At 38.4% G+C, this 57671-nt stretch carries 49 protein-coding genes, 1 tRNA gene, 1 other RNA gene, 1 pseudogene, 1 riboswitch and 1 other annotated feature (2 of these 54 running past the window's edge); of the genes and pseudogenes, 47 read left to right on the forward strand and 5 right to left on the reverse strand.

Annotation, left to right across the window (positions count from 1 at the left end; all coding sequences use genetic code 11):
- Positions 1-1320 (forward strand): annotated as a pseudogene (gene guaA, locus LEUM_RS03165) (glutamine-hydrolyzing GMP synthase) (it extends 226 nt beyond the left edge of the window).
- A 91-nt stretch (positions 1321-1411) separates the two neighbouring features.
- Here guaA and LEUM_RS10675 read toward each other — a convergent pair.
- Entirely contained in the window at positions 1412-1582 is a 171-nt protein-coding gene (locus LEUM_RS10675; protein ID WP_011679456.1) for a hypothetical protein, read from the reverse strand.
- A 949-nt stretch (positions 1583-2531) separates the two neighbouring features.
- Between LEUM_RS10675 and LEUM_RS03170 the strand changes: the two genes are divergently transcribed.
- The 7 genes from LEUM_RS03170 to LEUM_RS03195 all read left to right on the forward strand — a co-directional run bounded on the left by LEUM_RS03170 (position 2532) and on the right by LEUM_RS03195 (position 8856).
- Positions 2532-2759: a CsbD family protein gene (locus tag LEUM_RS03170; protein ID WP_004164379.1), complete on the forward strand. Its 228-nt coding sequence runs from the start codon at positions 2532-2534 to the stop codon at positions 2757-2759.
- A gap of 152 nt (positions 2760-2911) precedes the next feature.
- The gene (recU, locus tag LEUM_RS03175) at positions 2912-3526 is read left to right on the forward strand and encodes a Holliday junction resolvase RecU (protein ID WP_011679457.1); all 615 of its coding nucleotides are present in this window, start codon (positions 2912-2914) and stop codon (positions 3524-3526) included.
- 21 nt (positions 3527-3547) lie between these two features.
- Entirely contained in the window at positions 3548-5740 is a 2193-nt protein-coding gene (locus tag LEUM_RS03180) for a transglycosylase domain-containing protein (RefSeq protein ID WP_011679458.1), read from the forward strand.
- 58 nt (positions 5741-5798) lie between these two features.
- Positions 5799-6365 carry an SLOG family protein gene (locus LEUM_RS03185; RefSeq protein WP_011679459.1) on the forward strand — a complete coding sequence of 189 codons (567 nt, stop codon included), beginning with the start codon at positions 5799-5801 and terminating at the stop codon, positions 6363-6365.
- Positions 6366-6440: 75 nt separating this feature from the next.
- On the forward strand, positions 6441-6839 hold the full coding sequence (locus LEUM_RS03190; protein WP_004164370.1) for a DivIVA domain-containing protein: 399 nt from the start codon (positions 6441-6443) through the stop codon (positions 6837-6839).
- Positions 6840-6862: 23 nt separating this feature from the next.
- Positions 6863-7235, forward strand: an RNA gene (gene rnpB, locus LEUM_RS10385) — RNase P RNA component class B.
- 148 nt (positions 7236-7383) lie between these two features.
- The gene (locus tag LEUM_RS03195) at positions 7384-8856 is read left to right on the forward strand and encodes an ABC transporter substrate-binding protein/permease (protein ID WP_011679460.1); all 1473 of its coding nucleotides are present in this window, start codon (positions 7384-7386) and stop codon (positions 8854-8856) included.
- A 55-nt stretch (positions 8857-8911) separates the two neighbouring features.
- Here LEUM_RS03195 and LEUM_RS03200 read toward each other — a convergent pair whose 3' ends face one another.
- Positions 8912-9940 (reverse strand): lactonase family protein, encoded by a 1029-nt coding sequence (locus LEUM_RS03200; protein WP_011679461.1) that lies wholly within the window; start codon positions 9938-9940, stop codon positions 8912-8914.
- Positions 9941-10118: 178 nt separating this feature from the next.
- On the opposite strand from LEUM_RS03200, the gene LEUM_RS03205 reads away from it, so the two are divergent.
- The 19 genes from LEUM_RS03205 to LEUM_RS03295 all read left to right on the forward strand — a co-directional run bounded on the left by LEUM_RS03205 (position 10119) and on the right by LEUM_RS03295 (position 29551).
- Positions 10119-11273 (forward strand): AI-2E family transporter, encoded by a 1155-nt coding sequence (locus LEUM_RS03205; RefSeq protein WP_011679462.1) that lies wholly within the window; start codon positions 10119-10121, stop codon positions 11271-11273.
- Positions 11270-11782, forward strand: a complete 513-nt coding sequence (locus LEUM_RS03210; protein ID WP_011679463.1) for a tRNA (cytidine(34)-2'-O)-methyltransferase — start codon at positions 11270-11272, stop codon at positions 11780-11782. The genes LEUM_RS03205 and LEUM_RS03210 overlap by 4 nt, the downstream gene beginning before the upstream one ends.
- A gap of 72 nt (positions 11783-11854) precedes the next feature.
- A tRNA-Glu gene (locus LEUM_RS03215) sits at positions 11855-11926 on the forward strand.
- Positions 11927-12081: 155 nt separating this feature from the next.
- Positions 12082-14448, forward strand: a complete 2367-nt coding sequence (locus LEUM_RS03220) for an FtsK/SpoIIIE family DNA translocase (RefSeq protein ID WP_011679464.1) — start codon at positions 12082-12084, stop codon at positions 14446-14448.
- A 232-nt stretch (positions 14449-14680) separates the two neighbouring features.
- Positions 14681-14898: a binding site (T-box leader), on the forward strand.
- A 77-nt stretch (positions 14899-14975) separates the two neighbouring features.
- Positions 14976-16934: a threonine--tRNA ligase gene (gene thrS / locus LEUM_RS03225; RefSeq protein WP_011679466.1), complete on the forward strand. Its 1959-nt coding sequence runs from the start codon at positions 14976-14978 to the stop codon at positions 16932-16934.
- A 124-nt stretch (positions 16935-17058) separates the two neighbouring features.
- Entirely contained in the window at positions 17059-18432 is a 1374-nt protein-coding gene (locus LEUM_RS03230; RefSeq protein WP_011679467.1) for an amino acid permease, read from the forward strand.
- A 122-nt stretch (positions 18433-18554) separates the two neighbouring features.
- Positions 18555-19229: a VTT domain-containing protein gene (locus LEUM_RS03235; protein ID WP_010287543.1), complete on the forward strand. Its 675-nt coding sequence runs from the start codon at positions 18555-18557 to the stop codon at positions 19227-19229.
- A gap of 37 nt (positions 19230-19266) precedes the next feature.
- Positions 19267-19812 carry a hypothetical protein gene (locus LEUM_RS03240; RefSeq protein ID WP_011679468.1) on the forward strand — a complete coding sequence of 182 codons (546 nt, stop codon included), beginning with the start codon at positions 19267-19269 and terminating at the stop codon, positions 19810-19812.
- A 183-nt stretch (positions 19813-19995) separates the two neighbouring features.
- Positions 19996-20838, forward strand: coding sequence for a fructosamine kinase family protein (locus LEUM_RS03245; RefSeq protein ID WP_011679469.1), 843 nt, complete (start codon positions 19996-19998; stop codon positions 20836-20838).
- Positions 20839-20924: 86 nt separating this feature from the next.
- A riboswitch (Lysine riboswitch) is annotated at positions 20925-21093 on the forward strand.
- 83 nt (positions 21094-21176) lie between these two features.
- A complete protein-coding gene (lysA, locus tag LEUM_RS03250; RefSeq protein ID WP_011679470.1) occupies positions 21177-22469 on the forward strand; it encodes a diaminopimelate decarboxylase in 1293 nt (430 codons plus the stop codon).
- A 1-nt stretch (position 22470) separates the two neighbouring features.
- On the forward strand, positions 22471-23172 hold the full coding sequence (gene dapD / locus LEUM_RS03255; RefSeq protein WP_004164351.1) for a 2,3,4,5-tetrahydropyridine-2,6-dicarboxylate N-acetyltransferase: 702 nt from the start codon (positions 22471-22473) through the stop codon (positions 23170-23172).
- Positions 23172-24326 (forward strand): N-acetyldiaminopimelate deacetylase, encoded by a 1155-nt coding sequence (locus LEUM_RS03260; protein WP_011679471.1) that lies wholly within the window; start codon positions 23172-23174, stop codon positions 24324-24326. Before dapD ends, LEUM_RS03260 begins: the two co-directional genes overlap by 1 nt.
- A gap of 2 nt (positions 24327-24328) precedes the next feature.
- Positions 24329-25195, forward strand: a complete 867-nt coding sequence (gene dapA / locus LEUM_RS03265) for a 4-hydroxy-tetrahydrodipicolinate synthase (protein ID WP_011679472.1) — start codon at positions 24329-24331, stop codon at positions 25193-25195.
- Positions 25195-25917 carry a 4-hydroxy-tetrahydrodipicolinate reductase gene (gene dapB, locus LEUM_RS03270; protein ID WP_011679473.1) on the forward strand — a complete coding sequence of 241 codons (723 nt, stop codon included), beginning with the start codon at positions 25195-25197 and terminating at the stop codon, positions 25915-25917. The genes dapA and dapB overlap by 1 nt, the downstream gene beginning before the upstream one ends.
- Positions 25918-26006: 89 nt before the next feature.
- Positions 26007-26810 (forward strand): recombination regulator RecX, encoded by an 804-nt coding sequence (recX, locus tag LEUM_RS03275; protein WP_011679474.1) that lies wholly within the window; start codon positions 26007-26009, stop codon positions 26808-26810.
- 50 nt (positions 26811-26860) lie between these two features.
- Entirely contained in the window at positions 26861-27430 is a 570-nt protein-coding gene (gene ntdP, locus LEUM_RS03280; RefSeq protein ID WP_004164346.1) for a nucleoside tri-diphosphate phosphatase, read from the forward strand.
- A gap of 107 nt (positions 27431-27537) precedes the next feature.
- Positions 27538-28221 (forward strand): rhomboid family intramembrane serine protease, encoded by a 684-nt coding sequence (locus tag LEUM_RS03285; RefSeq protein ID WP_011679475.1) that lies wholly within the window; start codon positions 27538-27540, stop codon positions 28219-28221.
- A complete protein-coding gene (locus LEUM_RS03290) occupies positions 28218-28424 on the forward strand; it encodes a YqgQ family protein (RefSeq protein WP_011679476.1) in 207 nt (68 codons plus the stop codon). Before LEUM_RS03285 ends, LEUM_RS03290 begins: the two co-directional genes overlap by 4 nt.
- Before the next feature lie 161 nt (positions 28425-28585).
- Positions 28586-29551 carry an ROK family glucokinase gene (locus tag LEUM_RS03295; protein WP_004164341.1) on the forward strand — a complete coding sequence of 322 codons (966 nt, stop codon included), beginning with the start codon at positions 28586-28588 and terminating at the stop codon, positions 29549-29551.
- Positions 29552-29606: 55 nt separating this feature from the next.
- On the opposite strand, the gene LEUM_RS03300 is transcribed toward LEUM_RS03295, so the two are convergent.
- On the reverse strand, positions 29607-30206 hold the full coding sequence (locus LEUM_RS03300) for a DsbA family protein (protein WP_010293329.1): 600 nt from the start codon (positions 30204-30206) through the stop codon (positions 29607-29609).
- A gap of 141 nt (positions 30207-30347) precedes the next feature.
- Here LEUM_RS03300 and LEUM_RS03305 point away from each other — a divergent pair, with 141 nt between their 5' ends.
- The 4 genes from LEUM_RS03305 to mgtE all read left to right on the forward strand — a co-directional run bounded on the left by LEUM_RS03305 (position 30348) and on the right by mgtE (position 34136).
- Positions 30348-30923 (forward strand): GTP pyrophosphokinase, encoded by a 576-nt coding sequence (locus tag LEUM_RS03305; protein ID WP_004164333.1) that lies wholly within the window; start codon positions 30348-30350, stop codon positions 30921-30923.
- A complete protein-coding gene (locus LEUM_RS03310) occupies positions 30920-31714 on the forward strand; it encodes an NAD kinase (protein ID WP_011679477.1) in 795 nt (264 codons plus the stop codon). Before LEUM_RS03305 ends, LEUM_RS03310 begins: the two co-directional genes overlap by 4 nt.
- A gap of 154 nt (positions 31715-31868) precedes the next feature.
- The gene (locus tag LEUM_RS03315) at positions 31869-32768 is read left to right on the forward strand and encodes an RluA family pseudouridine synthase (protein ID WP_011679478.1); all 900 of its coding nucleotides are present in this window, start codon (positions 31869-31871) and stop codon (positions 32766-32768) included.
- Positions 32769-32771: 3 nt separating this feature from the next.
- Positions 32772-34136, forward strand: a complete 1365-nt coding sequence (gene mgtE / locus LEUM_RS03320) for a magnesium transporter (protein ID WP_011679479.1) — start codon at positions 32772-32774, stop codon at positions 34134-34136.
- Between the two features lie 54 nt (positions 34137-34190).
- Here the strand turns inward: mgtE and LEUM_RS03325 are convergent, their stop codons facing one another.
- Together LEUM_RS03325 and ade are read right to left on the reverse strand one after the other, a co-directional pair.
- Positions 34191-34688, reverse strand: coding sequence for a hypothetical protein (locus tag LEUM_RS03325; RefSeq protein WP_011679480.1), 498 nt, complete (start codon positions 34686-34688; stop codon positions 34191-34193).
- A 4-nt stretch (positions 34689-34692) separates the two neighbouring features.
- The gene (gene ade / locus LEUM_RS03330; RefSeq protein WP_011679481.1) at positions 34693-36348 is read right to left on the reverse strand and encodes an adenine deaminase; all 1656 of its coding nucleotides are present in this window, start codon (positions 36346-36348) and stop codon (positions 34693-34695) included.
- 208 nt (positions 36349-36556) lie between these two features.
- On the opposite strand from ade, the gene glmS reads away from it, so the two are divergent.
- The 16 genes from glmS to LEUM_RS03410 form a co-directional block, all read left to right on the forward strand.
- Positions 36557-38362: a glutamine--fructose-6-phosphate transaminase (isomerizing) gene (glmS, locus tag LEUM_RS03335; RefSeq protein WP_011679482.1), complete on the forward strand. Its 1806-nt coding sequence runs from the start codon at positions 36557-36559 to the stop codon at positions 38360-38362.
- 117 nt (positions 38363-38479) lie between these two features.
- Positions 38480-39259 carry an isoprenyl transferase gene (locus LEUM_RS03340; RefSeq protein WP_011679483.1) on the forward strand — a complete coding sequence of 260 codons (780 nt, stop codon included), beginning with the start codon at positions 38480-38482 and terminating at the stop codon, positions 39257-39259.
- The gene (locus tag LEUM_RS03345) at positions 39259-40053 is read left to right on the forward strand and encodes a phosphatidate cytidylyltransferase (RefSeq protein WP_011679484.1); all 795 of its coding nucleotides are present in this window, start codon (positions 39259-39261) and stop codon (positions 40051-40053) included. The genes LEUM_RS03340 and LEUM_RS03345 overlap by 1 nt, the downstream gene beginning before the upstream one ends.
- 53 nt (positions 40054-40106) lie before the next feature.
- Positions 40107-41360, forward strand: coding sequence for an RIP metalloprotease RseP (gene rseP / locus LEUM_RS03350; RefSeq protein ID WP_011679485.1), 1254 nt, complete (start codon positions 40107-40109; stop codon positions 41358-41360).
- A gap of 50 nt (positions 41361-41410) precedes the next feature.
- Positions 41411-43129, forward strand: a complete 1719-nt coding sequence (locus tag LEUM_RS03355; protein WP_011679486.1) for a proline--tRNA ligase — start codon at positions 41411-41413, stop codon at positions 43127-43129.
- A 55-nt stretch (positions 43130-43184) separates the two neighbouring features.
- Positions 43185-47498 carry a PolC-type DNA polymerase III gene (locus tag LEUM_RS03360; protein WP_011679487.1) on the forward strand — a complete coding sequence of 1438 codons (4314 nt, stop codon included), beginning with the start codon at positions 43185-43187 and terminating at the stop codon, positions 47496-47498.
- 73 nt (positions 47499-47571) lie between these two features.
- Positions 47572-47979 carry a phosphate-starvation-inducible protein PsiE gene (locus LEUM_RS03365; RefSeq protein WP_011679488.1) on the forward strand — a complete coding sequence of 136 codons (408 nt, stop codon included), beginning with the start codon at positions 47572-47574 and terminating at the stop codon, positions 47977-47979.
- 130 nt (positions 47980-48109) lie between these two features.
- Complete coding sequence (gene rbsK, locus LEUM_RS03370; protein WP_010295137.1) at positions 48110-49021, forward strand: ribokinase; 912 nt, start codon at positions 48110-48112, stop codon at positions 49019-49021.
- Positions 49021-50433: an RsmF rRNA methyltransferase first C-terminal domain-containing protein gene (locus LEUM_RS03375; RefSeq protein WP_011679489.1), complete on the forward strand. Its 1413-nt coding sequence runs from the start codon at positions 49021-49023 to the stop codon at positions 50431-50433. The genes rbsK and LEUM_RS03375 overlap by 1 nt, the downstream gene beginning before the upstream one ends.
- Before the next feature lie 156 nt (positions 50434-50589).
- Positions 50590-51705 carry a BMP family lipoprotein gene (locus LEUM_RS03380; RefSeq protein WP_011679490.1) on the forward strand — a complete coding sequence of 372 codons (1116 nt, stop codon included), beginning with the start codon at positions 50590-50592 and terminating at the stop codon, positions 51703-51705.
- Positions 51706-51855: 150 nt separating this feature from the next.
- Positions 51856-52200: a DUF1831 domain-containing protein gene (locus LEUM_RS03385; protein WP_010289985.1), complete on the forward strand. Its 345-nt coding sequence runs from the start codon at positions 51856-51858 to the stop codon at positions 52198-52200.
- A gap of 44 nt (positions 52201-52244) precedes the next feature.
- Positions 52245-52898 carry a histidine phosphatase family protein gene (locus tag LEUM_RS03390; protein ID WP_011679491.1) on the forward strand — a complete coding sequence of 218 codons (654 nt, stop codon included), beginning with the start codon at positions 52245-52247 and terminating at the stop codon, positions 52896-52898.
- Positions 52898-55285, forward strand: coding sequence for an SF1B family DNA helicase RecD2 (gene recD2 / locus LEUM_RS03395; protein WP_011679492.1), 2388 nt, complete (start codon positions 52898-52900; stop codon positions 55283-55285). The genes LEUM_RS03390 and recD2 overlap by 1 nt, the downstream gene beginning before the upstream one ends.
- 49 nt (positions 55286-55334) lie before the next feature.
- On the forward strand, positions 55335-56306 hold the full coding sequence (locus tag LEUM_RS03400; RefSeq protein WP_011679493.1) for a ribose-phosphate diphosphokinase: 972 nt from the start codon (positions 55335-55337) through the stop codon (positions 56304-56306).
- The gene (locus LEUM_RS03405; RefSeq protein ID WP_011679494.1) at positions 56303-57193 is read left to right on the forward strand and encodes an SGNH/GDSL hydrolase family protein; all 891 of its coding nucleotides are present in this window, start codon (positions 56303-56305) and stop codon (positions 57191-57193) included. The genes LEUM_RS03400 and LEUM_RS03405 overlap by 4 nt, the downstream gene beginning before the upstream one ends.
- A 1-nt stretch (position 57194) precedes the next feature.
- A protein-coding gene (locus LEUM_RS03410) for an aldo/keto reductase (protein ID WP_011679495.1) crosses the window boundary here: on the forward strand, positions 57195-57671 show its start. It continues 516 nt past the right edge of the window; only the first 477 of its 993 coding nucleotides appear in the window; it begins with the start codon at positions 57195-57197; its stop codon lies beyond the right edge, outside the window.

Consider the following 57671-nt stretch of genomic DNA (forward strand, 5'->3'; position numbering starts at 1 on the left):
TAGATATTCCAGTTTTAGGTGTATGCTACGGTATGCAACTAATGGCACAAGAATTAGGCGGTAAAGTTGAAGCTAATCCAGGCAATGGCGAATTTGGACAAACTGTCCTACAACAAACTGAGTCTGCTGGGCGATTATTAGCTGATACACCAGTATCACAAACTGTTTTGATGAGCCATTCAGATAATGTCATTGAATTACCTGAAGGATTTAAAGTGATTGGTGGCTCAGATAAAACGCCAATTGCTGCTATTGCTAACGAAGAACGTCGTTTGTATGGGGTTCAGTTCCACGCAGAAACGACCTTGTCAGAAAATGGTAAGCAAATTTTAACGAATTTTGTTAAAAATATTGCTGAAGCAGAATCTAACTGGGACATGAGTGGATTTATTGATGAACAAATTCAAAAAATTCGCGAAATTGTAGGCGATAAAAAGGTATTGCTTGGACTATCAGGTGGTGTTGATTCATCCGTTGTTGGTGTTTTGTTGCACCGCGCGATTGGTGACCAATTGACATCTATATTTGTGGATCATGGCTTGCTCCGTAAAAACGAAGCAGATCAGGTGATGACAATGTTGGGTGGCAAGTTTGGATTAAACATCATTAAAGTTGATGCCCAAGAACGTTTTTTGGATAAATTGGCCGGTGTTTCAGATCCTGAACAAAAGCGAAAGATTATTGGAAATGAGTTTATCCAAGTTTTCAATGATGAGGCTAAAAAGTTAGATGGCATTGAATTCTTAGCACAGGGTACGCTATATACTGATGTTATTGAATCTGGTACCGATACGGCACAAACTATCAAGTCACATCATAACGTTGGTGGCTTGCCAGAGGATATGCAATTCCAGCTAATTGAGCCACTTAACACATTATTTAAGGATGAGGTTCGTGAATTAGGTGAAAAGTTGAATATGCCACACGAAATGGTTTGGCGTCAACCATTCCCCTGGGCCCGGATTAGGGATTCGTATCCTAGGAGACATCACTGAAGATAAGTTAGAAATCGTACGTGACTCTGATTGGATTTTGCGTGATGAAATCGCCAAAGCTGGTCTAGAAGGAGACATATGGCAATACTTTACGGTATTGACTGGTGTCCGTTCAGTTGGTGTCATGGGTGATTACCGTACTTACGATTACACGATAGCAATTCGTGCTATTACTTCTGTCGATGGTATGACAGCTGATTTTGCACGTATGCCATGGGAATTATTGCAAAAAATATCAGCTCGTATTGTCAATGAAGTTGGTCATATTAACCGCGTGGTGTATGATATTACGGCCAAGCCACCTGCAACAGTTGAATGGGAATAATCTCCAAAAAAATAAACCTCAAATGAGGTTTATTTTTTTTCGACAAATTATCTGTCTTTATTTAATTAATATGTACGTCCAGAAGGACTTTTTATTTCAAGAAATTATTGCGGTTTTCCCAAAGATATGAAATCGCTAAAATAAGCAAGCCTAAGTTAGAGGCAATAATAGCAAAAGTTGGTTGGCTCATAATCCAACTAATCAAAGACGCAAACATAAGTATGAGTGAAATCATTAAAACAAAAACTGACACTTTTTTCATAAAATATTCTCCCTAATTTTGATCGTGATTGCTTGAAATTAAATGCAAAACATAAGGCACGACTACTACCGTTCATGTTATCACAGCAATTATCTTTATTCAAATAGACCGCTTATCAAACAAATTGTAACGTTTGGCTCAATGTGACTATTTTTATAGTGATGGAATAAATATGAAACACAAATAAATGAGCACAATAATTTGCACTACAATCCCTACAACAGCTGTGATGATCATATAACGATTATGAAGGATTAGTCCAGCGATTAACAATGCAGTTAATAGAAGGGTCAGAACAAATAACAATGAAAAGGGCACTATCATATTCTCCGATGTTTTTGCTACTGCTATTTTATCACAGATGGCCTGAGAAAAATCCAATGGAATATCGACTTTTATACAGTTATTGCGTCTGAAATAGCAAAAAGACTGCAATAAGAATATTGGTCAAACAAATAGATTATAGATAATTTATGTGAACATAAAGAAACGAAAAAAACAAAACAGTATTGTTTGAATAACAATACCAAAAGAGGTGATAATGATTGTTCCGCGGCTGCGAATTATAATTCCAACGAATAAAAAAGTAATTAAACAGAGTGTTACGAATAAAATAAAAGTGTAAAGAAAAATAATTGTCATGATGACTCCTTAATGAGCTTAGTAAAAATTATATCAAATTCTGGAAAAGGCGTACACACTCGATTTTGAGAATAAATATTGACATAGACAAACCACCCACAGAAACGAGTGGATGGCATGTGACATTATTATGTAATTTGAATATTTAACGAGGATTAACTATAAATTAAATGACTAATTGTTTTCTCTATGATGGAAGATCAGCTGTTAAATATACAATGTAACTTTACTGTAAGTTGTTTACAAGCGCTTACATTTAAGTTATACTATATATGTGACATCAAATAAAGTTCAAGGAGGACATTATATGTCAGTTGAAGATAAGTTTGATAATGCTCAGGACAAGGTTGCTGGTAAAGCAAAAGAAGTTGAAGGCAAAGTTACCGGTGACAAGAGTCGCGAAGCACAAGGTAAAGCACAGGGACTTTTTGGTAAGGCGAAAGACAAGTTATCTGATGCTGCCGAAGCCGTTAAGGATTCTGCTGAAGATGCAGTTGATGCCGTCAAAGATGGCGTGGAAAAGTTGAAAAAATAATAAGTAAAACCGTCCGACTAACTCTTTAGTTGGACGGTTTTTGAATGACTTGCAACACACAAGCATTGACATTGCTTAACCTAATTATGGTTAAGTTCTTTTTTATGGTAAAATAAAAAATATATATTTTACAGAAAATATTGAGAGTTGCGATGACAATTAATTATCCAGTCGGTACTCATCACGGTAAGACGTTAAAAAATAACACATTGCGTACCGGTAAAACAACTAAAAAGGTATTATTTGGTAAGCGAGGTATGGGTTTGGAAGATGAAATTAATCTTGCAAATGACTATTATCTTGCTAATCGTTTGGCAGTAGTTCATAAAAAGCCTACACCAATAACCATAGTAAAAGTTGACTATCCTGCTCGCTCTGCTGCCAAAATTACAGAAGCTTATTTTAAACAAGCCTCTACAACTGATTATAATGGTGTTTATCAAGGAAAGTATATTGACTTTGATGCAAAGGAAACAAAAAATAAAACGTCATTCCCTTTGAAAAATTTCCATGAACATCAAATTTCTCATTTAGCAAGTATTTTGTCCCAAGGTGGTATCGGGTTTGTTATCATCAAATTTACGAGTTTAAATGAGAATTATGTCTATCCTGCTAGCGAATTAATACAACAGTGGCAACATTTGAATGGCAAACAGTCGATTTCTTATCAAGAAATAGTTGATAAGAGTTTTGTTGTGCCTGAAAGTTTAAATCCGAGTTTGGATTATCTCACAGCTGTGGATAAAATGCTTGAAGCATTACATTAAATTTTAGGAGTTTTCAATAGTATGGCAAATGACAAAGCGAATCAATGGTCGCGTGTAAATCGTAATCATAAGATGTACGACCAATACCCTGCACAAGAACCACCACGTCCGCCAAAACCAAATGGTCCAAAGGGTAGTGGGTCCAGAAAACCAAGAAAAACTAAAAAGAAGCGTCGTTGGATATTAGCCATATTCTTATGGTTATTTACTCTTGGTCTGATTGCTGGGCTTGCGGGAACAGCCTTGTTCTTCACTTATGCGAATGATGCACCCAATATTACAGAGTCGGATTTAGCTTCGGAAAACTCTACACAGCTCTTAGATTCTAAGGGGAATGTCTTTTGGAGCATGGCCACTCAAGATCGTGATTATGCTAATTCCAATGAAATACCCAAACAATTAAAGCAAGCTGTTGTTTCTATTGAAGATCGACGTTTTTACAAACATCATGGTGTAGACCCAATACGTATTGCCGGAGCTGCAATTTCCAATATTAAGGGTTCTTCTCTGGGGATGCAGGGCGGATCTACTCTGACGCAACAATTAGTTAAATTGTCCGTCTTTAGTACATCAACGTCTGACCAAACATTTAAACGTAAGGCGCAAGAAGCATGGTTAGCCTTACGTGTGGAGAAGAATTTTACTAAAAATCAAATTTTGACGTTTTATATGAACAAAGTGTACATGGGACACGGCGTTTACGGAATGAAAACAGCTTCAGAATATTTTTATGGTAAAGCGTTAACTGATCTTTCTTTGCCACAATTGGCTTTGCTTGCTGGTATGCCACAATCACCAACTTATTATGATCCCTACTTAAAGGACACCACGGCTGCAAAAGAGCGTCGTGACACAGTTTTGAAAGCTATGGTTACTTATGGTGCGATTACGTCAAAGCAAGCGACAGAAGCAATGAAAGTGCCTGTCAGCGATGGCTTACAAGATTTAAATGCCAAAACAGAGGCGGCTAATAGCACTCGTCAAGTTGCTGATGGGTACGCTTTATCAGTAATAACGGAAGCCAAAAAGCTAGGTTATGATACAACAAAAGCCGGTTTGAAAATCTATACTAATATGGATTCTAATTTACAACAATCCCTTTATGATAATGCCAATGATGGTTCTGTTACTTTTTCTAGTGATGACTTACAAATTGGTGCAACAATGACAGATCCAAATAATGGTCACGTTATAGCCCAAATTGGCGGACGTAATGTTAATACCTTGCAGGCACTTAACCGAGCAACCGGCAAGAACCGTTCATCTGGTTCATCAATTAAACCATTACTAGATTATGGGCCAGCAATTGAATACCTTAACTGGCCAACTTATCGAACAGTTGAAGATAAAAAATACAAATATAACGGTACAAACATAAGTGTTTACAACTGGGATAAAAAATACATGGGAAACATTACCATGCGTACGGCCTTAACGCAATCGCGAAATATTCCTGCAATCAGAACCTTAGAAGAGGTTGGTGGTTCAAATGCCGAGAAGTTTGTTAATGGACTAGGCATTACGACGAACTCAACACCGGGTGGTTCAATGGCCATTGGAATCGATGTTTCAACCGAACAGGAGGCAGCAGCGTTTGGTGCTGTTGCTAATGGTGGTGTCTATTACAAGCCAACTTATATTTCTAAAATTGTCACTGCAGATGGCACAACCCATAGCTACACATCAAGTGGCACACGTGCTATGAAGACCAGTACAGCCTTCATGTTAACTGATATGATGAAGGGTGTTATCAAGCCTAATGCAACCGCAGCAGATGCCGCAATTTCTGGGTTATATCAGGCTGGTAAGTCAGGGCTAGTAGCCTATGATGATAATGCTGGGATGCCTGATAAAGCGATATCGGATGCTTGGTTTACCGGCTATACAAAATCGTATACGCTCTCTGTATGGACTGGATTTGATGTTCCTAGTAAAAATTACATTCCTTGGACAGAGCAAGATTTACCGGCGCAGTATTATGCCAAAGTGATGGCTTATGCTATGCAAAATAAGTCAAATACCGATTGGACCGCACCAGATACAGTTACTGCTAAAGTGAAGGGAAATATCGTTGAATATGAAGTCAAAGATGCTTCTTGGAGTAACGGTGGACTGCCGAGTGTGAATTCCATTGCGCAATCTGGGGAAACTCCATCTGAAGCAGGAATTAGTGCAAACTCTGCTTCAACTGGTTCTACAACTGGCAACAATTAATTTAGAGTTTCTCGGTCTTGCTTTCATAGCAAGACCTTTTCTTATAGAGGAGAATATTATGCGACTTTGGGTAACGGGTTACCGAAGTTATGAATTAGGAACATTCGGTGACAAAGATCCTAAAATTAAAGTTATCAAGTATGCATTACATCAAACGCTAAAAGAACAAGTTGATAATGGGTTGGAATGGGTTATCACAGGTGCCCAGCTAGGCATTGAGCAATGGACAATTGAAGTTGTTGCTGATATGAAGAAAGACTATCCGCAACTTAAATTGGCTGTAATGTTGCCTTTTAAACAGTTTGGCAGTCAATGGAGTGAGGATAATCAAGCTAAATTGCAGAAATTGATTGCACAGAGCGATTTTTCTGAGAGCGTATCGACTAAACCCTTTCAATCGCCTATTCAACTAAAAAATTACCAGAAATTCATGTTAGCGCACACAGATGGCGCATTGTTCTTTTATGATACGGAATTTGAAGGGAAGACAATATTTGATTTTCAAGTTGTGACAAAGTATCAAACGCAAACGCCGTATCCTCTTGTCCAAGTGGACATGTATCAGTTACAAGAGTATGCATCGGAACTTGAAGAAAAAATGAATGAAAATCGTTACGATTATTAGTATTAAAAATGCCTTGTAATTCATTAGAATTATTGGTAACATAGGATAAGTAAAAAAATAATCGAGGTATAGCTTGTGGAACAAGTAAAATACACGCAAAAAGACATTTTGGAACGCGTCTTTAAGCAAAAACGTATGGGGGTCGGTTATGATCCTGCTGATGTTGACAGCTTTCTAGATGATATTATTAAAGACTATGGTGCATTTGGTAGCCGAGTTGAACAACTAAAAAGTGAAGTGGCTCGTTTACAAGTCGCTTTGAAAGATGCCCAAGATCAACTAGTTGCTGTTAAACAGCAACAAAGTGTTGCACCGCAACAACCAGTTCAAACTGCTTCTCAACCTCAACCAGTTGAGGATCAAAGACAAGCAGCAGTCGCACAGCAAGCGGCAGTAACTAACTTAGATTTGATTAAGCGTGTTGCTAATTTGGAGCGTGTGGTGTTTGGTCGCGATCATAATAGTGCTGAATAAATAAAAAGATAATAATTTTTGCAAGTATCGGGTAATTGCGCGTTATATTTCTAACGTGAGGAAGGTCCATGCTCGTACACTCTGAGATGGGTGTAGTGTTTGTGCTGGGATAAAAAATAAACCCAGGAACAGTGATGTTACGGCAGTCGAAAGGGCTAAGGCTTAGGCTATGTCTGAATAGGCTCGAAGGTGCCATAGAAACGTATATGCTAGTGAAAGCTAGTATTTGAGACGAGGTAAACCCCACAAACGGGCAACCCAAACTTTTGGTAGGGGCGGCTGGCCTAGTGAAATGAAGCGATGGTCGGTATGGTTCGTTTGAACGAACTTAGATAGATGATTACCGAAGGTGTAATGTTACCTGCATTACACTGGAACAAAACATGGCCTATAGATACTTGTAACAGGTAGACTCGCTTCGGCGAGTTTTTTTGTATAAAAAATTTAGTTATTCAATATATTTTGTATATCTACGTTTTTTTATTGTATAAAAATTCAAATCAAGGTAAAATTAGTAATGTTGTTTCACATGAGGAGAAATTAAATGAATAGTATATTAAAAAAAATATCAATCGTGATAATGACGATTACAATGTTACTGCCATTGTTAGCAGTTTTGCCAACTCATGCTGATGCTGCGACTACGGATCCGGCCCTAACTAAAATCAAGAAAAAGGGTACGTTAGTAATTGGTCTGTCAGCAGATTATGCACCATTTGAGTTCCATGCTACGGTCAACGGACGTGACCAAATTGTTGGTTTTGATGTTGAGATGGCTAAAAAAATTGCTAAGGATCTTGGTGTTAAGCCTGTTATTAAGGAAATGGGATTTGATGGTTTAATCGGCGCCTTGCAAACTGGTAAAATTGATGTCATTATTTCGGGTATCAATGCCACACCAGAACGAGAAAAGGTAGTTGATTTTTCAAATTCATATATGAAGCCTTTGCAGACTGTAATGGTTTTGAAAAAAGATGCCTCTAAATATAGTGGCAACCTAAACTCTTTTTCTGGTAAGAAAATTGGTGTACAAAAACAAACTACCCAAGAAACTTATGCTCAAGAAAGTATGAGTGGATCAACAATAGTCAGTCTTCAAAAAGTTCCTGATTTGGTTGCACAATTATCTACTGGTAAAATTGCTGGAATCGTGCTTAATGAACCAATATCTAAAGCTTACACACAACAAAATAAAGCCTTTAAAATCATTTATCCAAAGCCTTCTTCTGGAGAAGGGGCAGTTTCAATCGCAATGCCTAAAAATTCTCCAGTCCTAAAAGCCAAAATTAACAAGTCACTTGGTAACATCATTAAATCAGGTGAATTGGAAGCTTATCAAAAAAGAGCTAATAAGCTAATGTTTGCCGATCAAAGCTTCTGGGCTAAGTATGGTAATTTGTTTGTTAAGGGAACATTGTTGACGCTTGCCTTAGCTGCAGTGGCGGTAGTTTTGGGTATTGTGCTTGGAACAGTCTTTGCCTTATTCAAGTTGTCTCCCAACGCCATTTTAAGAATTATTGGTAATGTTTATGTTGAGTATGTCCGTGGCACACCGTTGCTAGTACAAGCGTTTATGGTATTTTTCGGTACGCAAGTAATAGGCTTGAATTTATCAGCTTTTGCTGCTGGTGCTCTTGCAATGGGACTTAATTCAGCTGCTTATGTTGCTGAAATCATTCGTTCAGGAATCAACTCTGTTGACTTTGGACAAACGGAGGCTTCGCGCTCACTTGGCTTGTCAAAAGGCAAGACAATGCGATATGTCATATTACCACAAGCGGTAAAAAACATTTTACCTGCTCTAGGTAATGAATTTGTGACAATTATCAAAGAAGGTTCGGTTGTTTCTGTTATTGGTGTTGGTGAATTGATGTTCCAAACTGGTGTCGTTCAAGGAGCTAGTTTCAAACCATTTTTCCCATTAGTTATTGCATCACTGATTTACTTCGTTTTGACGTTTGGAATTAGTCGCTCATTGGGTTACGCCGAAAAACGTATGAATCGTAGTTCACGATAAGTTATTTTAATGCAAATAAAAAAGGACGCATCTGTCAATGATGCATCCTTTTTTGTTATTCAAATAATACACGAACACCTTCTGGAACTGTGAAGTCTTTTTGGAGTAGTGATAATTCGCCGGACTCGTCATCACGAGCGTACAATGATACATTGTCGGTATCTTGATTAGCAACCACCAAGAATTGTTCAGATTCATCCCAATTCATGTCTCTTGGGAACTCACCTTCAGTACTGATTAATTGAATACGTTCAATTTCAGATCCGAGATTAGTTGTTTTGAAGACTGCGACTGAGTTATTACCACGATTTGAAACATATATGAAGCGACCGTCTTTACTGATACGGATTGCAGCAGCTCCGTTATGTGCTGTCCAATCTGATGGTATAGTTGGTGCTGTCTGTACGTGTTCAAAAGAACCATCTTCACTGTTGTATTTCAAAACACTGAGTAGACTTGATAATTCGCCGAGGAGGTAAGCATATTGACCATCTGGCGAAAATCGAATATGACGAGGTCCAAAGCCATCTTCTGCTTTGAAACGAGCGGCTTCAGCTAACTTGCCATTGTCTGATACGTCAAAAGTAATAACTTCATCTGTACCCAGATCAACTGCAACTAAACGGTTGTCAGGAGTTAAATTGCTAAAGTGAATATGTGAAGATCCTTGTTCAGGACGTGGACCTGACCCTTTATTTTGCCAAGTATCGGTTAACGTCAAATTACCATCATCATTAATTCGGTAAACTTCAACAGTTCCACGGTGATAATAACCTGCATAAACAAGTTGACGATCTTCATCAACACCAATATATGCCGGTGCTGAGCCTTCACTTAATTGTGCATCAATCTCAGCAAGGGGTCGAACGGAATTATCAAATGTAACAACACCACCTTGACCATCACGATTCTCAACCGCGTAGACTTTGTTGGCTTTTGATATTGCCAAATAAGTTGGATTTGTCAAACCCCCAACGAATGTGGAGTTTTGTAATAATTTTTTCTCTGTATCAAGCTCAGCTTCATATATACCTTTTGAAACGCGCTTTGTATACGTACCAAATAGAATTTTATAGACTGCCATTATATAGTAGCTCCTTTGAATGTCTGTTTTAATTATACTTGTATGTAAGCATTTACACAAATATAATTTTTAGCCTTATTTAATTATCACATCATCGTAAAAATATTGCAAAGTAACAGCCATTCGCAATTCTATGGTAAAATAATTACAATTGTATAGCATGAGAAGGGGCGTTTTTATGAAAAAACCAGAGCAACAGTCATGGTATAGTCGTTGGTTTTCTGGCAATGACTTGTTAAATGGTCTGATTGTAATTTTATTAGTTTTGCTAATCATTTTTTTGGCTTGGCAAGTACGTTTTTTGTTTGAACCAATTCGTGCATTATTTACGGCTGTCGGTGCACCTATAATGATAAGCGGTGTGCTGTATTATTTGCTGAGTCCGATTGTCGGTCTTCTGGAAAAATATGTGCATTTACCAAGAAACTTATCGATTGGTGTGGTCTTGATTGTCTTATTAGCTATCATTGGAGTAGCCATTGCTGCTATTGTCATGGTATTGCGCAATCAAGTCATTCAATTTATCGATAACTGGCCAAATTACTGGAAAACCAGCGAAGCTTTTATTAATGAGACCTTTGCCAGTGAACAATTTAAGTTTATCAGAGATTATTTGAATCATACGAATTCTGATCTTAATCAAAATGTATTAGATTGGAGCAAAAAATATTTGACAAGCGGGGTTGCAGGCATCAGTTCGTTTGCATCAATCCTTACATCAATTGGTGTGACAATTGTTTCGACGCCGTTTATTCTTTATTATATGCTGTTAGATGGACACAAATTTTCGTCATTTGTTTCTAGTAAGTTTCCAAATAACTCACAACTATCAGTACGCTACTTATTAACGGAAATTAGTAAGCAAATCGCTCAATATATTCGTGGACAACTTGGTGTTGCACTCGCTGTAATGATTATGTTTTCCATAGGGTATACCATTATTGGTTTGCCGTACGGTATTTTATTAGCGCTGATGGCAGGCTTCTTTAACTTAATCCCGTATGTTGGATCAATTATTGCACAAGTGCCAGTTTTCACAGTTGCTTTGATTGCTGGTGGCCCAAAAATGCTAATATTAGCTATTATCGTACTAGCTATTGAACAACCGATTGAAGCACATGTTATTTCACCAAAAATTCTCGGGGAGGCGTTATCAATTCACCCTGTTACTGTTATCGTTGTGTTATTGAGCAGTGGACATATTTTTGGTGTATTAGGTATTGTGTTAGCGGTGCCATCATATGCTGTAGCTAAAGTGTTTGTTACACACATCTATGATTGGTGGCGTGCAAACTCAGATTTATTTGAAGTAGAGGAAGTAGCTGAAAAATGACGAATCATATTGTTTTATTTGAACCTTTAATGCCTGCTAATACGGGAAATATTGCTCGTACGACTGCTGGAACTGATGCAGTCTTACATTTAATTGAACCGTTGGGGTTTGAACTTGATGACAAACACGTTAAACGTGCCGGGTTAGATTATTGGGATCATGTAAAGTTGGTGAAACACCCAAGCTTGCCTGATTTTCTAGACACTTTAGCAGAAACAGACAACTTATACTTGGTTTCTAAATTTGCTAACCAAGACTACACACAGCCTAATTACGCACAAAATGATACTGACAATTACTTCTTATTTGGAAAAGAAACCACAGGGCTACCAGAAGTATTTATGCGTCAAAATCCGGAGAAGGCTATTCGTATCCCACAGGATGATTCACATGTTCGTTCGTTGAATTTATCGAATACTGTCGCAATTGTGCTTTATGAAGCATTGCGCCAGCAATCTTTTTCAAATTTAGAAACAACTCACACATACGAGCAAGACAAACTGAAATAAACAGTTGACAGATATAAATTTCCCTGATAAACTAATATAGTTGTTTCGTTACAATGAACAACTATTGACCATGGCTCGTTGGTCAAGTGGCTAAGACGCTGCCCTTTCACGGCGGAATCGAGAGTTCGATTCTCTCACGAGCTACTAAAAAGCGCAACTCTGGTTGCGTTTTTTTGTGTTTAAAAATTAAATTTTTGAAATAGAGTTAAGCAAAGCTTAAGAATTTGATGTGAACATTTGTTCGAGTTTCAAAAATGATAAAATAAAGTGTTAGAATGAACTGACTAAGAGGTGGAACTTTGGCGACAAGAAAGACTACACAAAGACGGCGTACAACACGTGGTAAAAATAGTAAAAAAAAGAACCCTTTAGTTCAAAACCTATGCTTCTTGGGTGGTATTGTCTTAGGTATACTAGGTATATTTAAGCTTGGCATATTAGGGGTATTTATTGCTGACATTTTCCGTTTTTTCTTTGGAAACATGTATCTTGTGATTTTAATACCTATGACATTATTTTTAGGGTACTATTTTATTACTCGAAAAACACCTAAAATAGCAACTCATTTTTGGGTTGGCGCTTTTATGATGTTCATTGCTATTGAGACAATTTCATCATTGTTATTTTTTGAATACACACTAAAAAATGCAGATGGATATGTTGGCGAAGTGGTGCGGTTAATTGGTCAAGATTTTGTCAATCAATCAGCAAACACACCGGTTGGCGGTGGTATAATCGGCGCGGCATTATATCATCTACTGTTTATGTTAATGTCTAGCATTGGCACGTGGATTGTAACAATAATCTTATTATTCAGTGGTATTGCAATCTTTTTCCGTATTCCAGCTCGTGACATTGTTCAGCAAGGTGTTGAAAAAGCTCATGAAGGGGTTACTCATATTCAGGAAAAACGAGCTAATGAAAAGCCAACCCGACAATCGCTTTTCAAACGTGATAGACACAAGAAAGATATTACTGATTATGGAGATGATCCATTAGGTGTGAGCCGAGATGATAGTTTGTCAACCGATGTTCTCCCAAAAATAGAAAAAGACGTCAATCCACCTAGTGTTCATGAAAATTTCAATGAGCCTGAAATTAAATGGAATGGTCCTATAGCGCCTCAACCAACAAAAAAGTCTTCCAAAGATCAGGCCGAAAAGACTTCTGTTAGTGATAGCGAAGTTTCTACAGATATGTTGGAAAAAGAAAATCCGGATTACCAGTTACCAACTGCTGACCTATTAACGCAATTAGCGCCTACAGACCAAACAAAAGAGTTTAAAGGTTTAACCGACAAATCGCGTCTTGTCCATGATACGCTGCAAAGCTTTGGTGTTGAGGCGGAAGTGACCAGTGTCTCATTAGGACCTACGGTAACTCAATATGAGTTGAAACCAGGGCAAGGCGTTAAAGTAAATCGAATTGCTAATCTATCGGATGATTTAGCATTGGCATTAGCTGCAAAATCAATACGAATTGAGGCGCCAATCCCCGGTAAACCCTATGTTGGTATAGAGGTTCCTAATGATACTCAGGCAACTGTTGGATTCCGAGACATGATTGAGAATGCGCCATTTGATGATAATCCACTCAATGTGCCACTTGGCCGAGATGTAACAGGAAATATTATCATGGCAGACTTATCGGCTATGCCTCATTTGCTTATTGCTGGATCTACTGGATCTGGAAAATCAGTAGGGCTTAATGGTATTATTGTATCTATCCTTTTGCGTGCAAAACCTAATGAAGTTAAATTAATGATGGTTGATCCAAAAGTTGTTGAGTTATCTATTTATAACGGGATACCACACTTGCTGACACCAGTTGTTTCGGAGCCCCGTAAAGCAGCGAAGTCTTTGCAAAAAGTTGTTGACGAGATGGAAAATCGTTACAAGCTTTTAGCTCAATTTGGAAAACGTAATATTGGTGAATATAATGCGGCGGTTGAAAAGCAGAATGCTGAAGCTAAGGAAACAGATCAGCCAATTATGCAACCAATGCCATATATTGTTGCTATTGTAGATGAATTCGCTGACCTAATGAGTACGGTGGGTAATGAAATTGAAGTTTCTATCGCGCGCCTTGGTGCTAAAGCTCGTGCAGCCGGTATTCACATGATTTTGGCCACACAGCGACCTGACGTTAAAGTGATTAACGGTACTATAAAAAGTAATATTCCTGGTAGAATTGCTTTTAGAACAGCTTCTGGAATTGATTCACGCACTATTCTGGACAGTAATGGTGCTGAGAAGCTGCTCGGAAAAGGGGATATGATTTTTGCACCGCCCGGTAAGCCGACACAACGTGTTCAAGGTGCATTTATTAGTAACACTGATGTGACTAATATTGTTGAATTTGTTAAGTCACAACAAGAGGTTCAGTATTCCGATGCAATGACTGTTACAGATGAAGAGATTGCTCAAGATAATTCGGAAAATGCTGATGGAAATAGTGATGATGAGTTATTCCAAGAAGCTTTGCAATTTGTTATTGAACAACAAAAAGCCTCAACATCACTGTTACAACGTCGTTTCAGGATTGGTTATAATCGAGCCGCTCGATTAATTGATGATTTGGAAGCAGGCGGTTACATTGGACCAGCAGACGGATCACGGCCAAGACACGTCAATATTTCAGATGGTAGCTCTGGGATAGAAAGTTAGCATTAGTTTCAAACTAAGTAGTATGATTATATTTTTTGAGTAGAATTAAATGATTAAGCAAACAGGAGAATAATAAAAATGGCACTTACAAAAAATCAAATTGCTGCACTACAAAATGTTTTTGATAATGGTATTTTAGATCATGATGTCGAGGCATTAGAAGCGCTAAAGATTGTATTAGCAGATTTAAAAAAATAATTGCAACACAGCAAAAAAAATGTTATGATGTTTCTCAGAAACATTGATAAGGACAACTCGATTGTCATGCACTTAAAGAGAGTTCATGTTTGGTGAAAATGAGCAGTGCATACATAAGAGACTACCTTTGAGTGGTGATTTAGTAGTTTTAAATGAAAAGTTGCCCGGGTGATACCGTTATATATCATTTGAGAGAAATAGGAATTTTTCCTGTTTTAAACTTGGGTGGTACCGCGGTAAAACGTCCCTTTAGATCTAATAAGGATCTGAAGGGACGTTTTTGTTTTATTAATGTAAAATACTAGAATGGAATTTGAAAGGAAAATAGCATGGCAGAAATCAGTCTTACATTCCCAGATGGCGCTATTAAAAAGTTTGATGAAGGGATTAAGCCAATTGGGGTTGCCGAAAGTATTTCAAAGTCATTGGCAAAGAAGTCAGTGTCAGGAAAAATAAATGGTTCATACATTGGCATGAACGATGTTATTACTGAAAGTGGCGATTTTCAACTAATCACTACATCAGATAGCGAAGCATTAGATCTACTTCGTCACTCAGCATCTCATTTATTAGCACAAGCATTAAAGCGAATTCCAAAATTTGCTAACATTCATTTTGGAGTTGGTCCTTTTATTGAAAATGGCTTCTATTACGACACAGATAATGGGGCTGGCAATCAAGTGTCAATCGAAGATTTCCCTGAAATCGAGGCGATTATGCACAAAATTGTGAAAGAGGATCTACCAATTCTTTCTCGCGAAATCACACGTGATGAAGCATTAGAAATATTTGCTGATGATCCATATAAAGTTGAGTTAGTAAATGATCTACCAGTCGATGAAAAGATCACAATTGCTGTTCAAGGAGATCATATTGAGCTTGATAAGGGTGGTCTGGTACCATCAACGGGTTGGATTAAGCATTTTAAGCTTACTTCAGTGGCTGGCGCTTACTGGCGTGGAGATTCAAGCAACCCAATGATGCAACGAGTATATGGAACGGCCTTTTGGAAAGCAGCTGACGTTGAAGCAGAAATTGCTCGTCGTGAAGAAGCTAAGGAACGTGATCATCGTGTCATTGGACGTGATCTTGATCTATTCTTTACTAGCCAGGAGGTTGGTTCAGGATTACCAGTTTGGCTGCCAAATGGTGCAACAATTCGTCGCCAAGTTGAAAGATATATTACAGATAAAGAGCTGTCAAATGGCTACCAGCACGTTTACACACCAGTATTGTCTAATTTGAACTTATATAAGACATCTGGTCACTGGGACCATTATCGTGAAGATATGTTCCCACCAATGGATATGGGGGATGGCGAATTTTTGGAATTACGTCCAATGAATTGTCCATCACATATCATGGTATTTAATCATAAGCCACGTTCATACCGTGAATTACCAATGCGTATTGCTGAATTAGGAATGATGCATCGTTATGAAAAATCTGGTGCTTTGACAGGGTTATCTCGTGTTCGTGAGATGACATTGAACGATGGTCATACATTCGTTGAACCAGAAAAGTTAGAAGAAGAGTTTAAGTCTATTCTAACAATGATGATGGGTGTCTATCGTGACTTCAACATTAAAGATTATCGTTTCCGTTTGTCTTATCGTGATCCCAAAAATACAGAAAAGTATTTTGATGATGATGAAATGTGGGAAAAGTCACAAAAGCAATTGAAAACAGCAATGGATGATCTCGGTCTTGATTATTTCGAGGCTGAAGGTGAAGCTGCTTTCTATGGTCCAAAGTTAGACGTTCAAACAAAGACTGCCTTAGGTAATGAAGAAACATTGTCAACTATCCAATTAGACTTCTTGTTGCCAGAACGATTTGACTTGAAATATATTGGTCGTGATGGTCTGGATAATCATCGTCCAGTGATGTTACATCGTGGTATTGTTGGTACGATGGAACGTTTCACAGCCTACTTGATTGAAATGTACAAGGGTGCTTTCCCAACATGGTTGTCACCTTTACAAGTACAAATCATCCCTGTTAATTTAGGTGCTCATGGTAATTATGCGAACGCTGTACAGCAGAAGTTACAGGATGCTGGATTGCGCGCTAATGTTGAAACAAAAGACGCTAAGATGGGCTACCTCATTCGTGAAGCGCAAACGAACAAAATTCCATATACTTTGGTACTAGGCGATTCAGAGGTAAATAGTAACACGGTTACTGTTCGTAAGTATGGTGATACAAAAACAGTTACAATGTCATACGATGAATTCCAATATTTGATTTTGTCTGATGTTTCTAATTACTCACGTGAAACCGAATGAACAAAATAGCGTTGTTTATTTTTAGAAAAAAATCAGCATACTAGATCATGTATGTATGAAAAGTCAAAGCACCCTGAGATGATCGAGGGGTGCTTTGCAATAGGAAAGGGAAATTTATATTATTATGTCCGATTCAAAAGGCGACAGTAATCTTCCGAAACGAGGTTTACAAAACCGACACGTTCAGTTAATAGCTATTGGTGGAACAATTGGTACTGGTCTATTCATGGGGGCAGGAAATTCAATCCATTTTGCTGGACCGTCCATTTTATTGGTTTACTTAGTTATTGGAATGTTTATGTTTGTTGTAATGCGTGCCATTGGTGAACTGCTGTATGCTGATCCCAGTCAACATACCTTTATTTCTTTCATCACTAAATTTTTAGGTAACCGTGCCGGATTCTTTGCACGTTGGTCATATTGGTTAACTGTTGTATTTATGGGGATGGCAGAGCTGACTGCAGTGGCAAAATATATTCAGTTTTGGCTGCCGGATTTACCAAGTTGGTTGATTCAAATCGTCATGCTTATTTTGCTAACGTCGATCAACTTAATTGCCGTAGCACTTTATGGTGAAACTGAATTCTGGTTTGCCATGATAAAGATTGTAGCCATCCTATCATTGATTGTGACAGGTATTATCATGGCTTTGACAGGATTTGAAACACCAGTTGGAAAAGTTGCTTTTAGTAATGTTTGGCATCACTTTGAGTTATTTCCTAACGGGGTTGGTAATTTTATTAATGCCTTTCAAATGGTCATGTTTGCATTTGTCGGCATGGAATTTATTGGCATGACAACGGCTGAAACGGAAAATCCCCGTTCGGTTTTGCCCAAAGCGATTAACCAAATTCCTTGGCGCATATTGTTTTTCTATCTGGGTGCATTGTTCATTATTATGACGATTTATCCATGGCAGAAAATTCCAGAGGATCAAAGTCCTTTCGTGATGGTTTTCCAGTTGGCAGGTGTGAAATGGGCTGCCGCTTTAATTAATTTCGTAGTATTAACGAGTGCTGCTTCAGCATTAAATTCAGTTTTGTTTAGTGCTAGCCGTAATTTCTTTGCTTTATCATTCCAATCTAAGGCCAAGTTTTTACAACCATTTAGAAAAACATCAAAAACACAATTACCAGTGAATGCTGTACTGGTTACATCATTAATGGTTGCTTTTTCGGCCTTAATCTCGGTTATTCCATCAATCACAAATGCGTTTAGTTTTGTGACAAGCGCATCGACGGACTTGTTTTTGATGATTTATGTACTCATATTATTCGCTTACATGAAGTATCGCAAGTCAGATAGTTACATGCCTGATGGCTTTCTTGTCATAGCACCTAAGACGTTAGTGCCATTGGCAATTCTGTTTTTCAGTTTTGTATTTATTACGCTTTTCTTTAATCCAGAATCTCGTCTACCAGCAATTGGTGCTACCATTTGGATGGTCGTGTTTGGCTGTATTTCAATGAAACAACCAAAACAGGCATTAAATAAGTAAGTTACCGTAATTTTTCTGGTTAGAAGGCAATTAAAATCGCAATAGGGATGAAAAGGTATATTTTAATATGACATGCTCACATGTGTGGTAAAATATTACTATTCGTACTTTAGGGGAACTTTATGTCATTTCTAATTGATTTTATTTTGCACATTGATGTCCATATTGGTAATCTTGTGCAAGCGTTCGGTTTATGGACGTATTTGATTTTATTTGTGGTAATTTTCATTGAAACTGGCAGTGTGATTATGCCGTTTCTACCTGGAGATTCACTGTTGTTTGCTGCAGGAGCTATTGCTGCTACGCCTGCTGGGCTAAATGCCGGACTTAATCATTGGGTATTTATGATTGTATTCTTCTTAGCAGCTGTTATTGGTGACTCAGTCAATTTTTGGATTGGTCGTACAGGTGGTTATAAAATTTTACATCATCGTTTCTTTGGTCGTTTCATTAAAGAACAACATATCAAAGAAGCTGAAGCTTTCTTTGAAAAGCGTGGTGCTGCGGCAATAATCATTGGGCGATACATGCCGATTGTCCGCACATTTGTACCGTTTGTGGCTGGTATCAGCCAATTTTCATACAAACATTTCCTACGCAATAGTTTGATTGCTGCGTTCTCTTGGAGTTTAATTGCAACCGGTGCTGGTTATATGTTCGGAAATATTCCATTTGTTAAAGCACACTTTTCTGTAATTATTTTAGGTATTGCGTTGGTCACATTAATGCCAACAATCATTGGTGTCGTTCGTTCAGCAATGGTTGCAAAGAAACAGAAAAAAATAATGTCGAAATAACCGCCATTCATGGCGGTTTTTCTGTATAATTATAACTATGAATAACTTAAAAAAACTACAAGAATTAACTAAAATTTCAACAATAGAGATTGCTGATGCACTAGATGTTGAAGTTGAAACTGTTGAAGCATGGCAAAATGAAGAAAAAGTACCCAGTGTGAGTGATTTTGAGGCATTAAGTGGCATCTTCTCTTCTCAATTGGATGCTCAAGGAATCGACTCTCAATCCAGCAAGCATCCAATCCACATTCGTTTATCTGTGGATTATCTATTGAACCTAGGAATAACACTTTCAGATTGGATTACTTTAAAGTGGGCCTTTGAAGGGCAGTGGAATAATGATCAGTTAGCCATCGGATTTTTTTCTAATAATCAATTAGTACGTGTTATTAGCACTGAAAGTGAATTTTCGGATGCTTTTGCAGGCTATCTGATTTTACAAACTGAAGGTGAGTTTGAACCATATATTGATGAATTTGATAATGATAGGGAATACGATTGGCGTTTGTTGCGTTTGAACGATGAAAAATTTGTGGATGTAACTAACGATTTAATTGCAGCCAATTTACCAGTCATCAGCTAACAATAGAGAAGTACACAAAGTAGTGACGTCTGTATAATATTATGATACACTACAATCAGATGATAATACCTGTGAGACAATTGAATAAATTTGTCGATAATAAGGGTATTATTTTGCCAAAAACACAGTTTTCATAATGGAAATTGTGTTTTTTTGTTCCGATAATAAATTTTGGAGGATAATATGGACTTAGGCAACGATTTTGTTACTCGTTTGGGACTTGAAAAACCACACGACTTAGAAAAGGTACGTGGTGGCGACATTAACGAGGCGTTTTCAATCTATTCGAATAACCAGCGCTATTTTTTAAAGATTCAACAAAATGCTCAAGCAAGTTTTTTTGATCATGAAGTTGCTGGCTTGAAGGCTTTGGGGGAAGAGGTGACTGTGCCAGCCGTTTTAGCACAGGGACAGTTACAAGGGCACGCCTATTTAGTCTTGACGTGGATTAATCAAGGAAATGGGTCACAACAAGAATTAGCAAAGTCGCTGGTTAAAATGCACCAAGCTACAGCGCCAAAGTTTGGATTTGATAGTGATAACTTAGTAGATTTTGTGCCTAAAAATAATACTTGGCAATCTTCTTGGGCTGAATTCTTTGTGAAACAACGCTTGGATCCGCTAATGGCACAAGCGCAAAAAAATAATTTTTGGCTGACCCAACGTGGTGATCACTATAGTAATTTACGTGAAACAATATTAAATGATAATCACGCGCAAACAGTTCAACCATCACTACTGCATGGTGATTTCTGGGCAGGAAACTTTATGTTTAACGATCAAGGTAAACCTGTATTTATTGATCCTAACGTGTTCTACGGTGATCGGGAATATGATTTGGCGATTTCAAGAGTGTTTGCCGGCTTTAGTCCGTCATTTTATAATCAATATATGCAAGAATGGCCATTGGATGATGGCTGGCAAAAACGTGAAAAATGGTATGAGTTTTATTATATACTAATGCACTTTACACGCTTTGGTGATATTTATGCACCGCGGATGAACAAATTATTAACGTCTTTTTAAAATCACATGATTGCTAGCAAAGAATTAGACGAAAAAACCTTGACATTCAATAATGATTCAGTCATAATAATGACAGAATAAAAATTATTTCACATAGAGGTCGCGATTGACAATACACTTACCGGAGTTGCTGTAGCAATTGATAGTAAGCTTAGGGGATATCGCCGAAATCAAGGGTGTCTACAAATGACCTTGATTGGGCTAATAGTTAAGAGCTATTAGACTGTCGCAGAGATGCGGTGAGCTATGGAAACTGTCAAAAATGCTAACAATGCCCTTTGATAAGTCCGTTTTGCGAACCTATCAAAGGGTTTTTTTGTGTAATTCAAGGGGAAATGATGACGTATCCAATAAATGAAAAGCAACATCTGACAGTTGATGGTGTTGATACAATTGAACTGGCAAAGACATATGGCACGCCGTTAGCAGTTTACGATGTAACACTTATTCGTAAGACAATGAGAGCGTTTAAGCGTATCTTTGAACAAGAAAATGTCCCATATGTAGTGAGTTATGCTGGTAAAGCTTTTGCTACTAAAGCAATTTATCAGGTGGCAGCTCAAGAAAATATTCACGCTGATGTCGTGTCTGGTGGGGAATTATACACAGCAATTAAAGCTGATTTTCCAACTCAGCATCTTAGTTTTAATGGTAATAATAAGAGTTATGATGAACTTGTGATGGCCGTTGAAAATGGTGTGGGAACAATTATTGTTGATAATTTTCTTGAGTTACAGCTACTGTCAGAAATTACGGCGGAAAAAAATGTTATTCAAGATATTTTACTACGTATTTCACCAGGAATTTCAGCTCATACTCATGAATTTATTAGTACTGGTCAACAAGATAGTAAATTTGGCTTTGATTTACAAACAGGTCAAGCGAAGCAGGCCTATGATATTGCAATAAAAGATAACCATCTTCATTTGCGTGGCTTACATGCGCATATTGGATCTCAAATATTTGATGTGACTGGATTTGAGAAAAATGCAGCACTATTAGCAGATACTGCTTACTCATGGGGATGGCAACCAGAAGTCATTAATACTGGCGGTGGATTTGGTATTCGTTATACTGATGAGGATCAACCTTTGCCAGAAAACGAGTTTGCGGATGCTATTATCCGTGTTTTGAAAGAAAAGGCTACACAGTACGATTGGGCAATGCCAGAAATATGGATTGAACCTGGTCGTTCGATTGTCGGACCAGCCGGACAAACCCTATATACAGTTGGGTCGCGTAAGGATATTCCAGGAATTAGAAATTACTTGGCTGTAGATGGTGGTATGGGAGATAATATTCGTCCAGCACTTTATCAAGCAAATTACGAAGCGGTTTTAGCCAATCAACCAAATGCTAAAAGTGAAGAAATTGTGCGGATTGCTGGTAAATATTGTGAGTCAGGTGACGTATTGGTTTGGCAGGAAGAATTACCGGCGACAAAACCTGGTGACATTTTATCTGTGCTTGCAACAGGTGCGTACGGGTATGCAATGGCTTCAAATTATAACCGAAATCCACGACCGGCCGTTGTCTTCGTGGAAAATGGTCAACATCAAGTCGTTGTTGAACGTGAAACTTTTGAACACATGATCAGTTTAGATCAGGATTATACTCTAGGAGATAAATAACATGGCTGAAAACGAAGCACAAAAACTAATTAATTTCATTGCAAATGCAAAAAAAATTACCCCAGTAAAAGTTACATATAAAGGTACATTGGCAACTGAAGTGCCAGATACTGTGCAACAATTTGGAGATGAGTCATTTGGACAATTAATTGGCGACTGGTCTGAAATTGAATTGTTAATTAAGAATCTACCATCAGAAGATGTATTTATTGAAAATGATTCACGTAACTCTGCCGTTCCTTTGCTTGATAAAAAAGAAATTAATGCTCGCATTGAACCAGGTGCCATTATTCGCGATCAAGTTGAAATTGGTGACAATGCGGTGATTATGTTGGGCGCAGTGATTAATATTGGTGCAGAGATTGGTGCTAACACAATGATTGATATGGGTGCTGTACTTGGCGGCCGTGCCATTGTTGGTGAAAATTCTCATATTGGTGCTGGCGCGGTATTAGCTGGTGTGATTGAACCAGCATCTGCCCAACCTGTTCGCATCGGAAATAACGTTCTAGTTGGCGCTAATGCCGTCGTTATTGAAGGCGTACAGGTCGGTGACGGCGCAGTAGTTGCGGCTGGAGCGATTGTCACAAAGGATGTACCAGCCAATACAGTAGTTGCGGGTGTTCCTGCAAAAGTCATTAAGGAGATTGATTCGAAGACGCAACAAAAGACTGCGTTAATTGACGCATTGCGAGGCTTATAATGCCAGTTAATGAAGAAGATTTGAAAACCTATCGGCGTGACTTACATAAAATTCCAGAACTTGCTTTAGCGGAATTTAAAACGCATCGTTATTTGTTAGAAAAGATTCAATCTTGGCAAACTAATTTTATGACAATACGTCAAGTAGAAGAATTACCTACCGCAATGCTTGTGAAATTTTCTGGGACTGACCCAAGCCGGACGGTAGGATATCGTGCTGATATTGACGCGCTACCAGTTACAGAAGATACTGGATTGCCATTTGAATCAACACATAAAGGTGTTATGCATGCATGTGGTCATGATGTTCACATGTCTTTAGCTTTGGGATTAGTTCAGTATTTTAGTGAGCATCAACCTAAAGACAATTTAATTGTCTTTTTCCAACCGGCTGAAGAGTCAAAAAGTGGTGGCAAATTAGCGGTTGATTTAGGAATCTTTGAAGGTGAGTGGCATCCTGATGAATTTTACGGCATTCATGATCAGCCTAATTTACCTGCTGGAACTTTGAGTACCTTAGCGGGCACTTTATTTGCTGGAACGGCCGAGCTCGAAATTGACATCCATGGGCAAGGCGGTCATGCGGCCTATCCCCACTTAGGTAAGGATCCAATTGTCATTTCGGCTGAATTAATTATGTTGTTACAAACTGTTGTATCGCGTGACGTTGATCCGATAGAAGGTGGTGTAGTGAGTCTTGGAATGATTAGCGGCGGCTTTACAAATAATGTTATTCCAGACACGGTGCATCTTGCCGGAACAGTTCGTAGTATGACCAAAGATGGCTTGGATAAAATGACAACACGAATTCGCCAAATCGTTGAAGGTGTGGCGTTGGCAAATGATGTCAAGATTAATGTTCGCCTTGAAACAGGAAGTTATTTGCCTGTTGAAAACAATCCTGACTTAGCTAACAATTTGCTGAGTTTCATGGAACAGCGTCAAGACATTGCTTTTGAAGAAGCAAAACCTGCGATGACAGGTGAGGATTTTGGTTACATATTGCAACATATTCCTGGTGTCATGCTTTGGCTGGGTGTTAATGACAATCATTCACTGCACAGTGCCAAGTTAAACATCGATGAAGCAGCTTTGTTGCCAGGATTTAATGCTTTGAAAGATTTTATTGAGTGGCGAATGTCACAAGGAGAATAAGCATGTACGAAGGAATTAATTTAATTACGGCAATTATTACGCCTTTTACAGTAAACGATGAGATTGATTATGAGTCATTAGAGAAATTAATTGAACACCTGTTAAATCATGGTTCGCAAGGATTTGTGATTGCAGGAACAACAGGTGAATCTCCAACACTGTCTTTTGAAGAGAAAGTAGAGTTGACACGGTTTATTGCAAAACAGGTTGGTAATCGTGCACTTTTAATTGCTAATGCAGGTTCCAATAATACAAAGGAATCCGTAGAAGCAGCCAAAGCTTTAAGCAAAATCGAGCATATTAACGGCATCTTGGCAGTAACACCGTATTATAATAAGCCAAGTCAAGCTGGTATGATTGCACATTTTAAAGCTATCGCTGATGCATCCGAAAAGCCTGTTATGTTATATAACATTCCTGGTCGTACGGTGGTCGGTCTCACGGTTGATAGTGTGATTGAATTAGCTCAACATCCTAATATTAATGCAATTAAGGAAACAACATCAACTGAATTTGTTGAAGCAGAGGTAGAAGGGGCCACTGGATTTGCAGTCTATACTGGTGAAGATGCAATGACTCTTTCGGCTTACACCGTCGGCGGTGCTGGAACAATTTCGGTAGCTTCACATCTTTATGGTGACGAAATGTCTGAATTGTTTTCTGCTATGAATGCAGGTAATTGGCGCGAAGCTGGGCGTTTGCAACGTTACCTAACCCCACGAATGAATGCCCTATTTGCTTACCCTTCCCCAACTCCAGTTAAGACGAAATTAGCCGAAAAAGGATTCGTACGTGAAGCTGTACGTCTGCCTCTTATTCCTTTAAGTGACGCAGAAAAATTACATTTGAATGAATTATTGGAGAAATAATGACAAAAATAATTTTAGCTGGTGGTTTTGGTAAATTAGGCCAAGCTATTCAAGATAACTTGAATGAAGAATATGAAATTGTTGGTATTGTGAGTGGTCATCAACATGAGAGTAAGGTACCTGTATGGACCTCCTTATCAGATATTAATGTGGCAGCAGATATTTGGCTGGATGTCAGTACCCCAGCAACTGTATTTGACAATGCAATGTACGCAATCGAGCACAACATGCCGCTAGTGATTGGTGCCACTGGTTTGTCTGATGAACAAGTAGCAATACTGCGTGAACAGTCATCAAAAGGCGTTTTAATTGTACCTAACTTTAGTTTATCAGCGGTTTTGTTAATGCAATTCTCACAGTTAGCGGCCAAATATTTTCCTGATGCAGAAATTATTGAAGCGCACAACCCTAAAAAGGTGGATGCACCATCTGGAACGGCTAAGCAAACAGCAAGATTGATTGCAAAAGCCCGCATTGCGGAACCTACATCAACAAAATTAGCGCCAGCTCGCGGCGAACAGATTGATCGTGTGCCAGTTCATGCTGTACGGTTACCTGGCTATATCGCACAGCAAAGCGTTTATTTTGGTGGTGTGGATGAGCAATTAACGCTGACCCAAAGTACAACAAGTCGATCAGCCTTTGTACCAGGTGTAATTCGCGCTATAGAAGCTGTGAAAAATATAGACGGTGTTGTCATCGGATTAGACCAAATTATTTAATTTAAAAATTGTGATGTTAATGTCAGTATTAGCATCATTTTTTATTTTAAAATACATGTGAATAGCAATATTTATCGTACAATAGAGTTATGAAAAAGATAACTAAAATTTCAATTCAAAAAAAAGCGGGTCGCTATAATATTGATCTAGATAATCAATTCGCTTTTGGTGTGGCGGAAAGTGTTCTCATTAAATTTGGTTTGGCGAAAGGGCGAGAATTAGATGACGAATTAATTGCAGAAATTAAGCATAATGATTCCATTGCCAAGGCGTTAAGCATTGCTCTTAACTTCCTTAGCCACTCATTGCACACAGTCAAACAAGTGAAACAGAAAATGAGTGAAAAAGAGGTATCTGAAAGTATTCAGGATGAAGTTGTTGCACAATTATATGAACAAAAATATATCGATGATTTAAATTATGCGCAACACTATGTTTCAACAAAAAAAATTATTAGTCCTAAGGGACCCAATGTTATCAAGATGGATTTGAAGCAGGCAGGTGTTAATGATGATGATATCGAAACAGCATTATCTGATTATACTCACGAGGAGCAAATTGAAATTGCAGAGAAACTTGCTTTAAAATCTGCTACCACATACAAAAGAGAATCAACTCGTGCTAAGAAACAAAAAATTGTACAAGCTTTAGCCACAAAAGGATTCTCTTTTGATATTGCAGAGATTGTTGTTGATAGGGTGATTACAGAAAATGACGATGAAATTGAGTTAGAAAATATCAAGCGTCAAGCGGAAAAAAGCTGGCGACGCTACCGTAACGAAGTACCAAGTCAAAGGATATATAAAACTAAAAATAGTTTGTATACGAAAGGTTATAATGCCGAATTAATTAATGTGGTAATTCATGAGTTAGAAGTATCTGCAGATGATTGAAATGTGGTACAATTAAATAGGAATTCGGTGTTAGAAGAGTAGGTAGCGTTATGAACGTTGATAGACCCAGTCGTGGACCACGAGAAGGTGACTTCATCACGATCAAAAGCTATAAGCATGATGGCTCGTTGCATCGAACTTGGCGCGATACCATGGTACTAAAGACCAGTGAAAATTCTATCATTGGCCTAAACGATCACACTTTGGTAACGGAAGATGATGGTAGACGATGGGTTACCCGAGAACCTGCTATTGTTTATTTCCATAAGAAATATTGGTTTAACATTATTGCGATGATTCGCGATAATGGTGTATCGTATTATTGTAATTTAGCTTCTCCGTATGTACTCGACAAAGAGGCGCTAAAATATATTGACTACGATTTAGATATTAAAGTTTTTCCTGATGGCGTCAAACATTTACTGGATGCAGATGAATATGCGGCTCATAGTAAAAAGTGGCATTATCCGCCAGAAATCGATAAAATTTTGAAAGCTCATGTCAAAATTTTGGTTGATTGGATAAACGAAGGTTCTGGACCATTCTCACAAGGATATGTTGACGTTTGGTATACACGATATCAATATTTGATGCAACAGCGGTTAAAAGATCGTCGTTGAGAAAAAGCATTCGATTTGTCGAATGCTTTTTCTGATGCATACGAATAAGTTAATTCATTTATCACACAACAAAACATAAAAAATCATAATCTGTTAAAATAAAGGTTATGAAGGCATTAAAAGAACAATATCAAACAGCACCGATAACGACAATTATATTTTTGGTAACTACTTTTGTATTCCTAATTGAGCTTGTATTAAGCCGTGGAACGACGGAGAATAGTGAATTCTTAATTAATATGGGTGCAAAATGGGGACCATATATCCAGTTAAAACATGAATACTGGCGATTGTTAACGCCGGTTTTTCTCCATGCTGGTTTTTTACACATTGTCACTAATATGATCACTTTATGGTTTATTGGACCACTTGTTGAACGAGCATTTGGCAGTACAAAATTTTTTGGACTATATTTTTTTGGTGGTATTATTGGTAATATTTTTTCATATTTATTGGCGCCGTCGAGTGTTTCTGTAGGTGCATCTACAGCACTTTTTGCCATGTTTGGTGGACTAATTTTGTATGCCATTCGTTTTAAAGAAGATCCGCAAGTTAAGTCGATGGGAACAATGTTGGGGCTCTTTGTCATTTTGAATTTAGTCACAGGATTTTCATCAACGGATATTGATATATGGGGGCACATCGGTGGCTTAATCGGTGGGATGATGTTTGCGGTAATGTTTGGTTTCTATGGGCGCAGTGGGAAATACGCTATTCGAGTGCGCTTAATCATGGGCGCTATAACAATATTGCTGATTATTTTAACTTTTTGGGCAGGTTTAAGAATATGAAAACATTTTATGATGTATTACAATATTTAAAAGAATTCGGTGTGTATATTCACGTTGGTAAGCGTCTGTGGGATATCGAATTAGCAGCACTAGAAGTAGATAATCTCTACAAAACTGACATTTTAAATGCAAAAGATTATGCAACAATTAAGTTAATTTTATCACATGAACACACAATGGAAGTCGAAAATCCAAGTGATTGAAAACATTTAATGAAAATGATGAAAACGCTTGCACTATGTAAGCACTTTCTGTTAAAATATGTAAGTAATAAATTTTATGGAGGAAACATGCATTGCGCTGATTAATCATCATATAAGGCAGTTAATTTGTCTTTAGAAATACGCTTTGCACTTTAATAATCATGGCAAAAGATAAACTTATTGGCGTTGATCTTGGTGGTACAACTATCAAGTTTGCAATTTTAACTGATCAAGGTGAAATTCAACAAAAGTGGTCAATTAAAACAAACATTTTGGATGATGGTGCACACATTGTTCCAGATATCGTTGAATCCATTAATCATCATTTAGACTTATACCAATTGGATAAAGAACGCATCATTGGTATTGGTATGGGTACACCGGGAACTGTTAACCGTGAAACAGGTACAGTCACAGGCGCCTTTAACTTAAATTGGAAAACAGAACAACCTGTCAAAGCAGATATTGAGGCAGGAACTGGATTTACTTTGACAATTGATAACGATGCTAACTCTGCTGCTCTTGGCGAAGCATGGAAGGGTGCTGGTAATAATGATGATGAAGTTTCATTCATTACCTTAGGTACCGGTGTCGGTGGTGGATTGTTAGCCAATGGTCAGCTAATCCACGGTACAGTTGGTGCCGGCGGAGAAGTCGGTCACATGATTGTTGAACCTGATGGATACTTGTGCACATGCGGTAATCGTGGCTGCTTAGAACAATATGCTTCAGCTACTGGTGTTGTTCATTTGGCACAAAATATTGCTGAAGAATATGTAGGTAGTTCAAAATTAAAGAAGATGATCGACAATGGAGAAGAAGTCACATCAAAAATTGTCTTTGATTTAGCAAAACAGGGCGACTTTTTGGCAAATAAAGTTGTTGACAAAGTGGCTTACTATTTGGGTTATGCCACAGCTACTATGTCTAATATCTTGAATCCATCAGCCGTTGTTATCGGTGGTGGTGTTGCTGCTGCTGGCGAGTTCTTGCGTGCACGTGTTGAAGAACATTGGACCAAGTTTGCTTTCCCAACAGTTCGTCACTCTACACGTGTAAAGTTAGCGGAGTTAGGTAACGATGCTGGTGTGATTGGTGCGGCGAGTCTAGCTCGAATAACTGCTTAATATGATTACAAATAAAAAACTGCTATCTCGTAGCAGTTTTTTTATTTGTAATCATTTATGCTAAATTAACTGATGCTTCTGCGTTTTTTTCTGATGCATCATCATCTGATATATGGGGTAAAAATGCAGGTAGCAAATCGTTAACAGAGAAATCAGTTAAGATTTGTGTTTTTAAATCGACTGCATCATCAATCGCTACCGTAGCCTGAACCTTTGGCATCATACCGTGAGCTAGTTGTTGATCTTCTAATATGGCCTGCATCGTTTCTTTTGAATTACGGTTATACAGAAAGTCTGTGATGTTGATGCCCACTTTTTTAGCAATATTGATTACTAAATTACGTGAGTATTTCTGATGACCAACCGTTAGCGCCTCTTGTAGGTTAATGAGTAATGCTCGCGCTTTTTTATTACCTTCAATTTGAGCAGCTTTGAAATCGAGAGTGAGTCGATAGACTAAGCTGGCTTTGTCTGTTGGTTCATCAGCACATGATGAATTATCATCTTTAATCATTTTCAAAATTGGTTCATTGATTAAAGGCACAAAAAACAGATGATGTGAACGATGAATTTGTTGACTAATTTTTTGTAGATATTGCTCTGTAATTAAGCAATTATCGGACAGTGGCGTATCGAAATGATATATAGATAGCATGATTGTTCTCCTGAGTTATTAACTTATTCAATATACAAAATATTAGTATAGTCGTCAAGGGTGTACTTGACAAATGATACGCTCATAAATATGTTAAAATAGAATAGTAGTAATTAAAAAAATATAATAAAGGATGACAGTATGGATTGGGATCATTTTTTTATACCATATATTCAAACCGTCTCAGAGCTTAAAGTAAAATTACGTGGTTTGCGTCAGCAATACGAAAAATCTGGTGAAGATTCATCAATTGAATTTGTAACTGGTCGTGTAAAGTCTCAAGCCTCAATTGAAGAAAAGATAGTTCGTCGACATTTAGATGAGAATCGGTTGGCTCTTGATTTGCAAGATATTGCCGGTGTTCGTATTATGACAAAGTATGTTGAAGACATTTATACTGTGGTCGATTTGTTGCGTCAAAGGACGGATTTTCAAATTTTAGAAGAGCGTGATTATGTCAGTAATGCTAAACCTTCGGGTTATCGTTCGTATCATCTTGTGATTGAATATCCAGTCCAGATGTATACTGGAGAACTAAAAGTATTGGCAGAGATTCAGGTGCGGACAATGGCGATGAATTTTTGGGCTACTGTGGAACATGATTTACGTTATAAGCATGGGGAGTTGAACGAAGATTTAGCAAATCGACTGACTAAACTATCCGAATCAACTTTTGCTTTAGATCAAGAACTTAGTGAGATAAGAGCAATAGAATGAAAATCGCAATTTTCAATAATCATGCTGAACATAGCGTGATTATTGCCAAAAAATTAATACTGGCAATGAAGAAAAATAATGTCGATATTGATGATAGAAATCCGGATATTGTCGTTTCCGTTGGTGGGGATGGCACGCTTTTGGGCGCTTTTCAAAAGTATGTTGATCAAACAGAAAGCGTGCGTTTTGTTGGCCTTCATACAGGTCATTTGGGGTTTTATACGGATTGGTTAAGCACGGAGCTTGACCAGTTTGTTGATAGTTTAATCCATGATAACGGCCAAAAAGTTAGTTACCCACTACTCGAGCTGACTGTTGTGAGAACTAGTGGTGAATCTTACAAATTTTTAGCGCTTAATGAAGCGGTTATAAAGCAACCTATTGGCACTTTAGTTGCCGACATATATTTAGGTGGCCAGGCCTTTGAGCGTTTTCGTGGAGATGGTATTGCTGTTGCAACGCCAACTGGATCAACAGCTTATAATAAGGCTAATGGTGGTGCAGTGCTACATCCGAGCTTGCCAGCAATTCAAATGTCTGAAATAGCCTCAATTAATAACCGAGTATTTCGAACCTTAGGTTCACCGCTAATTGTGCCACAAGATCAAGAAATTGTGATGAAACCAAAAAGCAATCATTTTTTGGTTATGTATGACCAAGAAGAGATTAAAGGGCACAATATTACTGAACTACGCTTTAAGGTCTCTGAAAAAAGGGTCCATTTTGCTCAATATCGGCATGTGGATTTTTGGCGACGTGTACAGAATGCCTTTATCAGTGAAATTGAATAAATTAAACAGCTAATTACTGTCTTGAGGGACAGGATTTTTTATACATAAATTTGAGAGGAAATTTAGTAATAGTTTGTTCCAAGGAGGTACAAGCTAAATATTATATAATGCGATTATTGTAGTATATAATTTAAGTTATTGAATAAGATTAAATATGAAATTTACTTGGAAATATAGTGGTAATGAACAGCGTAAAGTGCGTACTTTTTTGCAAAACCATGGCGTTTCACATAGAATGTTTAGCCAGATGAAGCATAACGGCGGCGCAATCTTGGTTAATGAAAAACCAGTTTATACATCCGATTATTTGAAGAATGGTGACATCGTTACGATTGTTATGCCTACGGAAAAAAGTAATGACTTGGTTGTGCCGGACTATAAACCATTAGACATTATATTTGAAAATGAACATTGGCTAGTTGTTGATAAACCATACGGTATAACAACGGTTCCAGGACATGCTGATCGTTTGCATACTTTGGTCAATCAAGTTAAAGGACATCTCGAAACAATTAAGGCTGATGATTTAGTTCCTCATGTTGTTACTCGCCTCGATCGTGATACATCAGGAATTGTCTTATTAGCCAAGCATAGATTTGCCCATGCTGTCTTGGATCAACAATTACAAGACCACACGGTTGAAAAATTTTATTTGGCTTATCCATCAGGAATTTTAGCGGATGATCATGGCGATATTAATGCACCAATTGGTCGCATGGATGGTGATTTTATCAAAAGAGAAGTCCGTGATGATGGCAAACCATCTCGCACAGAATATTGGGTAGAACGTCGTTATGAAGATGATGAACAAAATATGACTCGTGTGAAGGTGCAATTGCATACAGGACGAACACATCAAATTCGTGTTCATTTTGCCAATATAGGGCACCCTTTGGTAGGGGATACTTTGTATGGTGGACCAGCGTGGCATGGATTACAAAGACAAGCGTTGCATGCTTATCATATGAAATTTTATGATCCCTTCATTGAGGAATACCGAGAATTTAATACGCCTTTACCAGACGATTTAAAAACTTTGAGAGATATAGAGTAAACAGTGGAAGAAAAATCAGAACAACTACATCAAAATATCGCTCATCTTTCTGATTTATTGCATTCAGGACAAGATGAGGCTTTTGTGACGTCATTTAATGCGCTACACGACTTTGAAATGGGACAAGTGTATAGTGGATTGCCTGAGCAATTACGTGCAGTAGCATGGCGATTACTTGACAATGAAACATTAGCGACTGTTTTTGATAATATAGATGTTGATGATGAAGATATTGATGACCTCTTGCAAGAAATGCCTCCTCAAAAGGCGGTTCAAATTTTGCGCAATATGTATGCCGATAACGAGGTCGATCTTCTTCAGGAAATGCCAACGCGGTTAGTTGCAACCTACTTAAGCTTAATGCCAAAAGATGAGGCTGAAGATATTCGTAAGCTGATCAATTATGAGGAGCAAACTGCTGGGTCGTTAATGTCAATTGAGTACTTGGCAGTTGAGGCAGATTTGCGTGTTGATGAAGTGATGCGTTTAGTTAAGCAACAAGCACTTGAAGCTGAGGCGATCAACTACGTTTATGTATTGGATAAACAAGAACGGCTAGTTGGTGTTATTTCTCTTCGTGATTTGTTAACACATCCTGATGATATGTTGGTATCGGAAATCACGAAAGACAGAATTATCAGTGTTAAAGCTGGTGATGATCAGCAAGACGTTGCACAAATTGTGGCTGATTATAACTTCATATCCATTCCAGTTACAGATGATAATGACCGATTATTAGGTGTCATTACAGTTGATGATATTGTGGATGTTATTGATGAAGAGGCTGTTGAAGATTATTCTGGATTGGCTGCCGTTAACGTTAGCCAAACAGATGATACGGCGTGGCATTCGGCGATTAAACGTATTCCTTGGCTGATTGCACTTCTTTTATTAGGAATGTCAACGGCTACACTGATTAGTTCATTTGATGGTCTGGTACGAAAAGCGTCAATACTGGCTGTGTTTATTTCTCTGATTACTGGTACAGCTGGTAATGCTGGGACGCAAGCATTGGCTTTGGCTGTCCGGCGCTTAGCTGTGGGAAGTAGTAATAGTGCCGTCAAAAATTTCTTGAGTGAAATTCTTGCAGGGTTTTTAGTAGGGACAGCAACGGGTTTCTCGGTTTTTCTAATTGTTACTTTTTGGAAGCATAATTATCAACTGGGTCTTGCGGTGGGAATCGCGATGGCAGTTGCCATTATGGTAGCCAACCTAGCGGGGTATTTGATCCCTGAACTTATTGATAAATTAGGCATGGATCCGGCGGTAGCAAGTGGTCCATTTATTACAACTTTATCAGATTTAACTTCAGTTCTAATTTATTTTAATATTGCGCAATTATTTATTTCACATTTTACCGGTGCATAAAACTAAAACACAGAAAAAAAGCAATGGCGGTTCTCATCGCTATTGCTTTTTTGTTTATATGATTTTAAATATTGGTTTGATTTGCTTCGCAAAGTTACCATCAGGGTCATTGACAAATGAAGCGTAGTCTTGCCAATATTTGTCTGATAAAATAATTGGTTCAGCAATGTTATCGGGGATGTATTGGCGAGGAATCGCACCATCCTCAGTAACGGGGCCGTCATAACTGTTGATGAAGTCCTGCATTTTTTTCTCAATGACAAGCGCCTGTGGACCAAACCAATTATATGGTTCTCGATGGATATTGCTTTCATCAATATTAAATAATTCGTCACGATTAATCACTTTAAATGGATGGACCAAAGTAATAAATTTAACTTGACCAGTGTCACTAACTTCGGCTAATGCGCCTGCCATTTCAGAAGGTAGGTTTGGTTGTTGATGCACCGTTGATGCCAGAAGTAGTTGGCCTGCATAAGAAATATCTAAAGTTATGGGTTGCCCAATGATCATTGTTAATAATTTTTCTGGGGAAATACTTAATGCTCTCATTTTTTTAATCCTGTACTGTTATGAAATCAAATTTTTCGAAATCGAATAGGCCTTGATCGGTAATCTTTAAACTTGGAATGACCGGTAATGCCATGAACGATAAAGTTAAAAATGGATCAAATGGCACGTCACTGATTTCTGAGAAAGCTTGTAGTAATTGCTGGTTAGTTTTGATGACATTTTCAAATGGTTGATCTGACATTAAACCGCCAATTGGGAGTGGTAGGGTCGTAATTTTACCATGGTTAACGACAACTTGGCCACCGCCGATTTCATGCAGCGTATCTGCTGCTAAAATCATGTCGTCGTCGTTTACGCCTGCTATAATCACGTTATGGGAATCATGAGCAATAGTTGAAGCAATCGCACCATCGCGCATGTTAAATCCTTTGATGATACCGACACCATGGCCAAGATTGTGATAACGTTCTGCGACTACAATTTTAGCGAAAGTTTCGTTTGCAACGAACAGCCCTTGCTCAACAGGAACTTCTTCCACAGTGTGCTCGGTGGTGATGTGGTGAGGTGTGATATTGATAATATGTGCTGGTTTATCAGATTGGAGAGGTAAGGCGATATCGGATTTGGTTAATGAGAAGTTTAATGATTGGTTGGCTAACGGTGTGACAATTGATTGATTGTCTTTATACCAATGACCACCAATCATGACTTTTGGTGTCTCCAAATGTGCTAAATCATCGAATACTGCTAGATCGGCCACAAATCCATCTGTCAATGCGCCGATATTTTGTAACTTATGCGCTTGAGCGGCATTATACGTTGCTATCGTAAAAGCAATTGCTGGATCCATACCATTTTCAATGGCAAGTTTCACGCTATAATCAATGGAACCTTCACTTTGGATGTCGTTAGCTGTTTTGTCATCTGTGGCAAAAGAAAAGTGTGATTGATTGGCCATTGTAATTGCAGGTAGTATTGCTTTTTCATCACGCTCAACCGTGCCTTCGCGAACAAATATGGAGAAACCAGCATTTAAGCGTTCTAATGCTTCTTTTGCATTCTCACTTTCGTGATCAGTGTCAATGCCAACATTTCGATAAACTGCAAGTTGCTCCGGAGTTAAACCGGCAGCATGCCCGTCAACATGTCGACCAGCATCTTCAGCATCTTTAATTTTTTGTAACATATCGGGATCAAGATTTGCTACAGCAGGAAAATCCATAACTTCTGCTAAACCGTTGACTTCCGGCACGCTATAGAATGGCTTTAAAGCATCAGCGTGAAGCGTCGCTCCAGCATGTTCAAAAGGTGTAGCGGGTACTGAAGAAGGTAACATGTAATGAATGTTTAGCGGTGTTTGTTTAGCATCTTCCAACATATATTGGATGCCAGACACACCAGCTACGCTGGCAATTTCATGGGGATCTGCAAATATTCGAGTGATTCCATGTGGTATAACCAGTTTTCCGAATTCACTGGGCGTGAGTAATGAGCTTTCAATGTGTAAATGGGAATCTATCAACCCAGGCACAATATATCCGCCACCAGCATCAAAGGTATTTTCAGCTGTTAAGTCACTTCGCTTTCCGCGGTATAAAATTTGATTATCGTTAATCCATAATTCTGTATCGTCAAATTTTAAATTAAATACATCTAGAATTTTGGCATTTTTGATGTGCCATGTAACGAGTTTTGTCACAATATGTCTCACCTTCAATTTTTTTATATGATACCATAAACTCATATTGTATAGAAGAAATATTCTAAATAGTAATGTTGTACCAATCACTTTTTATAAGGTATACCAATAATTAAAAAGTTGTTTGACAATGGCTTTTAAGCTGTGTAAAATAACACTTGTGAACAAAATAAAAAATAAAACCATTTTTGAAAGTAGGACTATATAAATGTGTGGAATTGTTGGATTTACTAGTTTTAATCAAGTGTTACCAACTTTGTTAAAAGGTCTAGAAAAGCTAGAATATCGTGGTTATGATTCAGCTGGCGTGTATGTAAATGATGGTGACCAAGGAGACTATTTGGTCAAGGAAACAGGCCGTGTAGCTGATTTGGAACGTGCTACGGAAAATAAGAATATCAAGGGTACTTCGGGTATTGCTCATACGCGTTGGGCAACTCACGGTGGTGTATCTGTTGAAAATGCGCATCCCCATGCTTCAGAAGATGGACGTTTCTACTTAGCACACAATGGTGTGATTGAAAATTACGATGAATTACGTGATACATATTTGCAAGGTGTAAAACTACATTCTCAGACAGATACAGAAGTTGCTGTCCAATTGATAGATAAGTTTGCAAAAGAAGAGAACTTGTCAGCAGTCGACGCTTTTAAGAAAATGATTGCTTTACTAGACGGCAATTCAGCATACGCATTCTTGTTGATGGATCGTCAAGAACCCGGGATTATGTATACTGCTAAAAAGAAAAGTCCTTTACTGATTGGTGTTTCAGATCAGGGAAATGTGGTGACCTCTGACGCTGCTGCTATGTTAGATATAACCCATGACTTTATCGAATTGATGGATGATGAAGTAGCGATTGTTGAGAAAGATAAAGTGACATTATTCAATGCGCAAGGAGAACCAATTACCCGGTTACCATTCCACCTCGATATTGATGCTGCAGAAACAGATAAAGGTGTTTATCCATACTACATGCTTAAAGAAGTGGATGAGCAAGCAATTGTTACTCGCACGCTTTCTCAATATTATTTTGATGACGAGAATAATATTCAAAATATCGATGCCAACATTATTGATGCGATGAAAGCGGCTGATCGCTTATATATTGTTGCTGCAGGAACATCGTATCATGCCGGATTAGTTGGCAAACGGTATTTTGAACAATGGGCTAAGATTCCGACTGAAGTCCATATTTCTTCAGAATTTGCTTATGATCAACCAATGCTCAGTCAAAAACCATTCTTTATTTTCTTGAGCCAATCAGGTGAAACGGCTGACTCTCGTGAAGTTTTGGATAATATTACGAAACAGGGCTATCCAACCTTGACTATTGCTAATGTTATGAATTCAACATTAACACGAGAAGCTGACTTCGCATTACCTCTACTCGCCGGACCGGAAATAGCGGTTGCTTCTACCAAGGCATACACGGCTCAAATAAGTGTTGAAGCTATTTTAGCCCACGCTATTGGTCATTCAGGATTGAATTTGAAGCTTGAATTGGCGAAAGTAGCTGTTGAAATGCAAGTGATCATTGATCAAAAAGAAGATTTTAAAGCAATAGCAGAAAGTGCATTATCTGGACAGCGCTCAGCATTTTATATCGGACGTGGCCTAGACGCTGCCGTAGCTGTTGAGGCGGCACTCAAGTTAAAAGAAATCTCCTACGTGCAAACGGAAGGGTTTGCTGCTGGAGAACTAAAGCACGGTACGATCTCACTTATTGAAGAAGGAACACCAGTTTTTGCACTCCTTACACAAGCGAAGACAGCTGGATTAGTTCGAGGTGAAATTGCACAAGTTGCCGCACGTGGTGCTAATACAATTGTCATAGCAACCAAAGAACTGGCTAAAACTGGCGACGCCTATATTTTGCCAGAAGTCAATGAACTACTGATGCCATTATTGGAAGTGATTCCAGCTCAATTAATTGCCTATTACGCAACTCTAGATAGAGGGTTGGATGTTGATCGACCTCGAAACTTGGCAAAGAGTGTAACAGTTCAATAAAATATAAAAATCGATAGAAATATTCTTATCGATTTTTTTTGTACGCAGCGTTTCATTCTGGTAAAATGTACTAGATACCATTATGCAAAAAAATATTGCATACGAAGGAGGAGCGTTTTGGCGCTTTTTAAAACAAAAGAGAACACCGTTTACGATACTACGCAACTTAAAATTCCAGAGCATATTGCAATTATCATGGATGGTAATGGTCGATGGGCAAAGAAACGCTTAATGCCAAGAGCTGCGGGACACAAGGCTGGCATGAATACAGTAAAGCGCATTGCGTCTGCAGCAAGTGATATGGGCGTTAAAGTCCTGACACTATATGTATTTTCTACGGAAAATTGGTCACGTCCCAATGATGAGGTCAACTTTCTAATGCAGCTGCCAATCGCTTTTTTTAATGATTTCGTACCTGATTTGATTAAAAATAACATTCGAGTTTCTGTTACTGGAAATGTTGATGCGTTACCAGCAGCGACTCAAGATGCTGTTAATAGAGCAATTGAAGAGACTGCCAGTGGTACCGGCATGGTTTTAAACTTTGCAATGAATTATGGCGGACAAATTGAAATTGTTGATGCTACAAAAAAAATAGCCGAAGAAGTAGCCAAGGGCCATTTGTCACCGGATGATATTAATTCGGAAGTTTTCGCTGCCGCCTTACAGACAGCACACTTGGGAGACTTGGCCACACCAGACTTGATGATTCGAACCTCTGGTGAATTGCGCTTGAGTAATTTTTTGCCATACCAAGCCGCTTACGCAGAATTATATTTTACTGATGTTCTATGGCCTGACTATTCTTCGGATGATCTAATGACAGCCATACAATCTTATACAAAACGAGATCGACGATTTGGCGGTCTCAATGATGAAAGTGAGAAACAAGCTTAATGAAAACACGTGTTATTACAGCAGTCGTTGCTTTAATTATCTTTGTGCCATTGTTAGTAATTGGTGGTATGCCTCTTTTGATTTTGACGTTAGCCATGGCAGTTGTTGCTATGAGCGAGATACTACGTATGAAACATCGTTTTTTCGTATCTGCGGAAGCATTGCTGAGCTTTGTTGGTGTTATTGTAATTACACTACCGAAATCAACTTGGCAAGATATGCCATTTAATATTAATGGAAGCGTCATTTTTTATATTATTGTCTTCTTACTTTTGCTACATACCGTTTTGAGTCGTAATCATTTTAATTTTGATGATGCAGGAACATTGGCGCTGACGATTGTATATGTTGGTACAGGATTCCATTACTTTTTTCAAGCAGATAGTAAGGGGATTGCTACGGTCATGTTCGGTATGCTGATTGTATGGATCACTGATTCAGGTGCTTATATGGTTGGTCGTGCCATTGGAAAAAATAAACTGGCTCCTAAAATCAGCCCCAATAAAACTTGGGAAGGTTCTATTGGTGGTAGCATGGTAGCTATTATTGTGATTCCGGCATTATTTACCATCTTCCATTGGTTGCCGGATTATAACTTCATCGAATTGCTAGCGTTTACGGCCATTTTGTCAATTGCTGGTCAGTTAGGTGACTTAATTGAATCCGGTTTCAAACGTCATTATGGTGTGAAAGATTCGGGTAATATTTTGCCTGGACATGGTGGCATATTAGACCGTTTTGATTCAATGTTAATCGTTATGCCTATGATGGCCGTATTGGGTATACTCAATTAAAAATGATTTTGCAAGATTATTAGATTTCTTCAAATCAGGTAGGTGCTAAATTTATGAATGTTACATCAATTATTGCTTTTATATTTGTGTTTGGCGTGCTCGTTACAGTGCATGAATTTGGACATTTTTTTGTCGCGAAAAAATCTGGTGTATTAGTTCGTGAATTTGCAATTGGAATGGGACCAAAACTGCTCAGTTGGAATCGAAATCATACAGCCTATACTATTCGCATACTACCTGTAGGTGGGTATGTTCGTATGGCTGGCATGGATGAAGAACCCGATCTGGATGCAGGTCAACGATTACGTTTGACTTTTAATGAACAGGGAAAAGTCACAAAAATAGATACACAAATAGATGAGGCTGGGATCGGTGTGCCTTTCCAAGTTGATTCGTTCGATTTAAGTGACGCTTTGACCCTGACGGGATATTCAGACAATGCCACAGACATGACGACTGTACATGTTGATCATGATGCAACGATTATTGAGGAAAATGGTGTTGAGGTTCAGGTTGCGCCACGAGATGTATGGCTACAAAGCGCCAAAGTATGGAAACGTGCGTTAATTAATATTGCTGGTCCAGTTATGAACTTTATATTAGCCCTGGTTATTTTTTCAGGAGTAGGGTTTGCCATCGCTAGTGTGGGTTTAAATGAACCTATTATTGGCACCGTTCAAAAAAATATGCCGGCTGATCAAGCTGGTCTAAAAGCTGGTGACGAAATCACACAAATTGATAGGGTCAAAACGACTACTTGGGACCAAGTTGCCAATGCTATTGGTAACTCTAAGGAAAGTCAGCTGAACATCACAGTGTTACGCAATGGTCACAAAAAGCAGGTTGAAGTGAGACCAAAAACTGTTAAAATAAATGGTGTGCAGACTAAACAAGTTGGTATCATCGAAAAAACACACACTGATACCATTTCACGTCTAAAGTATGGTTTAATAAATACAGGTGCGACAATTAGCCAAATATGGCATGCATTAAGCCATCTATTTACTGGTGGCTTTAGCTTAGATAAGCTTGGTGGCCCTGTGTCTATTGCTAAAACAACTTCATCCGTAGCAAAAACAGGATTCTTAAACATATTAATATTTATGGCTATGCTATCACTTAATTTGGGTATTATGAATCTAATTCCAATTCCAGCATTGGATGGTGGTAAACTCATTTTGAATTTGTTGGAGGGTATATTACGTCGACCTTTGCCACAGTCATTTGAAAACGCTGTAACTATCGTTGGCGCTGTATTTATGATTATTTTAATGATTGCCGTCACTATAAACGATATTTTAAGATAAAAACTGGTGCTATCGGCACCGTACATAACAACAAAACATAAGGGGAATTCATGAAACAGTCGAAATTATTAATGCCAACATTGCGGGATATTCCAGCAGAGGCTGAAGTAAAAAGCCATCAACTTTTGCTAAAAGCAGGGTATATTCGCCCAATTGCAGCGGGAATGTTTTCATATTTACCATTAGCAAAACGAGTTTTAAATAAAATTGAAACAATTATTCGTGAAGAGATGGATAAGATTGATGCCAACGAAATGTTGGTACCCGAAGTCTTACCAGCCGAGCTATGGCAACGCTCTGGTCGTTATGAAACATACGGACCAGCTTTATATAAGTTTAAAAATCGTCAAGATCGCGATTTTATTTTGGGTCCTACGCACGAAGAAACTTTTACGCAATTAATTGCTGATGAAATTAAGTCATACAAGAAATTACCATTGACTGTTTATCAAATTCAGGCAAAGTTCCGTGATGAAAACCGACCACGTTTCGGTCTATTACGTACTCGTGAATTTATTATGAAAGATGCTTACTCATTTAGTGCTGATCAAGAAGGCTTGGATGAGGCATTTCATAATATGGAAGAAGCCTACACCAATATCTTTGATCGACTAGGGCTCGAGTATCGTGCAATAGTTGGCGATGCTGGTGCTATGGGTGGATCAGATTCTAAAGAATTTTCGGCACCTGCTGCAGCTGGTGAAGATACGATTGCTTATTCTGATGCAACAGATTATGCGGCTAATCTTGAAATGGCTAAGGACTTTTACGAACGTCGATCTGCAACAGCTGAACAGTTGGCGCTTGAAAAGATTTCAACCCCTAACGAAAAGACAATTGATGATGTTGCCACACTTTTGGATAAGCCAAAGAATGAATTAGTTAAGACGATTATGTTCGTTGCAGATGACGAACTAGTTGCTGTTGTGACAACTGGCGATTTTGAAGTCAACGAAGTTAAGGTTCAGAATTATTTACATGCTGATTCGTTGGTTATGGCTGAAGAAGCGGATGTTCGTAAAGCAGTTGGTGCTGGATTTGGTTCATTGGGACCAGTTGGATTACCAGAAGAAGTTAAGCTTTTAGTTGATGAGAGAGCAGCTGATCTAGCTAATTTTGCCGCTGGTGCTAATGAAGATGGGATGCATTATGTCAATATTAACTGGAATCGTGATGTTGACTTACTCGCAGAAAATGTTAGTGATTTCCGTACAGTACGCGAGGGTGATTTAGCCATAGATGGTAAGGGTAAATTACAGTTTACTTCAGGTATTGAAATTGGTCATATTTTTAAACTTGGTACGCGATACTCGAAAACCTTAGGCGCACAAGTTCTGGATAATAACGGACGCCAAACCGATGTTATCATGGGATCGTATGGTATCGGTGTGTCACGTTTATTGAGTGCTATTGCCGAACAAAAGGCTGATGAAGATGGATTAGTTTGGCCTGCTAGCGTAGCACCATTTGACATTCATATTGTTCCAATTAACATGAAGGATGAAGACCAAGCTCGTGTGGCTGAACAGCTAGAGACATTGTTGGTAGCGCAAGGCATGGAAGTATTAGTTGACGACCGTAAAGAACGAGCTGGCGTTAAGTTTGCTGATGCGGACTTGATTGGCCTACCAATTCGTATTACAGTCGGTAAAAAGGCTGACGAAGATGTCGTAGAAGTCAAAGTTCGAGCAAGTAACACAAACATTGAGATGCGAGTTAGCGAAGTCGTGGATTCTGTCTCAGTACTGCTAAATGCGTCAGAAAAATAAGTATATTTAAAATTGCCGATATTTTATCGGCTTTTTTACTCAAGTAGAGGATAAAATGAAGTTAACGCAACAAGAACAATTACAGCACTTACTTACGCATATTCAACTGCCAGAAGAAATTCATCATTATTTTGATGACGGTTGTTTGTCTCAAGTTGATGTTTCAGTTAGTCAAAAAATGTGGCTTTTTCATGTCGAAATTGAACAGATACTGCCGGTAAATGTATACATGCAATTTCAGCAGTATTTACGAACTGCGTTCACTAATATAGCAGTGGTTCAACTTCAGATCACCACGCCAGTACAGCAAGTTAACGAAGAAGTCGTCAACTCTTATTGGCATCTAGCGCTACAAGAATCAAGTCTCAACCATGCGACAACGCAACAACTTGCTAGCAACACAATACTAAAGACAATTGAAACGAACCACTTTGGTGTTGCAGTCGGCGCATCAATTTTGTATCGCGCACTGACTGCTGAGGTTATCGATTCAATTGCGACAGTTTATCATTCTTTTGGATTACCAAAAATTAAGTTGACTCCAAAATTGGATGAACAACTTGAGCAAGAAATTCAAGAAAATGTGGCACAACATCATGCTAGAGCGCGTGAAGATTTGCAGAAAGCAATTGTTGCCAATGAACAATCAAAGCCTAAAGTTTCTAGCGAAGGTGTTTCGTTAGCTTTAGGGCGTAAGATACCTGCTGATGCTGAAATTACACGTTTAGATAGTATAGATGGTGAAGAAAATCGTGTCGTTATAGAAGGATATATTTTTGCGGAAGAAATAAGAGAGCTACGTTCTGGACGGAAACTACTAACACTCAAATTGACAGATTATTCAAGCTCGATTTCTGCTAAGAAATTTTCAAACAATGAGAATGACGAAGCTGTTTTTGACGGTTTAAAGTCTGGTTTGTGGGTGCGATTAAGTGGAAATATTCAAGAAGATCAATACGCACGTGAATTGGTGATGAACATATATGATTTGCAGGTTGTAGATCATGCTAATCGACAAGAAGTTTATCAAGGTGAAGAAAAACATATTGAATTGCATGCACACACTAATATGTCAGCGATGGATGCAGTTACTGATTTTTCAGGCGTTGCGAAATTAGCAAAAAGCTGGGGGCAAACTGCCTTGGCTGTTACTGATACTGGTAATGTTCAGGGATTCCCTGAGGCATCAGCTGCTGGTGCAAAAAATGGTTTGAAAATGATTTATGGCATGGAAGCTAACTTGGTTGAGGATGGTGAGCCTATTGGCTTTAATTTAGATCAAACCGAGTTATTGAATAAAGACACTATTTTTGTAGCTTTTGATCTTGAAACAACTGGTTTATCGGCAGTGACAGATCGTATTATTGAGTTATCAGCGGTTAAAATGCAGTTGGGTAACGTAATTGAGAAGTTCTCAGAGTACATTAATCCTGGATTCCCACTTTCTGAGTTCACCACCAAGTTAACTTCTATTACCGATGCTATGGTTGCCAATTCAGATACCGAAGAAAATATTATTAAACGTTTTCGTGAATGGTCTGGAAATGCCGTCTTGGTTGGGCATAATGTTACATTTGATGTTGGCTTTATGAATGCTGCCTATACGCGCTATAATCAACCCATTATCACGAATGCTATTATTGATACGTTACCATTTACACGCTGGTTATACCCTGATTATAAGTCTTATAGATTAGGCACAATCGCCAAGCGTTTCAATATTAATTTGGAACAAGCGCATCGCGCTATTTTTGATGCAGAAACCACTGGACATATCGCTTGGCGATTAATTAAGGAAGCACACGAACGTTATAATTTAAACCGACATAATGAGTTGAATGATCGCATGACTGAAGGAGACGCTTGGAAGCACGGGCGTCCCGTGCATGCCACTTTGCTAGTTCAAAATGCAACAGGTTTGAAAAATTTATACAAATTAGTGTCTCGATCTAACATTGAGTTTTTTGCTCGGGTACCGCGTATTCCGCGTTCTATATTAGAACAGTATCGCGAGGGACTACTTGTAGGAACGGGTGATACCAGCGGTGATGTGATTATTTCTTTGATTGAAAAGGGTATTCAGGAAGCAGAGAAAAAAGCAGCGTATTACGACTTTATCGAAATACAACCAACGGCAAATTATCAACCGATGATTGAGTCAGGGTTAATTGCAACGGAAGAAAAGTTGCAGAGTATTTTGAAAGATATGGTGGCTATTGGGGATAAACTTAAAAAGCCCGTTGTAGTTACTGAAGATGTAAAGTATACAAACCCAGAAGACAAAATATATCGCAATATTTTAATCGCTACACAGCCCGGTAATCCACAAAATCGCACAGCTTTACCAGATTTGAATTTCAAGACAACTCAGGAATTACTTGACGATTATGCTTTTATGGGCGCTGATTTAGCAAAAAAGTTGGTCATTGATAATACACATTTAGTTGCTAATATGCTTGAAGATATTGAACCTTTGAAAAGCGGATCTTATCCACCAAATATTCCTGGCGCTGGTGATGAATTAACTGAGAGAACTTATCGAACAGCTAAACAATGGTATGGTGAGCCAATACCCAAAGAAATACAGGCCCGTATTGATCAAGAACTGAAAGCGATTATTGGAAACGGTTTTGCGCCACACTATATCATTGCGCAAAGATTAGTTGCTAAGTCAGTTAAGGACGGCTATTTAGTCGGTTCACGTGGATCAGTTGGCTCCTCTTTTGTAGCTACAATGTCTGGAATCACAGAAGTAAATCCATTACCGCCTCACTATCGTTCTGCACATGGAGACTACTTTGAATTGGTTGATCCGAAAGAATATGAATCTGGTTATGATTTGCCTGAAAAAGAAGACCCAAATCATCCAGGTGAATTTTTAATTGGGGATGGACAAAACATTCCTTTTGAAACTTTCATGGGCTTCACAGGAAATAAAGTGCCTGATATTGATTTGAATTTTTCTGGTGATTATCAACCAATTGCTCATAATTATATGAAAGTTTTGTTTGGCGAACATAATGTATACCGCGCTGGAACCATTGCGACCGTTGCTGAAAAAACAGCTTTCGGCTATGTTAAAGCTTATGAGCGCGAACATGACCAACATTACCGTGGTGCTGAAATAGAGCGTTTAGCGCAGGGGATGACGGGTGTGAAACGTACTACTGGACAACATCCGGGTGGTATTTTAATTGTGCCCCGTGAATATGAGGTCTACGATTTTACTCCGATTCAGTATCCTGCGGATGATCAAAAGTCCCTTTGGCAAACTACGCACATGGATTATCATTCAATCCACGATAATTTGCTCAAGATGGATATATTGGGTCACGATGATCCCACAATGGTGCGTACATTAAAAGATATGTCTGGTATTGATCCACAGTCAATACCTGCAAATGACCCAGGCGTATTAAGCTTATTTACCTCAACTGAAGCTTTGGGTGTTACGCCAGAACAGATTTTTTCCAATACTGGCACACTAGGATTACCAGAGTTTGGTACAAACTTTGTGCGAGGAATGTTGACAGAAACACAGCCACACACATATTCAGAATTATTACAAATTTCTGGTCTATCGCACGGAACAGACGTTTGGGTAGGCAATGCTAATGAATTAATTGAAAATGGAACAGCCACCATTGGAACAGTAATTGGAACACGTGATAAAATTATGACTGATTTGATTAATTGGGGTGTTCCTGCAGCAGATGCTTTTAATATTATGGAAAAGGTCCGTAAAGGAAAAGGAATAACAGAAGAATATCAGAAACAACTACGTGAAGAAAAAATCCCAGAGTGGTATATCCAATCAATGCTTAAAATCAAGTATATGTTCCCACGGGCGCATGCTGCTGCCTATGTGTTAATGGCATTGAGGATCGCGTACTTTAAGGTTTATTTTCCAACAATCTATTATGCAACTTACTTTTCTGTACGTGCTGATGCATTTGATATCGTAGCAATGAGTCGGGGTAAAGATGCCACTAAAGCTGCTATTCAGAAGTTGAAGTCACTTGGAAATGATGCAACAGTTGGGGATAAAAACTTATTGACTGTTTTAGAAATGGCCAATGAAGCCTTGGAGCGTAACATTACTTTCGCTATGGTTGATTTAAACAAGTCTGAGGCGCTTGAGTGGGTGATTGATGGGGACACCTTAATTCCACCTTTCGTTTCTTTGCCAGGCTTGGGTGATAACGTTGCTAAGCAAATTGTAGCTGCACGGACCGAAAAACCATTTATCAGCAAAGAAGATTTAAAGAAACGTGGTAAGGTTTCACAAACAATTATTGAGTTTATGACATTGCATTCTGTTTTAGATGGATTACCAGATGAAAATCAGTTAAGCTTGTTCGATTTTTAATTATTATGTTAAACTTTTAATACAGATATGCAGTTGTTGTTCATCTATCTGTTCGTATTAAAGGGAGAAAAAAATGAAACATGAATGGCATCAAAAAGTCGCTGGATATTATGAATATGTCTTGAACATTATGATGATTTTGATTGGTATCGTAATATTTGGATTTTTAATACGTGAAATCTGGAATTTAGCACAGATGCTATCGATCAAGAATATCTCAGGACATTTCACTGAATTAGCTGAACAAATCTTAATTGTATTTTTGTTTTTTGAATTTTTGGGGATAGGCAGAGAGTATTTTGTCAAAGATGCTCATATTTCTACTGATAACTTCTTGTATATTGGTGTGACAGCGATAGTTCGTGCTATGCTGGTATATCACGATCAAACTTATAAGACCTTAATGCTGGCAGCTGCAATATTTTTATTGATTTCAGCGCAAGCTATTTATCGCTATTTCCGGCCTAAATACAGATCTTAAAAACTAATTATTAGTTTAATAATTAGTTTTTTTATTTTGTGCCTATAAAATAATATGAATCATCTATGCTATTAAACAACCATTTCATGGTATGATAATAAAAGAAATTTTATCAAAATTGGACGGGAACATGACTAAAAACATTGTCGTACTCGGCAGCTTGAATGTCGATAATATTATGAAAATGCCACGTATGCCACTGGTTGGTGAAACGATGGCACTTACTGAAGTAACAACAGCACCAGGTGGTAAAGGGGCTAATCAGGCAGTTGCCGCATCACGACAAGGAGCAAATGTTTCATTTATCGGTGCTGTTGGGAATGATGCAAATGGGCAGTTTATGAGAGCAACATTACTCACCAATGGTGTCAATGTGGACGCAGTGTCAACAAATAGTGATGTGCCAACTGGATCAGCATACATTATGTTGCAAGAGAGTGGTGCAAACACAATATTGATTCATGGTGGGGCAAACCAAGCCTTAACGATTGAGGACATAAATACAGCGTTAATTGCGCAAGCTGATGTGCTAATCGCACAATTTGAAGTGCCGTTCGAAGTTATTTTGGCGGCATTTAAAATTGCTAAAAAAAATAATGTGCAAACAATCCTAAATCCAGCTCCGGCTGTGTATGAACTTACTCCAGAATTAATGGCTGTCACTGATATTGTGCTGCCCAATGAAACAGAAGCGCAATTACTGACGGGCATCAATGTTATTAATGACGAGGGTGTTTTAAACCGAGTTAGCGATGCCCTACAAGCGAAGGGAGTCCAACGGAGTATTATCACATTAGGAGAAGCGGGATCATTTATCGCTGATGGTCAAAAAAGATGGTGGGTACAACCTGAAAAGGTAGACGCACAAGATACTACCGCGGCAGGTGACACTTTTATTGGTACATTAGCCAGCGTCATAGCACCTGATTTTAGTAATTTAGATGATGCTGTGCAGCGGGCCAACATTGCTAGCGCAATCGCTGTAACACGTCCAGGTGCTATTCCTTCAATTCCTACAGATAAAGAGGTTGATAACTATTGATGTTGCCTGAAGACTTTAAAAATAAATACAATCGGATCCTCGGCGATGAGTATGAAGATTTTTTATTGAGTTTTGACGAACCGGTTCAAAAAGCGTATCGTGTGAATCCGTTAAAGCCATATCCTGTCATCAGTGATACAGAAGATCATGGTAATCTTCCCTATGGTAAATGGGGACATTTTGGAGCTGTTAACGGGCATTCAGTAGATCACGTTACTGGTGTGGTTTACTCCCAAGAACCGTCAGCGCAATTTGTGGGTGAGGTTGTTCGGCCAAATCCTGGCGAACGCGTTTTAGATTTAGCCGCTGCGCCAGGTGGAAAATCAACCCATCTAGCAGCATTCATGGGACAAAAAGGGCTATTATGGTCTAACGAAATATTTTTAAACCGCGCTAAAATTTTGAGTGAAAACATTGAGCGTATGGGTATTAAAAATGCGATTGTCAGTTCACATACACCAGCTGAGCTGAGTTCAAAATTACCTGGTTTTTTTGATAAAATTTTATTAGACGCCCCTTGTTCTGGTGAGGGGATGTTTCGTAAAGATCCTGGTGCGATAGCCTATTGGCACGAACATTATCCAGCAGAGAACGCCACGAGGCAGCGTGAAATCCTCACAGAAGCTGTTAAAATGCTTCGTCCGGGAGGGCAGATAGTTTACTCGACTTGTACATTTGCTCCAGAAGAGGATGAGCAAATAATCAATTGGCTCATGGCGGCGTATCCTGAATTTAGTTTGGTTTCGATTGAAAAGCCGGATGGCGCTAATCTTAGTGATGCACGTCCTGAATGGATAGACGAAGCTTTTGTCAATGGAACAACTGAGCACAGTGCGACGACGACAAAAGATGTGATGAAAAAAGCTGCAAGATTGTGGCCACATAAGCTGGAAGGGGAAGGACATTTTGTGGCGAAGCTTGTTAAGGCTAATGGTGATTACGATGATGTATCTGTTGTCAAACCGCTTAAGAACAAACCATTAGATAAACAACAACGTGAAATCTTATCTAATTTTTTTGAGGAAGCACTGATTACATTTGATCAAAAAGCGAATGAATATGTTTTGTTTGGTGACCACTTGTATATGGCACCAATTGGGACACCAGATATTTCAAGTATGAAAATATTACGTCTTGGCCTTGAATTAGGTCTATTTAAGAAAAAAAGGTTCGAGCCAGCACATGCGTTAGCTCTGGCTTTAAACCCTGATGAAGTTAAACAGTCGTATGAAATGAATCCTGAGGAGTGGGCACAATTTGTCCACGGAGATGTCATTCAGACAAGGCTGGACCTAGACAAAGGTTGGGTATTAATGACTGCTAATGGCAACGGTGCTGGATGGGGACGCTACGTTAACGGACAAATTAAGAACTTTTTTCCAAAAGGATTGCGGTTTGTTGTTAAAAAATAAAGTGTGTTGGGGACATTTTTTTAAAAAAACAAGGACTGAAAATGGCCTTGTTTTTTCTTCGCGGTCACGTAAAATGTATTAATGTTAGTATCTGAGAAATTGCTACACTAAACAAGATTATTTACTTGAAAACAAGGTGAAATGGGAGAAATTATCATGAATAGGTCAACAAAAATTTTTACTGGTTTAGCAGCAGCTGCTGTGATTGCAGGTGGCATTTATGCAGCTACCAGTCACAACTCATCTAGCTCAAAAAATGCAAATAAAAGTGCTACTTTAGGATTGGTCTTAGATGTTGGTGGTGTTGATGATCATTCCTTTAATCAATCAGCATGGGAAGGCGCAAAATCTTATGCCAAGGAAAACAATTTAAAGGCTGGACAAAATGCAGCAGTTACATATTTTAATACAAAAAGTCAGTCAGATTTAAATCAGAATTTTAATTTGGCTACAAAAAGTAAAAAATATGACATTGTCTACGGTATTGGTTACTCGTTAAACCAATCAATCAGCAAATCAGCAAAACTTAATCCAAAACAGAAGTTTGTGCTAGTTGATGATATTGTCAAAAACCGTAAGAATGTAGCAAGTGTGATGTTCCGTTCGGAGCAATCTTCTTACTTAGCTGGTGTAGCTGCAGCAACCAAAGCAAAAGAAAATGGTGAAAAAACAGTAGGCTTTATTGGTGGTATCCATGGAAACATCATTGACGCTTTTGATGCAGGGTTTGAAGCGGGCGTGAAAGCAACGGATTCATCATTGACAGTTCAAAAACAATATGCAGATTCTTTCTCTGATTCTGCCAAGGGAAAGACTATTGCGGCTGCTATGTATGCTTCTGGTATTCGCACAATCTTTGCGGCCGCAGGATTTGTCGGTAATGGCGCATTTGCTGAAGCTAAGGCTGAAAATACAAAGTTAGATGCAGACTCAAAAGATCGTTTGTACATTATTGGTGTTGACCGTGATCAAAAATCTGACGGATCATATACATCAAAGGATGGGAAAAAGGTCACATCGACGATGGCCTCTTCAATTACTTCAGTTGGCGATGGTGTGAAAAACATTGCTGATAAATATAATAAAGACAAGAAGTTCCCGGGTGGTAAAACAATCGCTTATGGCTTGGACGATCATGGTGTTTATTTAACAAAGTCTGAATTGACTAAGTCTCAAAAGGCCGCAGTTAAAAAGGCAGAAAGGTCAATTATCAATGGTAAAATTACAGTACCAAATCATCCTAAGGGTTCACAATTTAACCAAAACTTTTAAATACTAGAAGCTATTCAGTTGAATAGCTTTTTTTGTACTTAGCTGTTGCTATTTGGTACTATATTCGTTCAAGAAGTTTATTGGTAGCAAAGCATTTGACCGAAATACTTGTTATAATATTAATTAGACAAATCAGGGAGAAAATAAGACATGGCTTTTGACAAAACTGTAACGATACCTGGCGATAAAACATATAAACTTAGTAATAATATTAAAAAATATACGCTTGGAGATCTTGGCTTTATTACAAATAAAGCTGGTGTACATATATTACACCGTGCTTTAGAACCAGAAAAAGCGCTCGATAATGCTATTCAATTGAAAGTCTCAATCAATCAAGAACTGACTGGATTTAAAATGAGTACAGTTTCTGCTGGAGATGTTGTCCGAGTTGATATTTTCAAAAACAATAATGCTGCTGAGTTGGTGAAACTTTATTATTTTTTCGTGAATGAGTTAATTGAACGAGGCGTTCTGGAAGAAATAAATGAATAAATTTCTTTTGAAGTGGTTAATGCAGGAGGCCTAAGTAATTAATTATGACAAAATTTTATTTTGTACGACATGGACAAACTGAATGGAATCTTGAGCGCCGTTTTCAAGGTGGGCATGGTGATTCTGAATTGTTACCTTCGAGTTACAATGATATGAAAAAAGTGGGCAAGTTCTTGAGTAAAATCAAGTTTGACCACATTTATGCTTCGCCAATACGTAGGGCACGTATTACTGCGATTAACATCGCTAAACAACTAAAATATAAACCTGCTTTATCTTTGCGGTCAAATCTAGCTGAAGTTGGTTTGGGCGCATGGGAAGGTGAACTAGTTGCTAATGTAAAAGAACAGTATGCATCAAGCTTTGACAACTACCGCAATGATTTAGATAAATTTGAAGGTAAAGAATTTGGTGGCGAGGGATATACAAAAGCTGAAGCCCGGTTTGTTCGTTTTATTAAAGCAACCGCTAATAATTTCCCAGAAAGCAATATTTTAATTGTTTCTCATGGTATGGAACTGTCTTTTGGAATAAATGGCTTACTAAAGCAACACCGTATGAGCATTCGTGAGCGGGGTGGCTTGACTAATACATCAACGACTATTTTATCAACTACTGATGGTGAGAATTTTGTGATAGAGGACTGGAATAATACCAGTTATCTGAATAAGAAACAGGATGATTCGACAACAATTTGATGGCATACCCGGAAAAACAATTAGATAAAATAACTGGCACGTTACAAAATGTTATTTTTTCATCGACAGAATCCTATTTTAAAATTTTGTCGGTACATATTGAAGAATCAACTTTAGAAGATTGGCAAGAGCCAGAAATGATTGCCACTGGAACATTTGCTGACGTCCAAGAAGGAAGTGTATACGGATTTTATGGCCAATTGGTTCGACATCCAAAGTACGGACAGCAATTTAAAGTCGATCATTACGAAAATGAACTGCCTCCCGATGAAAACGGGTTGATTAAGTATTTTGCTAGTGGCCAATTTACTGGAATTGGTAAAAAAACGGCTGAAAAAATTGTTAATCATTTGGGATTGAATGCTGTCAATCTAATTCTAGATGACGCAAAAATTCTTGACGGTATTGTAAAAGCAGAAACAGCTCGAAAACTGGCGCGTACGTTGCGACTTAACTTAGGTCTAGAACGCTTGTTCCAAATTGGCAATCAATTTGGTATTGGTGCGGACATTGCCGGACGTTTATATGATCAATACGGTAACGAGGCACAAGACATTTTAACGCAAGATCCTTACCGTTTAGTATTTGAATTTGATGGCATTAGTTTTAAAAAAGCCGATGATATTGGTCATAAGGTTGGTGTAGATAAATTCGATGAACGGCGTATGCAAGCCGCTGTTTACGCAACAATTATGAATGTGACGTTTCAATATGGTCATATGTTTTTATCACACGATCAACTATTATTGTCAGTCGAGCAAATGTTGCATCAAAACAATACCGAAATGTCGAATCAAATTCAAAAGGCCATCCAGAGCTTAATTGAAAGCAATATTTTGGTTAACGATGATGGCCGTTATTATGCGAAAAGGTTGTACATTGCTGAAAAAGAAACGGCTATTAACTTAAAACGATTATTAAATACAAGTTCTCCATTGAATATAACAGCAAATGATATTGATGAATCATTTGTGACGCCTGGAAAAATGACGCTCGATCAGATACAAGTTGAGGCGGTTAAAACTGGGTTGAAATCACAAATTTTCTTGTTAACAGGTGGACCAGGAACTGGAAAAACGACAATTATCCGCACAATGGTCGCCACTTGGAAGAAAATGATTCAAAATCGTGCAAAGTTTGCAGACAATACTAAAGATTTTCTCAAAAATTATCAGGTCAGAATGGCTTCACCAACAGGACGTGCAGCAAAGCGGATGACTGAGGTAACGGGTTATGATGCTTCGACAATCCATCGGCTACTGGGTATTGCTGATTTGGATGAGCCAGAGTTTAATGCGGATAATCCTATCGCAGGCGGTCTACTAATAATAGATGAAGCGTCGATGCTAGATATTGAATTAACTTCAAAATTGCTAGCAGCGGTTCCAAATGGGATGAAGGTAATTATCGTCGGAGATAGCGATCAACTACCGTCGGTTGGACCAGGCAATGTATTAGAGGATTTAGTGAGTAGCGGAGATATCACTCATATTGAATTAGAAGTTATCTATCGACAAGGCCGTGGGAGCAGCATTACTGAACTTGCAACGCATATTAAAAACGGTGAGTTACCAGCAGATTTCTTAGAGAATCAACCAGATCGTTCGAGTTTTATGGTAAATTCAGAGCAAGCTTCGCAAGCAATTGAACAAGTGGTTGCATTGGCGATTAAAAAAGGTTACACGCAAGACGATTTACAAATATTAACCCCAATGTACAAAACATCTGCCGGTGTAATTGCCTTAAATCAAATGGCTCAAAAATTGTTCAATCCGCTTAAATCAAATCAAAAAAGTTTGCAGTTTGGAATGACAATTTTCCGAAAGGGTGATAAGGTCTTACAGCTAGAAAATGACAGCGAGCGAGATGTTTATAACGGAGATATGGGCAAAATAATTGCTGTCCAGTACAAGTCTGACATTGGCAATGATGATAATGAAGATCGCCTCATCATTGATTTTGATGGTAAAGAATTGGCTTATCCCAAAAAAAATTTGAATCAACTGTCATTAGCGTACGCTACGACCGTCCATAAAGCACAAGGTAACGAGTTTCAATTGGTTATCATGGTTTTGACAAATCATTTTGGTTTAATGCTTAATCGAAATTTATTATATACAGGAATTACCAGAGCCAAAGAGGCTTTGATTCTTGTGGGAGAATACACCGCATTTGAACGTGCTTCACGCACACTGGTGCCGAAAAGATTCACATTCCTGCAACAAAGGTTGAGTCACAGCAAAACTGAAGTTAATGAGCACGATAGTTCAGATGAATCGGAAACTATCCCTGAAAAAACACCTCATTTGACAACAACAATGGTTATTAGTAGTGCGGTTAATCCGATGATCGGAATGGAAAATATTACCCCATATGATTTCATGTAATCGTTTTCATATAGTATAATGTATAATATAATAATGAATGGAGAACTTTATGACACCAGCATATGAGCTATTTAACCTTGGCAGTAATGATGAACTGGCAGGTGAAATATCAACAATTTTAGGTGTACCATTAGCCCCAATTGATATCAAAACATTTGCTGATAATGAAATATATGAGCGAATTGAAAATACTGTTCGTGGTCGGAATGTGTATGTCATTCAAGGAATTACGGCGCCGGTGAATGATAATTTCATGAAATTGATGATTTTTATTGATGCAGCACGTCGTGCTTCTGCCAATTCAATCAACGTCATTATTCCCTATTTCGGTTATGCACGTTCAGACCGAAAAGCCCGTTCTCGAGAACCTATTTCAGCACGTATGATTGCCAATATGTTGGAGTCGCAGGGCGTAAAACGGGTCATGACGATGGATTTACATGCGGATCAGGTTCAAGGATTCTTTGATATTCCTGTAGATCATTTGCTAGCCATGCCGGCTTTGGGGCATTACTTTTATGCTAATGATTTGTTAGGGGATGATTTAGTTGTTGTTGCGCCGGATCATTCTAGTGTTGCTCGTGCACGCAAGTTTGCCAAACTTTTACATGCAGATTGGGCACTAGTTGACCGACGTGTTGATAGCGTTCGCCCAAATACACCATATCAAATTACTGGTAATGTGGCTGGTAAACGTGCTATTTTAATCGATGATATCATTGATACAGGAACAAGTATGGTCCTTGCCAGTGAAGCAGCTGCTAATGCAGGTGCGATTGAAATTTATGCTGTTGCTACGCACGCTGTGTTGTCAGATAACGCGGTTGATCATCTTGAAAAAGCACCAATTGATCATGTTGTTGTAGCAAATACTGTTGAAATAGCCGAACATAAAAACATGAGTAAGCTGAAAGTATTGTCTGTGGCCGAATCATTTGCTGAAGCAATCAGACGCATCAATGTGTTTGAAAGTATTGAGGATGTGCTGAAAAGCCCAGACAATTTGGACGTAATGTTATGAAAATAGTGGATCTAGAATCTTTTTTATCTCCTGAATGGGGAAAAACAAGTAATGGATTTGTTACAACTCAATTTGGCGCAGCGTTGGAATTTATGGTTCAAGGTGCGCAAGAAGTCACTTTAAAGTTTGCAAAAAAATACGAGGGTCTATCGCTGGTATTGTCTCTTAACGGAGAAAATTGGCATGAAATTAACGTTGAAAATAATGTACTCAAATTATCAGTAACTGACGGACACTATATTTTGTTGGTACGGTCTATTTCTGGTAATCAAATGACGCTATGGACTAATCCAATCACATTAGTTTCGGGTCAAATTGATTCTGGAGAGCTAGCCCCAATTGCAACCGATGTAAATTACATTACATTTATTGGTGATTCCATTACTGCTGGTGAGGAAATGATCGAACATGAGCCGCATCCAGAGCTCAGTTATCCTGAATTGATTGCTGAAATGCTCCATAAGCCACTAGCTCGGATTGGCTATGGTGGTTCAGGTTTAACGCCGAGTGCTCCTTTTCAGGAACCAACGGCTGTCGAGGCATTGTGGCACGTTGCTCCGAATGTTGAGCGCCCTAGGGCATCTTCTGATTTAGTAATTGTCAATTATGGCACAAACGACTATAATTATGGTGCAACGGTGCAAGATTTTTGTTTTGGGTTACGGGTGTACTTGCTTGAGCTAATTAAACGTTTCCATGATGCCAAGATAGTGCTCCTAGTGCCTTTCAACGGTGCGTTTAAAAAAGTTTTTGAGCAAGAGATAAAACGCTTCGATTGTTTTGTTTTATTGGATACTACGCCGTGGAAAATTTCGCCACAACAAGTGCATCCGAATATTTTGGAGCACGAGCGCGTGGCAAAACTACTTTTAGGAGGATTGATTTAAAATGGTATATGCAGCAGATGAACAACGTTACGAAAAGTTACCTTATCGCCGAGTTAGTGATTCTGGTCTTATTTTACCGGCAGTTTCGTTTGGATTGTGGCGTAATTTAGGTGATCAAATGCCACTTGAAAATTCTAGAAATGTGATTTTAAAAGCGTTTGATAGTGGTATCTTTAGTTTTGATAACGCATCAAATTATGGGCCAAGCAATGGCACAGCCGAAGTGACATTTGGAAATGTTTATCGTAATGATTTAAAACCTTATCGTGATGAATTGGTGATTACGACGAAAGCCGGTTATCATATGTGGCCTGGACCATTAGGCGAATTTTCTGGCAAGAAAACATTAGTTGCCGCGCTGGATTTGAGCTTACAACGGATGGGACTAGATTATGTTGATATCTTTTATGCACACCGTTGGGATCCAAACACACGTTTAGAGGAAACTGCTCGTGCGTTAGACTTGATTGTAAAACAG

It is taken from the genome of Leuconostoc mesenteroides subsp. mesenteroides ATCC 8293 (assembly GCF_000014445.1).
In the GTDB taxonomy this organism is placed as follows: domain Bacteria; phylum Bacillota; class Bacilli; order Lactobacillales; family Lactobacillaceae; genus Leuconostoc; species Leuconostoc mesenteroides.

Coding starts and splice junctions, on each gene's coding strand:
- LEUM_RS10675 (WP_011679456.1), bottom strand. CDS start 1,582: ATGAAAAAAGTGTCAGTTTTTGTTTTAATGATTTCACTCATACTTATG.
- LEUM_RS03170 (WP_004164379.1), top strand. CDS start 2,532: ATGTCAGTTGAAGATAAGTTTGATAATGCTCAGGACAAGGTTGCTGGT.
- recU (WP_011679457.1), top strand. CDS start 2,912: ATGACAATTAATTATCCAGTCGGTACTCATCACGGTAAGACGTTAAAA.
- LEUM_RS03180 (WP_011679458.1), top strand. CDS start 3,548: ATGGCAAATGACAAAGCGAATCAATGGTCGCGTGTAAATCGTAATCAT.
- LEUM_RS03185 (WP_011679459.1), top strand. CDS start 5,799: ATGCGACTTTGGGTAACGGGTTACCGAAGTTATGAATTAGGAACATTC.
- LEUM_RS03195 (WP_011679460.1), top strand. CDS start 7,384: ATGAATAGTATATTAAAAAAAATATCAATCGTGATAATGACGATTACA.
- LEUM_RS03200 (WP_011679461.1), bottom strand. CDS start 9,940: ATGGCAGTCTATAAAATTCTATTTGGTACGTATACAAAGCGCGTTTCA.
- LEUM_RS03205 (WP_011679462.1), top strand. CDS start 10,119: ATGAAAAAACCAGAGCAACAGTCATGGTATAGTCGTTGGTTTTCTGGC.
- LEUM_RS03210 (WP_011679463.1), top strand. CDS start 11,270: ATGACGAATCATATTGTTTTATTTGAACCTTTAATGCCTGCTAATACG.
- thrS (WP_011679466.1), top strand. CDS start 14,976: ATGGCAGAAATCAGTCTTACATTCCCAGATGGCGCTATTAAAAAGTTT.
- LEUM_RS03230 (WP_011679467.1), top strand. CDS start 17,059: ATGTCCGATTCAAAAGGCGACAGTAATCTTCCGAAACGAGGTTTACAA.
- LEUM_RS03235 (WP_010287543.1), top strand. CDS start 18,555: ATGTCATTTCTAATTGATTTTATTTTGCACATTGATGTCCATATTGGT.
- LEUM_RS03240 (WP_011679468.1), top strand. CDS start 19,267: ATGAATAACTTAAAAAAACTACAAGAATTAACTAAAATTTCAACAATA.
- LEUM_RS03245 (WP_011679469.1), top strand. CDS start 19,996: ATGGACTTAGGCAACGATTTTGTTACTCGTTTGGGACTTGAAAAACCA.
- lysA (WP_011679470.1), top strand. CDS start 21,177: ATGACGTATCCAATAAATGAAAAGCAACATCTGACAGTTGATGGTGTT.
- dapD (WP_004164351.1), top strand. CDS start 22,471: ATGGCTGAAAACGAAGCACAAAAACTAATTAATTTCATTGCAAATGCA.
- LEUM_RS03260 (WP_011679471.1), top strand. CDS start 23,172: ATGCCAGTTAATGAAGAAGATTTGAAAACCTATCGGCGTGACTTACAT.
- dapA (WP_011679472.1), top strand. CDS start 24,329: ATGTACGAAGGAATTAATTTAATTACGGCAATTATTACGCCTTTTACA.
- dapB (WP_011679473.1), top strand. CDS start 25,195: ATGACAAAAATAATTTTAGCTGGTGGTTTTGGTAAATTAGGCCAAGCT.
- recX (WP_011679474.1), top strand. CDS start 26,007: ATGAAAAAGATAACTAAAATTTCAATTCAAAAAAAAGCGGGTCGCTAT.
- ntdP (WP_004164346.1), top strand. CDS start 26,861: ATGAACGTTGATAGACCCAGTCGTGGACCACGAGAAGGTGACTTCATC.
- LEUM_RS03285 (WP_011679475.1), top strand. CDS start 27,538: ATGAAGGCATTAAAAGAACAATATCAAACAGCACCGATAACGACAATT.
- LEUM_RS03290 (WP_011679476.1), top strand. CDS start 28,218: ATGAAAACATTTTATGATGTATTACAATATTTAAAAGAATTCGGTGTG.
- LEUM_RS03295 (WP_004164341.1), top strand. CDS start 28,586: ATGGCAAAAGATAAACTTATTGGCGTTGATCTTGGTGGTACAACTATC.
- LEUM_RS03300 (WP_010293329.1), bottom strand. CDS start 30,206: ATGCTATCTATATATCATTTCGATACGCCACTGTCCGATAATTGCTTA.
- LEUM_RS03305 (WP_004164333.1), top strand. CDS start 30,348: ATGGATTGGGATCATTTTTTTATACCATATATTCAAACCGTCTCAGAG.
- LEUM_RS03310 (WP_011679477.1), top strand. CDS start 30,920: ATGAAAATCGCAATTTTCAATAATCATGCTGAACATAGCGTGATTATT.
- LEUM_RS03315 (WP_011679478.1), top strand. CDS start 31,869: ATGAAATTTACTTGGAAATATAGTGGTAATGAACAGCGTAAAGTGCGT.
- LEUM_RS03325 (WP_011679480.1), bottom strand. CDS start 34,688: ATGAGAGCATTAAGTATTTCCCCAGAAAAATTATTAACAATGATCATT.
- glmS (WP_011679482.1), top strand. CDS start 36,557: ATGTGTGGAATTGTTGGATTTACTAGTTTTAATCAAGTGTTACCAACT.
- LEUM_RS03345 (WP_011679484.1), top strand. CDS start 39,259: ATGAAAACACGTGTTATTACAGCAGTCGTTGCTTTAATTATCTTTGTG.
- rseP (WP_011679485.1), top strand. CDS start 40,107: ATGAATGTTACATCAATTATTGCTTTTATATTTGTGTTTGGCGTGCTC.
- LEUM_RS03355 (WP_011679486.1), top strand. CDS start 41,411: ATGAAACAGTCGAAATTATTAATGCCAACATTGCGGGATATTCCAGCA.
- LEUM_RS03360 (WP_011679487.1), top strand. CDS start 43,185: ATGAAGTTAACGCAACAAGAACAATTACAGCACTTACTTACGCATATT.
- LEUM_RS03365 (WP_011679488.1), top strand. CDS start 47,572: ATGAAACATGAATGGCATCAAAAAGTCGCTGGATATTATGAATATGTC.
- rbsK (WP_010295137.1), top strand. CDS start 48,110: ATGACTAAAAACATTGTCGTACTCGGCAGCTTGAATGTCGATAATATT.
- LEUM_RS03375 (WP_011679489.1), top strand. CDS start 49,021: ATGTTGCCTGAAGACTTTAAAAATAAATACAATCGGATCCTCGGCGAT.
- LEUM_RS03380 (WP_011679490.1), top strand. CDS start 50,590: ATGAATAGGTCAACAAAAATTTTTACTGGTTTAGCAGCAGCTGCTGTG.
- LEUM_RS03385 (WP_010289985.1), top strand. CDS start 51,856: ATGGCTTTTGACAAAACTGTAACGATACCTGGCGATAAAACATATAAA.
- LEUM_RS03390 (WP_011679491.1), top strand. CDS start 52,245: ATGACAAAATTTTATTTTGTACGACATGGACAAACTGAATGGAATCTT.
- recD2 (WP_011679492.1), top strand. CDS start 52,898: ATGGCATACCCGGAAAAACAATTAGATAAAATAACTGGCACGTTACAA.
- LEUM_RS03400 (WP_011679493.1), top strand. CDS start 55,335: ATGACACCAGCATATGAGCTATTTAACCTTGGCAGTAATGATGAACTG.
- LEUM_RS03405 (WP_011679494.1), top strand. CDS start 56,303: ATGAAAATAGTGGATCTAGAATCTTTTTTATCTCCTGAATGGGGAAAA.